This window comes from Paraburkholderia sp. BL6669N2 (assembly GCF_003387275.1).
Lineage (GTDB): Bacteria > Pseudomonadota > Gammaproteobacteria > Burkholderiales > Burkholderiaceae > Paraburkholderia.
On the sequence record NZ_QUNA01000002.1, the window covers coordinates 1,209,437 to 1,266,705 of the forward strand.

The window sequence follows — 57,269 nt, forward strand, 5'->3', positions numbered from 1 at the left end:
CTGTATTTGTGGCGTCCGAACACCTGTTCCTGGAAGTCCAGTTCGGTGTTGTCCCAGTGCTCCAGCGTGATGCGGATGCGCCGCACGACGGTGTAGGTGCCGCCTTCCATCCACGGCGCGTCGGCGCTGGCGCCGGCCCACACGAACTGGTTCATCAACGGCGGTTTGGCAGTGGACGGATTGTTGGTGCCGTCCTTGAAGCCCATCAGATTGCGCGGCGTCTGACCGCGCGGACCCGACAGAAAACCGGCCTGGCCCCAGCGCATCGCCGCCGTGCCATACGCCATGCGCGACAATTGACGCACCGCGTGAAACGCCACTTGCGCGTCGTTCGCACAGGCCTGGATGTACAGATCGCCGCCGGTCTTTTCCTTGATCAACTGGTCGCCGTTAAAGCGCGGCAGATCGACGAGCGCGGCGGGGCGGCGCGCCGCGAGGCCGTAGCGATCCTTGCCTTCATGCGTGAAGAGACCGGGGCCGAAGCCGAACGTGATCGTCAATCCGTTGGGGCCGAGACCGAGCACGTCGCCGGAATCGGGCGCGGCTTTATTCTGGTCCGCATCGCCGGTCGGCAGCGGCGCGGCCGTGCCGCCTTGCGTGAGGCGCGCGGCGGCGTCGGTCCAGGCGCGCAGGAGTGCGATCACGTCCTCGCGCTTCTCGGTGGTTAGATCGAGCGCGGCGACATAGGTATGACTCTGCTGCGGCGTGACGATGCCGCCCTGATGCACGCCGTAGAACGGCTCGACGGCCATCTGCGGATCGGCAAGAGCATGCGGCTGGGTTTTGCCGAGCGCGTTCTGGGATGCTCCCAGACCCGCGCCGAGGCTCGCGCCCGCCGCGACCGCGGCGCCGCCGGCCTTGAGAAACCCGCGCCGTGACGGCCGCGGGGGGTGATCGTTTGCCATGATTACTTCACCTTCGTTCGGCTTTGGAACAGTCAGCTTATTTCGCGAGCACCAGCGTGTTCACGTCGTCCTGCACGTAGTAGAAACCGTCGCCTTCAGGCGTCAATGCGAGGCCGAACAGGTCGCCGTTGCCCGGAGGCGATTGCGCCTTGTCCGTGTCGATCCAGCGCGCGTAGATCTGCTTGCCGCTGGCCGGGTCGATTTCGACGATCTTGCCGTTCAGCGCGTTGGTCACGAGCAGGTGGCCGTTGGGTGCGGTCACCATCGCGAGCGGCCGGTGCAGCAGGCCGTCGGCGGTCAGTTGACGGCCGACGCCCGCGCTCGTGTCGCGCGTCATCGGTTCGTCGATTTCGGTGATGCGGTTACCGATCGCGTCGGACACGTACAGCAGTTTCTGATCGGCCGAGAGCGCGAGTCCGGTCGGGCCGACGAGGAACACGCCCTTGTCCGCCTGCGCGCCGAAGCCGCTGCCCACCACCGTTTCCTTCTTCACGACCGGCGGCTTGCCGGCCGGCACGTCGAGGTCCAGACGCAACACGGTGGCCTGCTTGAACACCGGCGGATTGCCGTCCGCACCGCCCACGCCGAAGCCGGCCATGCTGACGAACAGCGTCGCGCTGCTGCCGTTGTCGACGACCGCCATGTTGCCCCACGGATCGTTGATGTTCGGGCTGCTGATGGTCGAGGCGACCTTGCCTTGCGGATCGATCACGATCAGACAGCCGGCGCCCTTGGTGCCGGTGGTGCCGTCGTTGCTCGGCGTGCTGCCGATAATCACATAGCCGGACTTGAGCATGGTCATCGCGGTCGACAGGCCGATGCCGCCCGGGCATTCCTTCAGATCGCGCGGCACCGTCGCGAACACCGTCATCTCTTTGGTGTCCGGGTGATAGTCGATGATCGTGCTGCCGGTGCCCTGCAGATTGGTGGAGTTATTGAAGTTGCCGACCAGCACGTCGCCTTGCTTGACCGTGCCGGCCGAGACCGGCGCGACCACCACCGCGTACGGATTCTGGTCGCCGTTGCTGGGCACGGTGTTGATCAGTGTGGTGTGGTGCTTGACGGTTTCAAGGAAACCTTGCGGCTCGGCCTGCGCGCTGCCGGCCGTCACGAATGCGGCCGCACCGAGGGCGGCGGCAAACAGCGGCCATGCGAGGGCCCGCGCGGCGCGCGGCGAAAACCTGCGCCTGGGAGTGTTCACGATTGAGCCTCCGTGCCTGCGCACAAAGCGGTGGTTGCGGTCATGATCGAAAGCATGGGATTCGATATTGTCGATAACGTGTGAATTGGGCGCGAACGTCATCAGAAGTTGATGTTGGTCCGCACGCCGATGACGAACGTGTTGCGCAGCGGCTGCGTCGGATCGTTCGGATTCTGGCCGGCGCCGGCGTTGAACGTGTATTGCGCGTCGGCTTGCACTTGCCACCACGGATTGACCTGGTACTGATAGGTCGCCTCAAGCGCGGTTTCGCTGGTGCGAACGCCGTACGGGCCGTTGCTGAATGCGCGGGTGTCGGCGTCGAGCCCGTTCACGTGGTTGCCGACCTTGATATAGGTGAGCGCGAGGCCCGCGCTGTCGTTGTCGCGTCCGGCGAACGGCGCCTTCATCACCACGCCGAGGTTGGCGGCGAGGCTCACCAGGTTGCGGTCGCCGGGCGCGCCCATCACGCGGGCGAATACGCCGATGCTGCGCGGTTCATCAGGGTCGGGGCGCCAGATCATCTGGTCGGCCACCGCGTAAATGCTGTAGTCGCCGTGATGATTCTGGGCGACGCCGCTCGTCGCCGGATTCGCGAGCGACAAGCCGGTGTTGTCGTAGCGTTGGTCCGCGAAGCTGCCGTTGTTGTACCAGACGCCGAGTTTGTAGGTGCCGGGCAAACCGCCGCCGCCCGCGCCGACCATTTCGCCGTCGGCCGGCTGGTTGATCGCGTACTGCAACTCGCCGATGAACAGCGTGCCGTTGTGCAGGTTGAAGTTGGTGCCGCTCTTGTTGTTCGGGTTGTTGCCGAGCGGGTCGCCGTCGTACACACCGGCCAGCGCCGTCAACGAAGGCGTGATCTGGCCGCGCACGCGCACGCCGAGGTCGGACAGCGGGTACGCCGGGCCGCCGGACGGCATGTCGTACGAAGGCAGGGCGGGCCAGCCGAACATCGTGTTGACGAACAGCGCCGAGTACTGGCTCGTGATGAATTCCTGGTCGATACTTTGCTGACCGATCTTCACGTCGATGCGTTTGTTCAGGAACGATTGCTGGTACCACAATTCCCACAGACGGGTCGCGTCGTCCGCTTCGATGCCGCTCGCCGTGTTCAGCGTGCCGAGCTTGTTGGCGCTGAGATTGGCGCCATGAATCTGCAACGCGCTGACGTTAAACAGGCCGCCCGGCAGGCCGAACGCTTTTTGCGTGTCCAATTGCACGGTGCCGGTTGTCAGGCCGTCGTAGTCGGCGCCTTTCGCGAGACCGCCGCGCAAATTGGCGAGCACTTCGCTGGTCTCGGTGAGCGTGAAGGTCACGCCGTATTTGCCGAGCCAGGGGCGCAGGCCGCCGATGTCGCCGAGCATCTGCTGGCGATTCCAGAAACCGGTCCACTGGTTCGTCTGGGTCGCCTGAATCTTCAGGTCGGCCTCGGGCGCTTCCGGCGCAGCGTCGGGATTGGCTTCGGCCATGGCGACGCCGGCCGTCAGCGACGCCCACGCGAACGCCGTGCAGAGCGCGGCACGCCGCATCGAGGGCAAACGCGAACGGCGCGTGAGATCGGCGCGCGTCGCGAAATCGCGAAACGGACGCGCTGCTGCGCCAGGTCCGTTGAAATGGGCGAACTTCATCGAAATCCTTATTGGTGTTGTATCGACTGATCTAAACCATCGCGGCGCGTCGCCGCTTGCCCGCGATGTGCCGTATCGGTTCGCGACGCCCGGCACGGTAGATGGCGAGATCGTACGCATGCGACCTTGGGGAGTCAACACAAATGAGAACGATTCGCATCAATATTACTGACATATAACTTTGTTCTTTACGGACTGCTACCAGACGGCATTTGCACGTAATTTGCGGTGAATATCAACGTAATGAAAACGAATGGAAGCGGTCATATCCAGAGCGGCCGAGCTAACCACAACGGGTATGCAGGGGATGCGATATGACAAAACGCAGGGTGTCGGCGGCGTCGAACAGCGACTACGAAAACCGGTCAAGGCCGCCGCAGCGAGTTGACCGCAAAAGCAGCTATGATCGACTCCCGAACCGCACAGAGACGCGTGGCCAGCAAGCGTCCCGCGCGCAAACCCACACCGGAACCCTGCCGATGTCGCACACAGTGAATCTGGACAACTACTTCGCCCGCATCGGCTACGAAGGGCCGCGCGCTGCAACGCTGGAAGTGCTTCAGGCGCTTCACCGTTTGCACCCGCGCGCGATCCCGTTCGAGAACCTGAATCCGCTCACGCGGCGCGCGGTGAAACTGGACCTCGAATCGGTCGAACGCAAACTCGTCACCGAACGCCGCGGTGGCTACTGTTTCGAACAGAACGCCCTGTTCGCCGACGTGCTGATGCAGTTAGGCTTCACGGTCACGCCGTTGCTTGCGCGCGTGCTGTGGGGCCGGGAATCGGACACGCCGCCGCCGCGCACGCATATGGTGTTGCGCCTCGACATCGACAACGAAGCCTGGATTGCGGATGTGGGCTTCGGCAGCGTGACGCTGACCGCGCCGCTGCGCCTGACCGCCGGTCTCGCGCAGCCCACGGAACTCGGCACGTTCCGTCTCGCCGACGCAGCGCGCGAGGCGCTTTATCTTGAAGTCCAAGCGCGCGACGAAAGCTGGGCGCGGGTGTATCGCTTCGATTTGCATCCGGTCGAGTGGATCGATTACGAAACCTCGAACTGGTACACGTCGACTTCGCCGGAAGCGATTTTCGCGAGCACGCTGATCGTGTGCCGCGTGTTGCCCGAAGCGCGGCTCGCGCTACTCAACGACCAACTGAGCGAGCGCGCGGCCGATGGGCGGCTCATCAGCGAACGGCAACTCAAGAGCGCCGGCGAACTGGCGGCGTGTCTGCGCGATCAGTTCGGCATCAACACCGGCGAGCTCGACATCGCCGAGATATTCGACCGCGTGCGCACGGCGGCGCAAACCACGTAGCAATCACAACGCCATGGTCGCGCGCCTCATCTTTCAAACGGTGGTCTGGCTAGCGGGCATGGGCGCGCTGCTGTTCGGCGCGGCGGGCACCTTTGCGTGGCCGGCCGCGTGGTGGTATGTGATCGAACTGGGTGTGCTGAGCCTGTGGATCGGTTTGTGGCTGGCGCGTCATGATCCCGGGCTGCTCGCCGAGCGGCTGTCGCCATTCGTGCAGGCGCAGCAAAGCCGCTGGGACCGCATTTTCATGGTGAGCGTCTCAGTGGCATGGTGCGGCTGGCTGGTCCTGATGGCGTTCGACGCGATGCGCTTTCACTGGACCGCACCATTGCCCGTCGCGCTGGTCAGCCTCGGCTCGCTTTGCGTGGCGCTCTGCCTCTTCATGTGCCGCTTCGTATTCCAGGCCAATAGCTACGCCGCGCCGGTTGTGAAGATCCAAGCGAGCCGCGGACATAAGTTGATCGACACCGGGCTTTACGCGCACGTCCGTCACCCTATGTATTCCGCCGCGCTGCTGCTGTTCCTCGGCACGCCCTTGCTGCTCGGCTCGTGGTGGGGCCTGGCCTTCGTGCCCGTCATGGTGATCGGCGTCGGCTGGCGCGCGGTGCGCGAAGAGCGCGTATTGGCCGCGCAGCTCGACGGTTACGCGGACTACATGACGCGCGTGCGCTATCGCTTCGTGCCGTTCATCTGGTAGGGCGCAACGGGCCCGAGGCGCGCTAGCGCGTATTGGCTCAGCTTGCATCAACCTGTCTAGACAAAATGGCTTGCGCTCGCTCGCGCAGCGACGCACGCCAATCATATTTCCCGCATTAAGAACTCCCCGCAAAGCCGCGCCGCGCAGTGTCGACTAGGGGCTTACCCGATGATTCCGCTAATTTCTCGCAAATTCTCTTGCGACCGCTTTTTGACTCATGCAGACTTGTCTATACAAATTAAGCAGCGATTAAACATCCGGTTCGACGGTTTCCTCAATCAAAGGAGTTTCGACGTGAAAGTGAAGCGCTCAACGGCAGCAAAAGCATTGATCGGCGCCGTGCTCGGCGCCGCGGCGATTTTCGCGGCACCGGTGCAGGCCAAAGACTGGAAGACGGTGACGATCGCGCTCGAAGGCGGCTACGCGCCGTGGAATCTGACCTTGCCGGGCGGCAAGCTGGGCGGCTTCGAACCCGAACTGGTCGCCAACCTGTGCGAGCGCATCAAGCTGCAATGCAATCTGGTGGCGCAAGACTGGGACGGCATGATTCCCGGTTTGCAAGCGGGCAAGTTCGACGTTCTGATGGACGCGATCTCGATTACGCCGGAGCGTGAAAAGATCATCGCCTTCTCGAAGCCGTACGCCGCCACGCCCGCCACGTTCGCTGTCGCCGATGCGAAGGTGCTGCCCAAGGCCGCGCCGGGCGCCGGCGTCGTCAAGCTGTCGGGCGACCCGAAGGCCGACCAGCCGACCGTCGACGCGTTGCGCAAGCAGTTGAAGGGCAAGACCATCGGCATCCAGTCGGGCACGGTCTACACCAAGTTCATCAATGACGGCTTCAAGGACATCGCCACGATCCGCGTCTACAAGACCTCGCCCGAGCGCGATCTGGATCTGGCCAACGGCCGCATCGACGCCTCGTTCGACGACGTGACGTACTACGCCGCCAACATCGACAAGAAGGAAACCGCGTCCATCGTGATGGCCGGCCCGAAGATCGGCGGCCCGATCTGGGGCCCGGGCGAAGGCCTCGCGTTCCGCAAGCAGGACGCCGACCTGAAAGCGAAGTTCGACACCGCGATCAGCGCCGCGCTCGCCGACGGCACCGTCAAGAAGCTCTCCGACAAGTGGTTCAAAACCGACGTCACGCCTTGATTCGCCTTCACGTTAAGAGGTAACGGCAGGCGCGCGTGGCGACAACCTGCGCGCGCCGGCCGGTTCGATCCGCCGTAACGGATAAGAGGTAGGAAATGGCTCTGATACAGATGCTCGGCTTCGGGCCGGAAGGCTGGGGCGGCGTATTGCTGCTCGCGGCGTTGATGACGGTGGCGCTCACGCTCGCGGCGCTCGCGGTCGGCGCGGTGTTCGGCGCGCTGGTGGCGGCCGCCAAGCTGTCGCGCTTTCGCACGCTGCGCGTGATCGGCGATATCTACACCACGGTGTTTCGCGGCGTGCCTGAACTGCTCGTCATCTATCTGTTCTATTTCGGCGGCTCGACGCTCGTCACGACCGTCGGCCAGTGGCTTGGCGCGGAGGGCTTCGTTGGCGTGCCGCCGTTCGTGGTCGGCGCGCTGGCCGTGGGCATGATTTCGGGCGCCTATCAGGCCGAGGTGTACCGCTCGGCGGTGCTGGCGGTGTCGCGCGGCGAACTCGAAGCCGCGCGCTCGATCGGCATGCCGACGCTGACCATGGCGCGCCGCATCCTGATTCCGCAAGTGCTGCGTTTCGCGTTGCCCGGTATCGGCAACGTGTGGCAACTGAGCCTGAAGGACTCGGCGCTGATCTCGGTGACGGGGCTCGCCGAATTGCTGCGCACGAGCCAGGTGGCGGCGGGTTCCACGCATCAATACTTCACGTTCTTCGTCGTGGGCGGCGCGCTCTATCTGCTCATGACCAGCATCTCGAACCGCGTCTTCAACCGTGCCGAAGCGCACGTGGGCCGGTCCTTCAAGCGCAACTTCGCGCGTAACTGACAAGGGCGGCCATCATGCATTTCGACTTCGACTTTCTGTTCGACACGATCAAGCAATTGCTCGGGGCCGTGCCGACCACGCTCGGCCTGTTCTTCTGCTCGCTGATTCTCGGTGGCCTGCTTTCGCTCGTGATCGTCACGATGCGCGTGTCGCCGCACTGGCTGCCGAATCGCTTCGCGCGCGCTTATATCCTCGTGTTTCGCGGTTCGCCGCTGCTGATCCAGATGTTCCTCGTGTACTACGGCATGGGCCAGTTCGGCGTGATCCGCGAGAGCTTCCTCTGGCCGGTGCTGCGCGAGCCCTACATGTGCGCGGTGTTGTCGCTCGCGCTATGCACGGCCGGCTATACCGCTGAGATTATTCGCGGCGGTTTGATGGCGGTGCCGGTCGGCCAGATCGAAGCCGGTTATTCGATCGGCCTGTCGGGCTTCGCGCTGCTGCGCCGCGTGATCGGCCCGATCGCCTTGCGCCAGTGTTTGCCGGCGTATTCGACTGAAGCGGTGCTGCTCGTCAAATCGACGGCGCTCGCGAGTCTCGTCACCGTGTGGGAAGTCACCGGCGTCGCGCAGCAGATCATTCAGCAAACCTATCGCACGACGGAAGTCTTCATCTGCGCCGCGCTGATCTATCTGTTCCTGAATTTCGTCATCGTGCGACTGCTCGGCATGCTCGAAACGCGTCTGTCGCGCCATCTTCGCGCGGCGCGTCCGCAGGCCGCGGCGAACCGCCCGGTTTCCGCCACCACCGAAGCACGCCGCGCCGCGCCCTGAACGGCCGCCCATCCTGGATGAATCTGGAGAATCCCATGAACGCTACGGCACCCGTTGCACTGTCGGTCAAGAACATTCACAAATCGTTCGGCGATCACCACGTGCTCAAAGGCATTTCGCTCGACGCCCATCAGGGCGACGTGATCTCGATTCTCGGCGCGAGCGGTTCGGGCAAGAGCACGTTCCTGCGCTGTCTGAATCTGCTCGAAACGCCGGACGATGGTTCCGTCTCGCTCGCCGGCGAAGAGCTGAAAATGAAGCGTCGCGGCGACGGCAAACTGCAACCGAGCGACCGCCGCCAGGTGGACCGGGTGCGCTCGCAACTCGGCATGGTGTTTCAGAACTTCAACCTCTGGTCGCACATGACCGTGCTGGAAAATCTGATCGAAGGGCCGATGCGCGTGCAAAAGCGCAGCCGTGCCGAATCGGTGGAAGAGGCGGAAGCGCTGCTGGCGAAAGTCGGCCTCGCGGAAAAACGCGGCCACTATCCGGCGCATCTGTCGGGCGGTCAGCAACAACGCGTGGCGATTGCGCGCGCGTTGGCCATGCATCCGAAAGTGATGCTGTTCGACGAGCCGACCTCGGCGCTCGACCCCGAACTGGTGGGTGAAGTGCTGCGCGTGATGCGCTCGCTGGCCGAAGAGGGCCGCACCATGCTGGTGGTGACGCACGAGATGGGTTTCGCGCGCCATGTTTCGAATCGCGTGATGTTCCTGCATCAGGGGCAAGTGGAAGCCGACGGCACGCCCGACGAAGTGTTCGTCGAATGCAAGTCCGATCGCTTCCGGCAATTCGTTTCGAGCCATCAGGACCGCACCACCAACTGATCAGCATCACCAGGTAATCTACCAAGCAGAGCACTGACATGGCCGTGATCCGTTCCAATCGTCCTCTCGACTGGGCTCAGGTGGCAGCGGTTGCCGCCGGCGAGCCGCTCGAACTTTCCGCCGACGCCCGCGCGCGCATCGCGGCGGCGCGCGTGCTGGTCGAACAGATCGTCGAGCGCGGGATTCGCGCGTATGGCGTGAATACCGGCGTCGGCGCGCTGTGCGATGTCGTCGTCTCGCCGGGCGAGCAGCGCACGCTGTCGCGCAACATTCTGATGAGCCACGCGGTCGGCGTCGGCGCGCCGCTCGGCGCCGCCGAAACGCGCGCGGTCATGGCCGCGGCCGTCAACAACTTCGCGCACGGACATTCGGGGATTCGTCTCGAAGTCGCGGACCAACTGGTCGCGCTGCTCAACGCGGATTGCCTGCCGGAAGTGCCGGCGTTCGGCTCGGTCGGGTATCTGAGCCATATGGCGCATATCGCGCTGGTTTGCATCGGCGAGGGCTACGCGCGCTATCGCGGCGAGCGGATCAAAGGACGCGACGCGCTGCAGCGCCTCGGGCTCGAACCGCTCGTGCTCGAAGCCAAGGAAGGACTGAGTCTCGTCAACGGCACGCCGTGTGTCACGGGCCTCGCCGCGTTGGCGCTTTCGCGCGCCGAACGCCTGCTCGACTGGACCGATATGGTCGCCTCGATGAGCTTCGAGAATCTGCGCGGTCAGCTTGCCGCTTTCGACGAAGAGTCGCTGGCCTTGCGTATCTCGCCGGGCCTGAACCTGGTCGGCGGACGGATGCGCGCCGCACTGGCCGATAGCGGGATTCTCGCGGCGGTGGTCGGCCAACGCACGCAAGACCCGCTGAGCATGCGGACCATTCCGCACGTGCACGGCGCGGCGCGCGACGTGCTCACCGCGACCGCCGACGTGGTCAATCGCGAACTCGCGTCGATCACCGACAACCCGATCGTCGCCGGCACGCCGGAGGAGCCGCGCGTGTATTCGCAGGCGCACGCAGTGGGCGCCTCGATCGCGCTGGCCATGGACAGCCTCGCCACCGCGATCGCACAAGTCGCCGCAATGGCCGAGCGGCGCCTCGACCGTCTGGTCAATCCGCTGGTGAGCGGCCTGCCGGCGTTTCTCGCCGAGCCGGGCGGCACCTGTTCCGGCTTCATGATCGCGCAGTACACGGCGGCGTCGCTGGTCGCGCAGAACCGGCGGCTCGCGCTGCCTGCGAGTCTAGACGGCGGGATCACCTCGGCCTTGCAGGAAGATCATTTGTGCCATGCGACGCCCGCCGCGTTGAAGGCGCTGGAAATCATCGACAACGCCGGGCGCATCGTCGCGATCGAATTGCTGGCGGCCGCGCAAGCCTACGACCTGCAAAGTATCGACGCGCCACGCGCGCCGCACACCGGCGCGCTCTGGCAGCGCGTGCGTCGCGTCGTGCCGACTTACCGCGACGACCGTCCGCTCGCGGACGACATGAGCGTTGCCTTTCGCATGATCGCCGACGAGGCGCCGCCACCGTTGCCGAACCCTGGTAAGATTGGCCCCCGGCCGCTCAGGTCCGCCGGCGGCGCGGATCTGGCGACACCTGGCACGCTAGTGAATCTGGCGGCCGCGGGTCACGTGCGTGCGGCGGCGGGCGTCGCCGTCAACGACGGCCAGGCTGCCGCTCACATCGCATGACGCAGACGATGCCGGTGAGCGGGCTATCCGCCGGCAAACCGGCCATGGTGTACCAACCAGGTACAACCGGCGTACCACCCACGAGGTCGGAGTGAACACAACTACAAGCACGCGAACCGCGGAGATGCAGGGCCGCCCTGATCGCAGCCAGGAGACACCGGCGAAAGCCATGCCGGCCTATGAGCAGATCAAGCGCTATGTAATCAGGCGCATCAGCGAAGGGGACTGGAAACCCGGCGGACTGATTCCGTCGGAGACCGAACTGGTGAAGGAGTTCGGCGTCGCGCGCATGACCGTGTCGCGCGCGCTGCGCGAATTGACTACCGAACGCGTGCTCACGCGCGTGCAAGGTTCCGGCACGTTCGTCGCGCCGCAGCGCTACGAATCGACGGTGCTGGAAATCCGCAATATCGCCGACGAAATCGCCGCGCGCGGCCATCGCCATTCGGCACGCGTGCTGACGCTCGAACCGAGCGACGACCCGCAGGCGCTGGAAGCGCTCGGTCTCGCCAGCGGGCCGGCCTTTCATTCATGCATCGTGCACAGCGAGGAGGGCGAGCCGATCCAGTACGAGGACCGCTACGTCAACCCGAAGGTGTTCCCCGATTATCTCAACCAGGATTTCACGATCGAGACGCCGAATCACTACATGGTGCGGCTCGCGCCGATTCAGCGCGCCGAGTTTCGCATCTATGCGCAGAAGCCTGACGCCTATGTGCGCCGGCATCTGCTGATGGATATCGGCGAGCCGTGTCTGCAACTCTGGCGCCGCACGTGGGTGGGCGACGACGTGGCGACGTCGGTGCAGTTGTGGCATCCGGCGTCGCGTTTTCATTTGGCGGGGAACGTCTAACGCGATTCACACGCAACGCGTTTCACCCCTGGCGTTGCGACAACTCTGGCGAGAAGCGACAGCCGAGCCGGTAGCGCGACCCAGGGTGCACGAAACGCGCGAACGTGACCGCCACGCCGCTCGTCCACGTGCGGCGCATCAGCGTGAGACAGGGTTCCTCCGCGCGAATTTCAAGCAGTTCCGCTTCGGCGCGCGTGGGCAGACCGGCGTCGACCACGTGCTCGACGTCGTGCGCCGGTACGATCTCGAACAGATATTCCGACGGCCGCATCGCCGAAAAATCCTGCAGCAGAAAATCCGGCGCGATGGCCGGATTCACATAGCGATCCTCGAGTTGCACCGGCAAGCCGTTCTCGCGATGCACGCAAATCACATGAAATACCGAAGCGCCCGGCGCGAGGCCTAACGCATTCGACACCATCACGGACGCCGTCTCGCGTTGCGACAGGACCGTGTCGCAGCGGTATTCATGGCCTCGCGAGCGGATCTCGTCGCCGATATGGGCGATCATCAGCAGCGTGGATTGCGGCTTGCTTTGCGCGACAAAGGTGCCGACGCCCGAGACGCGCGTCACGAGTCCTTCTTCGGCAAGTTCGCGCAGCGCCCGATTGACCGTCATGCGCGACACGCCAAGCGTCGCGACCAGATCGAGTTCCGACGGCAGACGGTCGCCCGCGCGGCGCTCGCCCGATTCGATGATCTGCCGGATATGGCTCTTGACCTGTTCGTAGCGCGCGGCCGGCGCGTCGGCCGCGGCGCGCGCGGCTTTCAGCGCCGGCGCGGAAAGCGGCTTGTCGTGAGCGCGGCTGCGGACTGTGGAGGACATGGCGGCTCTTGCGTCAGTGTCCGCATGAGGCAGGAAGAAGCCGGCGGCGCGCGTTCATAGCGGCTGTGCGTCGTTGGGCCCACGCGTCCAGAATGCGTTGCGGTCGAAGTAGTTTTGCAGGAACTGCCGCAAGCGCGGTTGTCCCGCGTCGTGAAAGACATCGCGCGGTTTGCCTTGCACGGCGATCCGGCCTTGATCGATGAACATGACTTTGTCCGCGACCTGCGCGGCGAAGCCCATTTCGTGTGTGACCACCGCCATCGTCATGCCGTCGCGCGCGAGCTGTTTCATGACTTGCAGCACTTCGCCGACCAGTTCCGGATCGAGCGCCGAGGTGGGCTCGTCGAATAGCATGATGTGCGGCTCCATTGCCAGGGCTCGTGCGATCGCCACGCGCTGCTGCTGGCCGCCGGAAAGCTTGGCCGGATACGCGTCGCCCTTGTGCGCAAGGCCGACTGTTTCGAGCATCGCGTTGGCGCGGCGGCGTGCTTCGTCGCGCGACAGATGGCGCACACGCAGCAGCGATTCCATCACGTTGCCGAGCGCCGTCATATGCGGCCACAAGTTGAACTGCTGAAACACCATGCCGACGTTGCGCCGCACGCGATTGATTTCGCTTTGCGACGCGCGCACGCGTTTGCCGTTGCGCTCGCTGTAGCCGAGCAGTTCGCCTTCGATGCGCACGTCGCCCTGATCGTAGGTTTCGAGCGCGGCGAGACAGCGCAGCAGCGTGCTCTTGCCTGAGCCCGATGGCCCGATGATGCACACCACTTCCGAGCGCGCAATCTCGAGATCGACGCCGCGCAGCACTTCGACTTCGCCGAAGCGTTTGCGCAGGTCGCGCACTTCGATCAGCGGCGCGCCGGACGAAAGTCCGACGCTGGCGGACGACGCGGAGGAGGGCATGTCGGCGATAGCGTTCATAAGAGAGTCCTCTTTCCGTTTATGCCATGAAGCGCGCGATGCGTGTTTCGGCCCACATGCCCGCGCGCGAAGTCAGTTCGACCAGCGCGAGATAGCACACGCACAGCACCAGCAGCGTTTCGACGAAAGCAAACGTGGCCGAGCCGATGCCGGTCAGCACGAACGTGAGTTCGGGCACGGTGACGATGGACAGCACGGCCGTTTCCTTGCTCAACACGATAATCAGATTGGTCAGCGCGGGCACGATCAGCACGAGCATTTGCGGCACCTGAATGCGCAGGACCGCTTGCCAGCGTGTGAGGCCGAGACACGACGCCGCTTCGAGATGACCCGGTGGCACCGATTGAAAGCCGGAGCGAAAGGCTTCGGCGAAATACGCGCTTCCGTAGAGGCCCAAACCGAGCACGCCGGCGGTCATCGGTTCGAGCGTGAGGCCGAAAGACGGGCCGCCGTAATACAGCAAAAAGAGTTGCACGAGAAACGGCGTGCCGCGAAACAGCTCGATATAGACGCGCAACACGCCGCGCACCCAGCGTCCGCAAAAGAGTTGCAGCACGGCGATCAGAAAGCCGATCAGGATGCCGATCGCGACACCCGCCGCCCACGTGCCGAGCGTCGTGGCGAGGCCCGCGGCGATCGGCTGCAGGTTGTGGGTGATGACGGCGGGATCGAGCGTTTGCATGGCGTGATGTCGATGTCGGGCTCAGGCGTGCTGCAAGCGGTATTCGGCGGCGTGCGCGACGAGGGCGAGCGCGCCGCAGATCACGAAGTAGATCAGCCCGGCCGCAACGTACGCTTCCAGCGGACGATACGTGCTGGCCGCAATGTTCTGCGCGGTGCGCGTCAACTCGGCCACGCCCACCACCGAGATCAGCGACGAAGCCTTGATGAGCAGCACCATTTCATTGACGAGCGAGGGCAGCGTCAACCGGAACGCTTGCGGCACGAGAATGCGGCGCAGCATGTCGAACGGCGAAAGCCCGAGCATGCGCGCGGCTTCGAGATGGCCTGGCGGAACACTGAGAAAACCGCCGCGCAGGATCTCGGCGATATACGAGGCGGAGCATAACGACACAGCGCTGAGCGCCGCCACGATCGGCGACACGTTGATGCCCGCGAACGGCAACAGGTAATAGACGAGCAGCAGCTGCACCAGCATCGGCACGCCGCGAAAGAAAAATACATAGGCGCCGCCGAACATGCGCGCCGCGCGGTTCGGCGAGAGGCGCGCCGCGCACACGCCGATCGCGACGAAGAAGCCGATCAGGAGACCCGTCAGCGAAATGCCGATGGTGGCGAGCGCCGCGTGCAGCAGCAGCGGCATGCCCTGGAGAAAGACGGTCGTGCTGAACATAAGCGTCGCACTCGTTGGAACGGGGAGGGCGATGCGGGGCGTTGAGACGTCCGCATCGCGTGCATCAGGACATGTGTATCGACATCAGAGCGTCGATCAATAGTTCGGTGTGGGCATGGTGGTCGGCGCATCCATCGCGACGCCGAACCATTTCTTCTGCAACGTGGCGAGACGTCCGTCGTTATGCATTTTCACGAGCGCGGCGTTGAACGCATCGGCGAGCGGTTTGCTGTCCGCGTCTTTACGCAGACAGTAGGCGAAGTACACCTTCGCGCCGAACGGCGGCTGCACCACGGCGAAGGTTTCCGGGCGCTGCTTGGCCACGTACGCGATGTTGGTCATGGAGTTCGCGACCGCCGCGATCCGGCCGGCGGCAAGATCGGCGTAAGCCTGATTGTTGTCGACGTATTCGCGGATTTCAGGCGGCTTGGGCAGCGTGGCGACGTAGGCTTTCAACTGGTCGAGTTGCGCCGAGCCCTTGCCCGCGCCGACCGTCTTGCCGGCGATATCCGACGATTGTTTGACGGAGGCATCGTTCGCGCGTTTGAGCAGCGCGTCGGTGGCGTCCGCGACGGGCAGCGTGTACGTATAGCGCTCCATGCGCGCCTTGGTGACGGTGAGCGGGCCGCCCACCATGTCGAACTTGCCGGCTTCGAGACCCGGCAGCACGCTCGGCCACGGCAAGTCGATAAAGCGCACCTTTACGCCCATTTCCTTGCCGACTTCGGCGAACAGGTCCTTGTTGAAACCGGCCTGCTGACCGTTTTCGAGGAAGTCGAAGGGCGCGAACTGCATCTCGGTGCCGACCACCAGTTCGCCGGCTTTCTTCACTTTGGCGAGCTGGTCTTCCGCGTGGGCGGTGACGCTTGCCGCGCACAACGCCAGCATGACCAAACGACACTTCCAGCCTGCAAGGATGCTCATGAGATTCTCCGGTTGGCAAAGCGGTGTCGCGCGAAAGTGCTGCATGAAACGAGTCCGGTGCGAACTCGGCGCGAGTCATGCGAGGCAGTATATACCGCAGTTTTCGCACGAAATAAATAAACAGGCGAGTAGAGAGAAGCCCTTACGCGAAGCGCTGCGAAGCACCTTGCAGGTGTGCTTTTGGCGGTATATACAACTGCAATGCACGAGACGGGAAGGCGTCTTCCCGCCGACGATTGAACCGCCATTTTCATCAGCCGATTCAGCCGATTCGGCCGATTGAGCCGCCCACCCAGGAGCAGCACGATGCCCGTGACCCGCATTCCGATCATCGATCTCGCCAGCGTTCGCGCGGGTGACCCGCAAGCTTTGCAGCGCGTGGCGCAAGAAATCCGTGAAGCGTGCACAACGATCGGCTTCTTCTACATAGTCAATCACGGCGTGCCGCAAGCCTCGATCGACGCCGCCGCGCAAGCGGCGCGGCGCTTCTTCGCGTTTCCGGTCGAGACCAAGCGGCGCGCGGCGGTCAATCAGCGGCATCGCGGTTTCAATGCGCTCGGCGACGCGACCATGTATCAGGCCAAACGTCCCGACTACAAGGAGTTCTTCAGCATCGGCCTCGAATTGCCGGAAGACGACCCCGACGTGCTGGCCGGCCAGGCGCTGCGCGGGCCGAACAACTGGCCGGACTTCATGCCGGAGCTGCGTCCCGCGCTGTATGGCTACTACGAGGCGGTCGCGGCATGCGGCGCCGATCTGCTGCGCGCGGTGGCGGTGAGCCTCGGCGTCGACGAACACTTCTTCGCGCCGCGTTACACCAAACGGATGCAGCGCACCCAGATGGTCTACTATCCGCCGCAGCCGCCCCAATCGGACGACGATCAGTTCGGCGTCGCGCCGCATACCGACTACGGCTGCATCACGCTGTTGTGGCAGGATCAGGTGGGCGGCCTGCAGGTGCGAGAAATTGCAAACGATACTTGGGTGGACGCGCCGCCGGTCGATGGCAGCTTCGTGGTCAACGTTGGCGATCTGCTGGCGCGCTGGACCAACGACCGCTTCCGCTCCACCTTGCATCGTGTGATCAATGCATCGGGGCGCGAGCGCTATTCGATTGCGACGTTTTATGATCCGACTTACGGCGCGCTGGTCGATCCGCGTGATCTCGGCACCAGCGACGCCGATCTCAAGTATCAGCCGGTCGCCGCGGGCCACTATATTCTCGGGCGTATCAACGACTCGATGGGTTATCGGAAGAAACACGCCGTTCAAGGCGCGCAAGGAACCACCGCATGACAGACAACAGCACGGCGAATCAAGCCGCGCCGCTTTCGGTGACACTCGACGCGCTGCGCGCCGCGCTCGGTGAAGACAGCGTACGCGTGGGCGAGCAGATCGGCGAACACGCCATGACGGACTGGACGCGCCATCAACCGACGCGACCCGCCGCCCTGCTGCTGCCGCGCACCACGGAAGAGGTCTCGCGCGCGCTCGCCATCTGCCACGCGGCTCATCAGCCGGTGGTGCCGCAAGGCGGCATGACCGGCCTCGCGGGCGGCGCGATTGCGCGCGCGACGGATATTGCGTTGTCGCTCGAACGGCTCGTCGGTGTGGAGGAGGTCGATAGTGCGTCGGCCACACTGACCGTGCGCGCCGGCACCACGTTGCAAACCGCGCAGGAAGCCGCCGCTGAGGCCGGCTTCGAACTCGCGCTCGATCTCGGCGCGCGCGGGTCCTGCCAGATCGGCGGCAATCTCGCGACCAACGCGGGCGGCAACCGGGTGATCCAGTCGGGCACCGCACGCGATCAGGTGCTCGGTCTTGAGGTCGTGTTAGCCAATGGCGACGTGCTGACGTCGCTCGGCAAGATGGTCAAGAACAACACCGGCTATGACCTGAAGCACTGGTTCATCGGCTCGGAGGGCACGCTCGGTGTGATCACGCGCGCGGTATTGCGATTGCAGCCGCAACGCGCGGCGCGCCATACGGCGCTGGTCGCGCTCGACGGCTACGATGCCGCCGTGAGCCTGCTGCGCCGTTTGACGACACGCTTCGGCAACGATATCGGCGCGTTCGAAATCATGTGGCCGGACTTCTACGACTTCGGCGTGAAGCTGACCGCCACGCGCTCGCCATTCGCCGACGCGCATCCGCTCTATGCACTGATCGAACACGCCAGCTTCGATTCGGCCGACGACGGCGAGCGTTTCTCCGCCGCGCTGACCGAAGCGCTCGACGCGGGTGCGATCCGTGACGCGGTGATCGCGCAGTCGGTGGCCGACGTGCGCGCGCTATGGGCGATTCGCGAATGCACCGCGGAGTTTCCGGTGCGGCTCGATGCGATCAACTTCGACGTGAGCCTGCCGATCGGCGAGATCGGCGTCTTCGTGGACCGCTGCCGTGCGGCGCTCCATCAGCGCTGGCCGGGCAACGAGTCGTATTTCTTCGGGCATATCGGCGATTCGAATCTGCATGTGACCGTGGACGGCCATTCGATTCCCGGCGTCGATCATCATGCGGTGTACGCGTTTGTCTATGACATGCTCGGACCGCTGCACGGTTCGGTGTCGGCGGAACACGGTATTGGTTTGCTCAAGCGCGAGTTCCTGCCGATCTCGCGCTCGCCGGCGGAATTGGCGGCAATGGCGGCGATCAAACATGCGCTCGACCCGCACGGCATTCTGAATCCGGGCAAGCTGTTCTGAGCGACACGAAAGGACGGCGCGCAAGACCTGCACGCGCCTTTCATGTACCGCCAACGTGCTGCGTCAATGCGCGTCCAGATACTTCACGATCACGGGGTAGACGTCCACAGCGGCATTCTTCCCGAAGATGCAGTCGATATGCCCATAGCCGGGAATGATGGTCCGCTCGTAGGGCTGCTCGGGAAATTGCTTGACCAGCATTTCATAGGTGAGTTGCGTACTGATCGGCAGATAGGTTTCGTTTTTATCGCCGTGGATAAACCCGATCGGCCGGCGCATGCCCTCCAGTCCTTTCATGCCGTCGGTGCCCGTGAGATAGACATCCTTGCCTTCGGCATCGACCACCTTGTGTGCTCTCACCATCGTGGCCAGATGCTTGAATACGCCGACGTCGTGCACACCGAGAATTTCCTGCAGGTTCGAGTGCAGCGTCTGGTTCAACTGCTCATGTTCGTAGAGCAGGCCATACAGGAAGGTGGCGCGATGGCAGATCGGATTGCCGCAACCTTCCTTGTGATTGAGCGGGTAGAACTTGAGCGCTTCGTCGAGCAGGTTCTGCGGCCACGACTTGTGCTCCGTATAGGCGGTGACGTCGAGCAGGCCGAGATGTTCCATGAAGTCGGGAATATGCAGGCCGGCCTTGATCTTCTCCAGCGTGCCCGGCACCGGATGCGCCGACACCTGCGAAATGAATACCGAGCGCACGCCCTCGAGTCCATACAGCAGCGACATGGTCAGCGCCACGCCGCCCATGCAATGCCCGAGCGCCTGAATCTCCGGCACGCCGGTCAATTCGCGGATTTTGGCGACCGCAGACGGAATGTCCTCGCGCGCCACCTTGTCGACGTTGGTCGGCACGAACACGCTCGGCATTTCGATGCTGACGCGCAGATCCACGAGCCACACGTCGTAGCCGGCGGCGAACAGATACTCGACCATGTTGGTCGCAATCAGGTCGGTGGAGTAGATGCGGCTCGATACGCCCGAGCCGTGAATCAGCAGCACCGGACGCGCCGCTTTGCGCGCGGGGTCGTGATAGCGGGTGAGCCTGAGCTTCGTGCCGTCGGGCGTATCGAAGAAAACGATTTGCGGCGCCGGTGCGCGTAATGCGCGCTTCAGACGCGGCTCCGCTTTCGGGTCGAAATACTGCAAGGGCGCGGCCACGCCGCCGTATTCGGTGAACAGCACGCCCGCGAAAAACTTGCCGAACTTCAGGGTCCATTCGAGGCGCGTCTTCAGATCGGGCGCGTGGGTGACTTCGAGCGTGCGCTGCTGCTTGAGGAAATTTTCCGGCGTGATGATCAGCGTGGCCTTGCCGAGCAGCGGCGCATCGGCTTGCGCCGACTCGCGGACCTCCGCATAGAGCGTGTTGGTCTGCTCCCACAGATTGATCGGCGAAGTGCGCGTGATGATCTTCTTGCCGCTCAGGAAGTACGTCTTGCCTTCGGTGGCGTTGAGCGTCATGCGGTAATTCATGTTGCGCTCGTCCACATCCGATTCGTTGACCACGAACAGATTGAAGGTGCCGTTGGAGATCGTCATCGGCTGCGCGGAGAGCGCGGGGCAGGTCAGCGTGCCGGCCGTTTGCGCCAGATGCTGCGGATTGCTGATCATGTCGGCGAGGTCTTCCGATTCGACGGTCAGCGTGAACTCCATCGGGCTCGCGGCTGCTTCGCCTGCCACGACCGGCGTATAGGTGCCGACCATCGTCTCGGTGAAGTGCAGGCCGATCTTTTGCGGCGAGGAGGGCGTCAATGACGAGGACGCGGCCTCGGGCGTCGGCGGAGGCGGCAAGGTCGGCGTAGCGGCGGCACCTTCAGCCGGCGCTGCGTTCAGCGGATGCGTGGCGAGCAGCAACTCGCAATTGCGTTCGGCCAGCGCGGAAATCGTCAGGAGCGGATTGACGCCGAGCGACATCGGCATGACGGCGCCGTCCATCACGTACAGGCCGTCGTGCACCGCGTTGCCCGTGGCGCCGCTGAACACGCGGCCCATGTGATCGACCACGCCGTGCTCCGCATCTTCGCCCATGCCGCAGCCGCCGAGCGGGTGCACCGTGACGGTGCGGTTGCCGAGAATATCGGTGGAAATCGGATTGCGCATGTACTTGCCGCCGAGCGGCACGGTCGCCTGCTTGAGCACCTCTTCGACTGCCTGGAAGATCGGCTGCTTGCCAGCGTTCTCCCACACGATGCGCGGCTGGCCTTTGTCGTCCACGTCGATCTCGCCGTTTTCGTCGTCGTGCGCCATGACGAGATAGCTTTGCGTGTGATGCAGCGCGCCGTGATACGGGCCGCGCAGAAAGCTGGTGGCCACGCGGGCGTCGTAAGCAAGTTGTTCCTCGAAAGAGCGCGGCGCGACATCGACGCCTTCTATCGGCGCGGCGGCGCCGAGCAGGCCGACCAGCGCCGCGCCCACCGGACCGGCGAGCGAGCCTTCTTCGACCACATAGCCGTCTCTGACGTTAGGCGTGCCGCGATGATCGATGAGGCCGGTGATCGTCGGCCCGACCGGAGGAATCTCGCCCTTTTCATGCGCACCCCAGCCGACGCCGTTGATCACCGGCTCGGTGTTGTAGGCGAAGGCGAGCACGTCGCCATTGCCGGTGAAATGTTTGCCGAGCATGTTGGAGACGCTCAAGCCCTGCTTGCGCGAGCGCAGCAGCAAGGCGGTCGAGCCGATCGTGCCGGCCGACACGATGACGATATCGGCACTCACGAACAGATCGGGCGCGCCAAAGCTTTCGCGGCCGAGGCTCACCAGCTGATAACCCACGATCCATTTCCCCGTGGCCGCGTCGCGCAGCACCGAATGGACGGCGGTGCCCGTGAAAATCTGCGCGCCGTGCGCGACGGCGTCGGGCAGATAGTTCATGTGCGTCGAATTCTTCGCGTCGTAATTGCAGCCGGAATTGCAGTCGCCGCAGCCGACGCAAGCCTTCTGCTCGACGCCCGCGGCATTCGTGCGGTCCTCGAAGGTGACGGTGATCTCGGGACGCGAGAACTGGTCTTCCATGCCGAGCGCCTGCGCCGACTTTTCGAGTGCCTGCAGTTTCGGCAAGGCCGGATAGCTCAGCGGCACCGGGGACGGTTGCAGCATCGCTCGCGCTTCCGCGTACCCTTTGTCGCGTCCAGTCTTGTCGGCTCGCAACGCGGCCGGCCAGCGCGGGTCGTCCCACAGGCGCGGGTCGGCTTCGAGCGCGACGTTCGCGTTGATCAGCGAGGTGCCGCCGAGACCGCAGCCCACTACCGCGTTTACATCGTCGTTCACATGCACTTCGAGCAGCGCCAGCGGTGAGCCGATATGCGCCAGCGCCGTGTTGTATTGCACTTCTTCGGTGCCCTGAAACGGCGTGCGGGGAAATTCACCGGCCATGAATTCGCGTCCGCGTTCAAGCACGCACACGCGGCGCCCGGCGCGCGCCATACGGCTCGCGGCGATCCCGCCGCCATAGCCGGAACCCACCACAACCACGTCGTAATGCGATTGGATTGCAGTCACGACGCTCGATAAGCGGTTCATCACGACCACCTCGTCTGGAATGGAATGCGGGGAAAGACAACCAGGACTTCGGAAGCAAGACGGCGTGCGGCGACAGCTTTTTTATCGTAGGCGGTGCGCGCTCACAAAAAAAGGCGCATCGTAGGTGGCGCGCGGGCCGGCTGTGCCGCGTCCGGGACGTCGTGAGAGGGTGCCGCAGCCCCGCGGGCGCACGGCCGCGTGCTATTACGCGGCCGCTTCATTCATTTCGCTGTCGCTCGATTCGGCGGCGAGCAGGTTCAGCGCGAGCAGGATCGCCGGGCGATTGTCGACGTCGATCTCGATGCCGAGCGCGTCCGTGAGCCAGCGGCCGATCTTCGTGTTCGAAAAATCCTCCGCGCCAGCCGTCTTCTTCATGGTGACGCCGAGCTTGACGGCGCGATAGTGATACGAGGGCACACGATGCTGCGCTGCGACTGCCGACAAACCGCCTTTGCCTTCCGAGCACCAGCCGAGGCTGCCGGCCAGCACGATCCGCTCCGGTTCGTCGAGGCTTTCGATAAAGGCGCGCGCCGAGAACCGCACGCGCTGTTCGTCGAGGCCGTATTGCAGCAGCACGCTTTCCACCGGATCTTCCAGCGCCTGCGCGTGCAGATCGATTTCCTGCGCCATGCCGTCGTTTTCCATCGATACGTTGCGCTGATGGCCGGCGCTGCGCAGGCAGTCGATCAGGTAGCGGCGGAAATACGCGCACAATGCGTAGCCGTTGGACGGCGCGCTGTCGGCGCAGGCGTGGGTTTCGGTGTGGCCGGGCGCGAGACGCAGCACCTTCGCGTAAATGAACTGGGCGACCAGTTCTTCCTTGTCCTCGCCGAGCGCCTGCAGTTCGAGCGGGTGATAGGTCCGCAAAGCCCGCTTGACCAGTTCGACCATCGACACCATTTCGTCGCCGGACAACCGGGTGCGCCGGCGCCACAAATCCGGCAGGATTGCATCGTCGAGATTGCGGACGAATTCGTGGCTCGGAACTGCTCCCATGAAAACCTCCATAAGGGGAAAGGCAAGGAGCGCGGTGAGCCTGAACTGCAGGCGGGGTGTGGATGTTGAAGCTTTGAGGCCGCGCTGGAATGTGAAGCCAGTATGGTTTCCAGCGGCGGCTTCGCCTATATGGATTAAGTGGTAGCTGATGGGTAAACTGCCGGGTAAACCATCCGGCAAAGTGCATCTTATTCGTCTGAAGTAAAACGGGGCTTGCACCGGAATATTGCATCGCACTGCGGCCACGCAGTTGCATCGCAGACGTAGAGCCACGCCGTATCCGAAGTGTCCGATGCGGTTTGCGCCGCTTGCGTCGCCGCGCTTCGATCCATATAACCGAATTTGCCGAGTCCGAGGAGACCGCGTGATGCGGGCCGACCCGATCCAGCGTGCCATCGACGAAGACCTGGTGCGCGTGCTATACGCGCAAGATCCGATCGCTTTCTTTTCGCACTGGTTTTCGATCGCGGTGCTGGTGTCGATTTACTGGCCGAACATACCGTCGCCGCCGCTCTTTATCGCGTGCTTCGGTTTCTATGCCGCGGCCAATTGCGCGAGCCTCGCGCTGTGGCTCGTCAACCGCCGTTACCCGCAGCTCGTCTCGCCGCGCGGCTGGATCGTGCTTCACGCGGTGCGCGGCATGCTGCTCTACAGCGGGCCGGGCATCGCGGTGTGGTTCGCGTTCCAGAGCCCGCAGTCCGACCTGCCGCTGCTGCACACGGTCATGCTCGTCACGCTGGCCGCCGGCGTGTTCATGTCGAACGGCTTCGACCTGCTGAATTTCTCGACCTCGATTCCGTTTCTGCTGTTTCCGTCGATCGTCATGCATTTCGGCACGCATACGTTCGACCGCACGCTGCTCGCCATCGTCCTCGCGTTTTTCTTCTGCGCGATCAACGTCTACGCGCTGAGTTATCGCAAGCTGTTCCAGCAGGTCGTGCAGGCGCGTGTCGATCAGCAGTATCTGGCGGAATCGCTGGCCGCGCAAAAACGGGTCGCCGAAGAAGCGAGTCTTGCCAAGACGCGCTTTTTTGCGGCCGCCAGCCACGACTTGCGCCAGCCGCTGCATGCGATCGGCCTGCTCGCGGCCTCGCTGAACGACGCGGCGGCGACGCCCGTGCAGCACGCGAAAACCGCCGAGCACATCGTCTACAACGTCGAGGCATTGAACCAGTTGTTCAACCAGGTGCTCGACTTGGCGCGGCTCGAAAGCGGCGTGACCCAGGTGATCCGGCTGCATTTCCGGCTGTCCGAACTGTTCGAGCGGGTCGGCAGCCAGTACCGTCCGCAGGCGGCCGCCAAAGGGCTGGCGTTGCGCATCGCACCGACCTCGATGGTGGTGCACGACGATCCGGTGCTGCTCGAACGCGTGCTGAGCAATCTGCTGTCGAACGCGGTGCGCTACACCGAAGACGGCGCGATCTGGCTGGGCTTGCGCCGCGCGGGGCGGCAGACGGGCGGCTTTATCGAAGTGCGCGACTCGGGCATCGGTATTCCCGCGGAGGAGCACGCGCGCATCTTCGAGGAGTTCTATCAGGTCGCCAATCCGCAACGCGACGCGCGCCAAGGGCACGGCCTCGGCTTGCCGACGGTGAAGCGGCTGGTCGAAATGCTCGGCGGCGAGTTGCAACTGCGCTCGGCGCCGGGCCGCGGGTCGGTGTTCCGCTTTCCGGTGCAGGCGGGCGACCCCGGCGGCATCGTGGCGAGCCTGAACGAAGCCGTGGCCGGCGGTCCGTCGGCCCAAGGGCGGCACGTGCTGTGCATCGACGACGATCCGTCGATTCTCGAAGGCCTCGTCAGTCTGCTGGGCCGCTGGGGTTGCAGCGTGCTCGGCGCGCGCGACGAAGCCAATGCGCTCGCGGCGCTCGAAGGCGGCTTCGTGCCGGATGCCGTGCTGTGCGACTACCAGTTGGCGAATCACCGGACCGGTGCGCAGGCGCTCACGGCCGTGCGCAACGTGCTCGCGCGCGCGGGGCACGACAATGTGGTGACGCTGCTGATCACGGGCGACATGGCGTCGGCCGAACTGGCGGCGCTCGCCTTGCAGGGGATTCCGGTACTTCATAAACCGGTCACGCCGGCGCGCTTGCGGCGCACGCTGGAAATGCTGTGGCAGCAGGCCGAACTGGACAAGGGGCGGGCAGCCGCGGCGCTGGCATTACGCGTGGGGCAAACGGGACCAGAAGCGGGAAATGAAGCGAGCGGCCAGGTGATGCATGGCGCGACGGCGGCTGCTGGGAGCGCGGCGCAAGCGGACGCGAGAATGGGATCGAAGAGCGAGCCGCAAAGCACTCTAACCCAAAGCATCCAGTCGCAAAGCGAACCGCAGAAGTAGAGGCGAATCGGGAAGGAGAGGCCGGGGCAAGAGGACGGGCGAACCGCAAAAGTAAAGGCGCGCCTGCTGCACAGGGCGGCGCGCCCGCCGCCCGCCGCCAATCTCGTGCTACAGGGTTTTCCCAGCTTCCAGCCAGCCATTGATGACGGCGATCGCCGTCGACCGGTTATGCACACCGAGTGCCCGGAAGATCACCGACAAATGCACCTTCACCGTGCCTTCCGCAACGCCCAGATCGCGCGCGATCATCTTGTTGGTCCAGCCACGATGCACGAGCCGCATGATGTCCTGCTGACGCGGCGACAGATTCTCCAGCAGATGCTGCTGGTGCGGCTGCAACGCCTGGATTTGCGTCAGTGGTTCGGTGAGCGTGGCGCCGCCCTGGCTGGGTGCGTGCGCGCCGACGGGAGCCGCATGCTGCGGCGCCGGTTCGGCGAGCGCTTCGGCACGCGCGGGCGCGGCCTGTGCGTCGCGCGAGCCCAGCAGGCTGAGCGCTTCCATCGGCACATAGGCGCCGCCTGAGAGCACCAGTTCGATCGCCTTGAGCATGACGCTGGCGGGCTGGCGCTTCGGCACGAAACCGAGCGCGCCGGCGGCCAGCACGGCGCGCATTTCGTCGGGCGATTCTTCGGCGGAGAGAACGACGAGCGGGAGCGCCGGATTCGCCTTCAACAGCACTTCGAGCGATGAAGCGCCGCTCATGCCGGGCATATGCAGATCGACAATGGCGAGATCGTGATCGGCGTCGGGACGCGCGAGCAGGGCAAGCGTCTCCCAGTTGTCGGCTTCGTCGAACTGGGCGTCGGGATCGAGGCCGCGCAGCATGCCTTTGACACCTTGCCGGATCAGTTCATGGTCGTCGGCTACAAGAAACTTCATGATGTCTCCGCGAGTCGGGCCTGCCCGATGTGGGCTACCGCCGTTATAGGGTCTCGTTTTACTTCTAGCCTCGTGAATCGCATCATTGCCGCCCACCCCGCGATCATATGCCTGATCGGTGGCGCGGCGCACCTTCCGGCGGCCGCTTATATAACCGTATATTCGTTAAATCGCCGATTGGTCCGATGCGCCACATGATCTGTAAGGCAGGTCTCCCGCGCATAGGTTCCGGCTTGCATGGTAGACGAGCGGAACGGCCCTTTTTTGAAGGCATCCATCAAGGATTCCGAAGGTTATGCGCGCCGGATCGAAGCGTGCGGAAGCAGTCTCTATTTGACTGCAAATAACGTCGCATTCATCAGAATCTTGAATGCGAATCCGAGCGACATCGCCGAGCCCACGCCGAAGCACCACAGCGCGATAAACCAGAGCCAGCCGGGCAGTTTGCGCGCCGTTGCCGCGGCTGCTGTCGATGCGCCGTGAGTCGCGCCGGAGTCCGCCTGCTTAGTGATAGTGATGTTGGTCGCCATGACGCACCTTGCCGCGAAATACCCAATAACCCATCGTCGTGTAGGCAATGATGATCGGTAGAATTACCGCCGCCCCGGCCAGCGTGAACATCTGGCTCGAGCGCGGCGCGGCCGCTTCCCACAGCGTCATGCTCGACGGAATCGCATACGGCCACAAGCTCACCAGCAGCCCCGCGTAGCCGAGCAGCACTAGCAGCAGTGCGAGCGCGAACGGCGTGTTGTGATGCCGCTCGCGCACCGCGCGATGCATGAGGAATGCCGCGACCGCCACGAGGAACGGCACCGGCAGCAGACGGTAGAACAGGCCGTCGTGGAACCAGCGTTGCGCGATATTCGGATCCTGCAGCGGCGTCCACAGGCTGACCATCGCGACGAAGCCGAGCAACACGACGGTCAGCGGCCAGACCACGCGATGCAGCCGGCGTTGCAGATCGCCTTCGGTCTTCGCCACCAGCCAGCAGCAGCCGAGCAGCGCATAGGTGACCACGAGTCCGAGGCCCGTGAGCAGGCTGAACGGCGTGAGCCAGCCGAAGGCGTCGCCGGCATATGCGCCGTCGATCACGGGGATGCCTTGCAGGAACGCGCCCAGCGCAATGCCCTGAAAGAACGTCGCACCCGCCGAGCCGCCGATGAACGCCAGATCCCACAAATGCTTCGTACGATTCGCCTTGGCGCGAATCTCGAACGACACGCCGCGAAAGATCAGACACACGAGCATGAAGATCAGCGGCAGATACAGCGCGGACAGCACGGTCGAATAGACCGCGGGAAACACGGCGAACAGACCCGCGCCGCCGAGCACGAGCCAGGTTTCGTTGCCGTCCCACACCGGCGCGACGGTGTTCATCATCAGGTCGCGTTCCTTTTCATCGGGGAAGAACGGGAAGACGATGCCGATGCCCAGATCGAAGCCGTCCAGCACCACATACATGAAAAGGCCCAGCGCGATGATCGCGGCCCACACTACGGTTACGTCCATGTTTTTTCTCTATCGCAAGTAGCTGATGCAGCAGGGTGGGTCAGGCGGCGTCGATCATGTGATCGGCGGCGGAGAGTGGGCGGCGCGCGGTCTCGTTTGGCGAGCGCTCCGGCGCGTCGTGTGGCGTGTGACCGGGCAGCGCCGGACCCGCGCGCATCAGCTTGAGCATGTAGTAGACGCCGGTGCCGAACACGAGGAAATACACGATCACGAAAGTCATCAGCGAAATGCCGACCTGCTGCGTGGTGAGCGGCGAGACGGCCTGCGAGGTGCGCATCACGCCGTACACGACCCACGGCTGGCGGCCCGCTTCGGTGGTGACCCAGCCGGCCAGCAGCGTGATGAAACCCGTCGGTCCCATTGCCACGGCAACGCGCTGGAACCACTTCGATTCGAACAGACGTCCGCGGCGGCGCAGCACCCACGCGGCTACCGACATCACGATCATCAGCACGCCGAGGCCGGCCATGATGCGAAAGCTCCAGAACACCACCGTCGAGTTGGGCCGGTCTTGCGGTGGAAATTCCTTGAGACCGCGAATTTCGCCGTCCCAGCTATGCGTGAGGATCAGGCTGCCGAGATGCGGAATCGACACGGCGTAGCGCGTGGTTTCCGCCTGCATGTCGGGAATGCCGAACAGGTTCAGCGCGGTGCCGCCTTTTTCGGTGTCCCACAGACCTTCGATCGCCGCGATCTTGGCGGGCTGATATTTGCGCGTGTTCAACCCATGCTGATCGCCGACGAACGCCTGGATCGGCGTGAGAATCAGCAGCAGCCAGAGCGCCATCGAGAACATTTTCTTGACGGCCGGATCGCGCCGTCCGCGCAGCAGATGCCACGCGCCGACCGCCGACACCACCAGCGCCGCGACGATGAACGCCGCGAGCGCCATATGCGCGAGCCGGTACGGGAACGACGGATTGAAAACGATCTTGAACCAGTCGAGCGGCACGACGCGGCCGTTGACGACTTCGAAGCCTTGCGGCGTTTGCATCCAGCTATTGGAGGCGAGAATCCAGAAGGTCGAAATCAGCGTGCCGACCGCCACCATCAGCGTTGCGCCGAAGTGCGCGCGCGGACTCACGCGCTGCCAGCCGAACAGCATGATGCCGAGGAATCCCGCTTCGAGGAAGAACGCGGTCATCACTTCGTACATCAACAGAGGGCCGGTGACGGGGCCGGCGAAACTGGAGAAGCCCGACCAGTTGGTGCCGAACTGATAGCTCATCACGACGCCGGAAACCACGCCCATGCCGAAGGCCACGGCGAAGATCTTCGACCAGAACAGGCAAAGGTCTTTGTAGTACGCCTTGCGGGTTTTCAGCCAGCGCCATTCGAGGACGGCGATGAAGCTGGCGAGGCCGATGCTGAGCGCCGGAAAAACGATGTGGAAAGAGACGGTGAACGCAAACTGGATGCGGGCAAGATCGAATGCCGATAGAGCGGAGTTCATGAGCGTGACGTACTTGAAGTGCGTGGGGTCCGTGAGGGCGGACTACGCGCGTCGACCGTTGTCGGTGCGCACTGCGCTGGGCAGATGGCGCAAGAGTAGGGGATGGTCGAGTTTCGTGCTGCGACGCGACGTGCGTCAAAAAACCGCCTTGTTTTATGGTGATTTTCTTTTTTGGAACGGCAAACCGTTGATGAATATCAAGTTTTTGTGATCGCATCGCTGAGCCCGATGCGGGCGGTTGGTCACTTTGGCTGCGCAACTGCGGCAATCGACCGCGCTGCAGCATTGTCGCGCGGCGCGTTCTACGCTCTGACGCGGCTGCGTGTTTCCCGCGGCAGCCACGACTTTGCTCGGCGATCCGATCGGCAAGGCGATATTCGGCAATTGGGATTCGCTCGTCATCAACCGACAATCGCTCCGTCCGAACCGACTTTCCATGCGCGCGGCGGCTAGCCATCAAGCCCGATTGCCCATACCATGAAGGCAGCCAGACGGCAGCTTTTTTTCAAAACAGCGCATGCTAGTTGCGCGTGCACACCGTATAGCCAGTCCGTATTTTTTCCCGTTATCCGCTTCGAATAGTCATAGCCGACGTACCTACCAGCCGAATGGCCCGGCGCGTCGCGAATCCGTCATCCAGATGTGGTGCAGGGCATGTCGTGCCTCAATGGGCGTCGTGTCGCGCGCCGCGAGAATGCTTCGAGAAGCCACGCATCATCCACCTGCCGGCAACGGCAGACTTCAACTAAAGGAGTCAGCAGATGAGCACGATCAAGACGAAAGACGGTACGAGCATTTTCTACAAGGACTGGGGCAAGGGCCGCCCGGTCGTCTTTTCGCACGGCTGGCCGTTGAGCGCGGACGCCTGGGACGCGCAGATGCTGTTTCTCGGCAGCAAGGGCTTTCGCGTGATCGCGCATGACCGGCGCGGGCACGGCCGCTCGGAGCAGACGTGGGAAGGCAACGACATGGACACCTACGCCGACGACCTCGCGGCGCTGATCGAACACCTCGATCTGCAGGAGGCCACGCTCGTCGGCCATTCGACAGGCGGCGGCGAAGTCGCGCATTACATCGGCCGGCATGGCACGCAACGCATCGCGAAGGCCGTGCTGATCGGCGCGGTGCCGCCGTTGATGCTGAAGACCGGGAGCAATCCGAACGGCACGCCGATCGACGTGTTCGACGGCATCCGCAAAGGCGTGGAAGACGACCGCTCGCAGTTCTTCAAGGATCTCGCGCTGCCGTTCTACGGCTACAACCGTCCGGGCGCGAAGGTGTCGCAAGGCGTGATCGATTCATTCTGGGTCCAGGGCATGGCCGGCTCGATCAAGGGGCTGTACGACTGCATCAAGCAGTTCTCCGAAGTCGACTACACCGAAGACCTGAAGAAGATCGACGTGCCGACCCTGGTGCTGCACGGCGACGACGACCAGATCGTGCCGATCGATGCGGCCGGCCGTCTGACTGCGAAGATCGTGAAGAACGCCACGCTGAAGGTCTATCCGGGTGGCCAGCACGGCATGTGCACCGTCGAGGCCGCCAAGGTGAACGGCGACCTGCTGGAGTTCATCGGGTCGTGATGCGGTGCTGCGGTGATTTGTATTGATGCCGCGGGTGCGGCGGGTCGCGGGCAGGCACGCGCGCCCGGTCGCACTCAAGCCTGAACCGCGGGCCTTCGCGCCTGCGGTTCGAGCGGCTTCAGGCGGTCGGCCAGCCGATCCGCGCGGCTCGTTGCAACGACGAGCGCACGACCAGCCGGTGGAACGGCGCGATCGCGAGAATATAGAAACGGCCGAGTCGATTGTGGCAATGCACGACGGTCGACAGGATCAGATAGCGCGAACTGCCTTCGCGCGTGCTGCGGGTCTGGTGCAGCACTGAAACCCGGAAGTCGAGATGACGGTCGTTTTCGCCGAGAATGATCTCGTGCGCGCTTCGCGTGTAGATCCTGAAGATGTCGAGGCGCTCCCTTGCGGCAGCCGGATCCTTGATGCTGCGTAACTGCCTCGCAGTCTTCAAGCCGGCACGCGCGACGATCGCATCGCGCACGCTCATCAGCTTAGCGACCCATCCCGCCTGATGCGTGAACACGAAGCGCGCGAGCAATTCCGGATCGCCGATGGCGTTCTCGGGCAAGCGGACGGCGTATGCGTCGGCCAGGTCCGGCGCGTCGTAGAAACGCGCGACGCCTGATTCAGCCGGCACGGCAACGGGTTGCACTGGACAGTGGGCGGTGAGCATGGTGACGTGCGGCGCTAAATGATGAATCGAAGAGGGGCGGCGCGCCGGGTCATGGCGGCAGGTCGGCTGAAACGGGAGCGCATCAAGTCTACGCGATTGTGGGCGTCTGCGCGGAGCGGCCGGCGCGGTTGTTCACGTCGTGCATCTGCGTAAAAAAGTCGTCTTAGTTATGCGATGTCACATAAATAATCGGAGTGCATTTGTTTGTTTGATAGGGGGAAGTTAGGTGCTAGCGGGTCCGAATAAGGGTAAGTGCCTAATTGAAATCCGACCTGGCATCGCCGATAGTACGTTATCGTACAACTAACGCTCAACCGGCAGACACTGCCGTGATGACAGAAGCGAGTGCTGTACCCAAGTTCGATCGCGCGCGGCGCAGGAAAGGAAGCTTATGAAGAAGATTGCTCTCAGTGGAGCCGGCGGCCAGCTAGGCTCGGTGGTACGCGCCGCGTTGGTCGCGCGCGGCACGCCGTTGCGTTCGGCGGCGGGCTCGAAGGCCCTTGTGCCGCTCGTGGATGGCGAGGACGTGATGCACGGCGACCTGCGCGATCCGGCTGTCGTGGATCGTCTGCTGCAAGGCGTCGACGTCCTGATCCATTTCGCGGGGACGAGCGTGGAGCGTCCGCTGCCCGAGATCATCGAAAACAATCTGCGCGGACTCGTCGAAGTGTACGAAGGCGCGCGCCGGCAAGGTGTGAAGCGCATCGTGTTCGCGAGTTCCAATCACGCGATCGGCATGTACCCGGTCACTGAGCATCTGAGCCTCGACTGCGAACTGCGCCCGGACGGTTTCTACGGACTGAGCAAAGTGTGGGGCGAAGCGCTCGCCAGAATGTATTGGGACAAGCACGGCATCGAGAGTGTTTGCGTGCGCATCGGCAGTTGTCTCGAGCGGCCGACCGAGCCTCGGCACCTGAGCACCTGGTTCGGTCATCGCGATCTGCTGCATTTCCTCGATCGTTGCGTCGAAGCGGAGAACGTCGGCTTCCTGACCATCTGGGGCGTGTCGGCCAACACACGCAGCTGGTGGGACAACAGCGGCGCCGAACGTCTGGGCTATCAGCCGACGCAGGATGCCGAGGTCTACGCCGAAGAAATTCTTGCGCGTCCGAATCCGCTCGACGCGCTGGGTCAGCGCTTCCAGGGCGGCAGCTTCGTGGGTATCGATTATTCGCGCGATGACACCGCACCGGACGGCTCGGCCGCTTCCGCCACGCGGCCTGTTTAAGCCGTTCAGGATTACGAGGAGACGCAGCAATGAAAATCAAGGGCATCCGCTGGTGGATGGTCGGTCTGGTCGCGGCCGGGCTCATTATCAATTACCTCGCGCGCAATACGCTGTCAGTCGCGGCGCCGACGTTGATGAAAGACCTCCACATCACTACCGAGCAGTATGCGCACGTGGTCGTGGCGTGGCAGCTTTGCTATGCATTCATGCAGCCGGTCGCGGGCTTCCTGCTTGACACGGTCGGCACCAAGATCGGCTTCGCGGCGTTCGCGCTCGCCTGGTCGCTGGCATGCGCCGCGGCGGCGTGGTCGACGGGCTGGCGCAGCCTTGCGTTCTTCCGCGGGCTGCTCGGCATTGCCGAGGCGGCCGGCATTCCGGCCGGCGTCAAGGCGACGAGCGAGTGGTTCCCGGCCAAGGAGCGCTCGGTCGCGATCGGCTGGTTCAACATCGGCTCGTCGATCGGCGCGTTGCTGGCGCCGCCGCTGGTGGTGTGGGCGTTGCTGCACGGCGAATGGCAGTTGGCCTTTGTGATCGTCGGCGTGGCCGGGATCGTGTGGAGCGTGGTGTGGATGGTGCTCTACAAACATCCGCGCAATCAGAAGCTGCTGGGCGATGCTGAACGCGATTACATTCTGAGCGGCCAGGAGACGAAGCACAGCGACGCAGGCGCGACCAGGCGCAACTGGCTCGCCATGCTCGGCAGCCGCGACTTCTGGGCGATCGGCATTCCGCGCATTCTGTCCGAGCCGGCCTGGCAGACCTTCAACGCGTGGATTCCGCTGTACATGATGACCGAGCGTCACATGAATCTGAAAGAAGTCGCGCTATATGCATGGATGCCTTTTCTCGCAGCAGACATCGGCTGCGTGCTGGGCGGCTACCTCAGCCCGCTGTTTCATAAGTACGCGAAGGTGTCGCTGTTCACGTCGCGGAAAATGGTGTTCGTGGTCGGCGCGCTGTTCATGATTGGACCGGCCTGTGTCGGCCTCGTGGCCAGTCCGTATGTGGCGGTGGCGCTGCTGTGCGTCGGCGGGTTCGCGCATCAGACCTTGTCGGGTGCGTTGTACGCGATTACGTCGGACATGTTCGGCAAGAACGAAGTCGCGACCGCGACCGGCATGGGCGGCATGGCGGGCTACCTGGGCGCGGCTGCGTTCACGGCGCTGTTTGGCGTGCTGGTTACGCAGGTCGGCTACAGCCCGCTGTTCGTGGTGCTGGCGGTGTTCGACATCATCGCGGCTGCGGTTGTGTGTCTGCTGGCGAAGAGCGCCGACAAGATGCCCGAGCCGCGCTGGACGCCGGTGAGTGCTGTGGCCAAGTGAGGCGCGTTAAGTGACGATGAATTCCGGACGCTGATCGAGCGAATCGGGAAATGAAAATGGCGGCGCTTTCGGGCGTCGCCATTTTTTTGCTCTTGTTCACTGCGTTGTTTCAGTCATCACGGCTGGGCGAAGCTCGCGCTTCGCCCAGCCGTTCAACCGCTTACCGCTTATCGACCACCGTCGCGTTATAGGTCGTCGCGCCGATCACCACATTGTTCAACGTAATACCGTTCACGTTGTACGCGTAGATCGGCCCAGGCGTGGTCGCGCTCGCGGGTCCGGCCGACACCGCCGCGCCCAGATTGCAGTTCGAGATCGTCACGCCGGTAATCGGCGGGATAGTCGGCGTCGGGGCCGCGCCGTTGTAGTCGAACGCGACGGGCCCTTGCGCGACGATCGCCTGGAAGCACGAGCCAGTCACGCCGTTAAGCGTCACGTTGCTCGCCTTCACGTTCGAAATGTTCACGTTCTGCACGACCGCCGGCCGGATGCGAATGGCGTCGTTGGCCGGCTGATAGTCGCAGTCGAACGTGATCAGGCCGCCCTGTGCCGCCGACGGATTGGCCGCGCTCGCCGTCACGACGCCGAGCGGCACCGTGGCGTTGATCGGGCTGCCGCTGAGCAATGCGCTGCCGTAACCCGCGCCTTTGAGACTGACGCCGTTCGGCAGCGTGACGGTATCGACATAGAAGTTCTTCACGAAGCCGCCGCGATTCATATTCGTCTTGATGCGAATCGCGATGTTCAGCGGATTGGTCGCCCAGTTCTGATTGAGCATCTGCAGATTGCGGGCGTAGATGTTCTGCACGCCGCCGCCCATTTCGCTGCCGAGCGTGATGCCGCCGTGGCCGCTGTTCATGATGCAGTTCTGGATCAAGTGATTCTGCGCGGGGCCGTATTGGGTATCCAGATCCTTGCCCGACTTGATTGCGATGCAGTCGTCGCCGGTGTTGAACGTGACGCTGTCGCACAGCACGTTGTCGCACGCGTCCGGATCGAAGCCGTCGTTATTCGGGCCGATGCTGTTGGTCGTCACGCCGCGAATCACGACGTTCTTGCAATCGGTCGGATGATGCTGCCAGAACGGCGTGTTGTTGGTGCAGTAGTTCTCCATCAACACATTCGTGCAGCCGATGAACTCGACCATGCACGGACGCAGATAGTGGCCGACGCCGAAGACTCGCTGCGCGACAGGCACGCCGGCTTCGGAGAGCGCGGGCAGGTAGTTCTGATCCTCCTGCCACGGCGTCGTGGGACTGGTCAGCTGCGCATACAGCGCATCGGAAATGCCCGGCGCGGCGGTTTTCAGGTCGACGTTCTTCGGATTGAGATACACCTGCGACGGCGTCGACGAATTCACGCAACCGTACGCGCCATTCGATCCCTTGAAGGTCCACCAGCACGTGGCGGTGTTGCCGCTGCCGGCGAACGGCGTCATGGCTTGCCCGTTGAGCACCGAGGTCGCGTCTTCGCCGGTCAGCGCGATGTTGGTCTGGTTGCGCGCGTACACCGGCGAACCGTAGTTCAGGCAATCGTTTGCCTGCCAGCGGCTATAGAACAGATTGCCGTTGGCGCCGCACGCGACCGGGCCGTCCTTCGCGTAGTCGGCCGGGTTCGGGCTGAAATAGATCGTGCAATTCGCGCTGAGGTGGAAGTTCACGTTGCTCAGCAGCACGATCGGTCCGGCGCAGTACCAGGTGCCGGCCGGCACGACCACGCGGCCGCCGCCCGCAGCGTTGCAGGCCTGGATTGCAGCGAGAAACGCGGGGCGCGAGTCGAACGAAGCGGCGGCGTTGGTCTGGTTCGAGCCAGGGCTCGCGGCCGACGCCGAGCCTGTGTACGGATTGGTCGCGGCGACGACGGCGCACGGTGCGGCGCCGTACTGCGTGACGAGGAAGTCGCGTGTGGGAAACATCGACTGGTTGATGCCTTGCAAGGACGCGATGATCTGTGTCGCGGCGCCCGAGGTGCCCCAGATCGGATCCTGCACGGCCGGCGGCGTGGTTGTCCCGCCGTTGACGGAGCCGCCGCAAGCGGACAGGCCGCCAAGCAGCGTCGCCCCCGCTGATGTTCCCGCCAGCACGATAAACGCGCGGCGGGCGGGCGAATTCGGTTCGGCCTGGTCGGGTGTTTTCGATGCTGCCCGCTTGCCGCTGGTTTTATCTATGTTTGCCACGGATGTCTCCTTGCCCTTTGCGGGCGTTGTCAGTAATCGTTGCTACTTTTGGGATGCAGAGGCAGTTCGTCGAAGCCGTTTGTTTACGTAAGGCATCCTTAATATTTGTAAAAAAGCTCTGCCGATAAAAACGGCGCAACTTTTGTCAACTCACGGCAGAGAGGAGGGAATGCACGAATGCGCCGCTGCTTGCCTATCTTTCACGGCAAGCGGGGCGGCGCATCAAACAGCGGCGTGCGGCTTAAGCGGTTTTCTGGCCAATCTCGTGATCGGCGAGGAATTCGAGCGCGCGCACCATTGCCGAGTGGTCCCACGCCTTGCCGCCGTGCGCGACGCAAGCGTTGAACAGCGCCTGGCAGGTGGCGGTATTCGGCAGGGACACGCCGAGCGATTGCGCGGTCGAGAGCGCGAGGTTCAGATCCTTCTGATGCAGTTCGATGCGGAAGCCCGGATCGAAAGTGCGTTTAGTCATGCGTTCGCCGTGCACTTCGAGAATGCGCGACGACGCGAAGCCGCCCATCAGCGCTTCACGCACGCGCGCCGGATCGACGCCGGCCTTGGAGGCGAGCAGCAGCGCCTCGCCCACAGCCTCGATCGTCGCGGCGACGATCACCTGGTTGGCCACCTTGCACACCTGGCCGGCGCCGACGCCGCCGATCAGCGTGACGTTCTTGCCCATCATGTCGAAGAGCGGTTTGACGGCATCGAAGGTCGCGGTTTCGCCGCCCACCATGATGGTCAGCGAGCCGGCCTTGGCGCCGACTTCGCCGCCGGAAACCGGCGCATCCAGATAGTCCGCGCCGCTCTCGCGCACGCGGGCCGCGAACTCACGCGTGGCCATCGGCGAAATCGAGCTCATGTCTACCACGGTTTGCCCCGCGCGCAACACGCTCGCGAGACCCTGCTCGCCGAACAGTACGCGCTCGACGTCGGGTGTATCCGGCACCATGATGAAAATCACGTCGGCCTGCGCGGCCACCGCGGCGGGGCTATCGCATGCGACGGCGCCCGCCTGGACGAGATCGTCGGGCACGCCGCTGCGCGTGAACGCCGCCAGCGCGACGCCGTTCTTGAGAAGGTTGGCGGCCATGGGCTTGCCCATGATGCCGAGTCCGATAAAGCCTGCTTTTTGCATGGAATGCTCCGAAGATGTCATGGCGGCCGCGTTACTGCTGGCCCGCCTGTTTCTGCATGAAGTGTTTCTGAACCGTCTGCGCGGCGCCTTTCAGCAGCCCCATATCCGCGCACACCGCGACGACGCGGCAGCCCATGGAAATATAGCGCTCGGCGTCGGCCTGCACCGGGGCGAGGATGCCGCTCGGCTTGCCCGCGGCCTGCGCGCGTTCGAACACGTGCGCGATCGCCGCCTGCACGTCCGGGTGATTCGCGTTGCCGAGTTGGCCGTAAGCGGCCGCGAGGTCGGATGGGCCGACGAACACGGCGTCCACGCCGTCCACGGCGAGAATCTCGTCGATCGAGTCGACAGCCTTGCGGCTTTCTATCTGCACGATCACGCAGACGTTGTCGTTGGCGACGCTAAAGTAATCGGCCACGGTCGCATAATGGTTGCCGCGATGACTCACCGACACGCCGCGAATGCCCTGCGGCGGATAGCGCGTGGCGGCAACGGCGCGGGCCGCGTCGTCGGCGCTTTCCACGAACGGCACCAGAAAATTCGAGAAGCCGCTGTCGAGGAGTCGCTTGATGAACACGCTGTCGTTGGCGGGCGGCCGCACAACTGGCGCGCTGGCGCTGTCTTTGAGCGCCATCAGTTGAGGAATCAGCGTGAGCACGTCGTTCGGCGCGTGCTCGGCGTCCAGCAGCATCCAGTCGAAACCGACAATGCCGAGCAGTTCGGTGACGATCGGGCTGGCGAGCGACGCCCAGCAGCCGATCAGGGTTTCGCCGCCGCAGACTGCCCGGCGGAAACTATTGGGTAAGGGCTGGTAAGGTGTGACGGCGGGCATGGGCGGGTTTCCTCAAGCGACAATGGATCGGGCAAGCTCCGAAGACGGCTCAACACGGGTTATAGGTCGTCGTATGTCTTGGTTGCAGGGTAGCACCGGCCTCGCCGATTGTAACGGTCACGTTAACCCGAATTCCTCGCCAGGCAAGCGTTTCAGGTTGCGCGCACGCCTCACAATGTTGTAGGATGACCTATATCTTAGGCCTTCACTCAAGGAAAGCAAATGACAATTACCGGCGAAATGCTGATCGGCCGCAAAGCGGTGCGCGGCGAGGAAAAACCATTGCATGCGTTCAATCCTGCCACGGGATCCGATATCGCGGAGCCGGTTTTCGGCAGCGGCTCGGCGGCGCTCGTCGGACAGGCGTGTGAGTTGGCGCAGCAAGCATTCGATCCGTACCGCCAACTGCCGCTCACGGTGCGCGCGGAGTTCCTCGAGCGTGTCGCCGACGGCATCACGGCGCTGGGCGATGCGCTGATCGAACGGGCGCACCAGGAATCGGGTCTGCCGAAGGCGCGTCTCGAAGGCGAACGCGGCCGAACCACTGGCCAGCTCAAGCTGTTTGCGCAAGTCGTGCGCGCCGGCCAGTGGCTCGCCGCCACGCTCGATTCGCCGCTGCCGGAACGCAAGCCGTTGCCGCGCTCGGACCTGCGCATGCAGAAGATTCCGCTCGGCCCGGTCGCGGTGTTCGGCGCCAGCAATTTCCCGCTCGCGTTTTCGGTGGCGGGCGGCGACACGGCGGCCGCGCTCGCGGCCGGCTGCCCGGTGGTGGTGAAGGCGCACCGCGCTCACCTCGGCACCTCGGAGATGGTCGGCCGCGTGATCCAGCGGGTCGCGCAGGAAATGGACTTGCCTGAGGGCGTGTTCTCGATGATCGTCGGCGCGGGCAATTCCGTCGGCGAGGCGCTGGTCGCGCATCCGGCGATCAAGGCGGTCGGCTTCACCGGTTCGCGCGCGGGCGGCACCTCGCTGATGCGCGTCGCGGCGGCGCGTGCCGAGCCGATTCCGGTCTATGCGGAAATGAGCAGCATCAACCCCGTGTTTCTGCTGTCGAATGCGCTGTCGGCGCGCGGCGAGAGCATCGCGCGCGGCTTCGTCGATTCGCTCGTGCTTGGCGCCGGTCAGTTCTGTACCAATCCGGGCCTCGCGATTGCCGTCGACAGCGACGCGCTCAAGACGTTCGTCGCAACGGCGTCCGACGCGCTGAGCGGCAAGCCCGCGCAGACCATGCTGACGTCGGGCATCTGCGCGGCCTATGAGGAAGGCGAGGGCAAGCTGGCCGCGATCAAGGGCGTTGAAGCCGTGGCTCGCGGTGTCGATACGACCGGCCCGACCCAGGCACGCGCGGCGCTGTTCGTGACCGATGCGCAGACGTTCCTCGCCACGCCGGCGCTGGAAGACGAAGTGTTCGGCCCGGCGTCCACTATCGTGCGTTGCAAGGACGAACAGGAAATGCTGGCGGTCGCCGAGTACTTCGACGGCCAGTTGACGGCGACGGTGCAGATGGACAGCGCCGATCTGGCGTCGGCGAAAAAGCTGGTGCCGATTCTCGAACGCAAGGCCGGGCGGATTCTGGTGAACGGTTTCCCGACGGGCGTCGAGGTGTCGCACGCGATGGTGCACGGCGGCCCGTTCCCGGCTACGTCCGATAGCCGCGCGACGTCGGTGGGCACGACGTCGATCGAGCGTTTCCTGCGTCCGGTGTGCTATCAGGATTTCCCGGCCGATCTGTTGCCGGAAGCGCTGGCTGACAACAACCCGCTGGATCTGTGGCGCCGTCGCGATGGCGAGATCACGCGCAGCTAATTGGCGGGTGATTAAGTGAAGTAAAAAATATGGCCGGGATATCCCGGCCATATTTTTATTGCGTCCGCTTTGGCGAACCCGATTCAACGGCAAGGTTAATCAGCTATTCGCCTCAGCAGCTTCATTCGCCCGCCGCAAGCGCTCGCGGCTATTGGACAGATGCATTCGCATCGCCGCGCGCGCGCCTTCTGCATCATGTCGCGAGATCGCTTCGAGAATGCTTTCGTGCTCGAGGTTGACGAGTGACAGATACGCATCCGGCTCCGCGCGCGCAATGCCCGCCGAATCGAGCCGGTTGCGCGGAATCAGCGCGCTGCCCATTTGCGTGAGGATGTCGACGAAATAGCGGTTGCCGGTGGCGCGCGCCACCGAGATATGAAACTGCAGATCGGCGTCCACGCTGTCCAGCCCGTTGTGGCGCGTAGCTTCGATCGCGTCGAGCGCGGTGCGCATGCGGGCGAGGTCGTCCGGCTTGGCGCGCTGGGCCGCGAGACCCGCGCACTCCGTTTCCAGACTGATGCGCAGTTCGAGGATGGACAACACGTCGCGCAAGGTGGTGGCGGGGACCATATCGATGCCCAGCTTTTCGCGCTGCGGCTCGAGCACGAAGCTGCCGATGCCGTGCCGCGTCTCGATGATCTTGCCCGCCTGCAAACGCGAAATCGCCTCGCGAATCACGGTGCGGCTCACGCTCAGCGTGACCATGAGTTGCGATTCGGTCGGCAGTTTGTCGCCGGGCTTCAAGGCGTTGGACGCAATTTGCTCGGTGACGTAGCTGACGACGAACTCGGCAAGATTACGCGCGCGTCGTGGCGGTGCCGCGGATGCCAGTGGTGTAGCCATCGAAAACGCCCCTTGAATCAGATAGTTGCAGACACTTCATGCGTTTCATTATACCGTCGTCTGACGACTGATTATAACCACGCCATGTCATTTTTCGGACCGGCGTCCGATACCGCGCCGGAATCCTTTCCCGTCTGCGTTTTACCCTGCCGCAACGCTCATTTCGCCGTCCGCAGGGAAGTACGATAACCGCTACGCGATCAGCTCGGCCGCAGTTCGACCCGCTTGATGTCTTTCACGATGACGAGATAGCTGAACACCGTGAGCAGGGCGTTGATGCCCACGAACACCAGCGCGCCGTTGAACGAGCCGGTCTTCGCCACGAGATAGCCGATCACGATCGGCGTCACGATACCGGCGACGTTGCCGAACATATTGAAGATCGCGCCCGAGAGACCGAGCGCTTCCCGCGGCGATGTATCGGCGACGACCGCCCAGCCGAGCGCGCCGATGCCTTTACCGAAGAACGCAAGCGACATGAGCGCGACGACGACCCAGTCGGTCGACACATAATTGCAGCCGATGATGCTCACCGACAGCAGCATGCCCCCGACAATCGGCACCTTGCGCGCGACGGTCAGCGAATGACCGCGGCGGATCAGCCCGTCGGAGAGAATGCCGCCGAGCACACCGCCGGAGAATCCGCAGATCGCCGGCAGCGAGGCGACCAGACCCGCTTGCAGAATCGTCATGCCGCGCGCCTGCACGAGGTAGATCGGAAACCAGGTTAGGAAGAAGTAGGTCAGCACGTTGATGCAGTACTGCGCGAGATAGACGCCCAGCAGCATACGGTTGCTGAGCAGTTGGCGAACCAGAGACCAGCCGCCGGTGTGCTCGATCCTGCCGGCCGGGCGGGTTGTCTTCTGGCCGTTGATCACGCCGCCGCCTTGCTCGATGTACTCCAGTTCTGAACGCGAAACCCGCGGATGATCGGCGGGATTCTTCATCACCTTCAGCCACGTGAGCGCGAGCAGAAGTCCCATCACGCCCATGACGACATAGACCATGTGCCAGCCGAACGCGTGCGTGAGCCACGCCATCAGCGGTGTGAACACCACGGCGGCGAAGTATTGCGCCGAATTGAAAATGGCCGACGCCGTGCCGCGTTCGTTGGTCGGGAACCAGCTCGCCACCACTTTCGCATTGGCGGGAAACGCCGGCGATTCGGCCGCGCCCATCGCGAAGCGCAGCGCGAACAGCGCGGTGACGGCGGCTGCCGCGCTGCCCAGCAGACCGATCGAACTTTGCAGCAAAGTGAAGAGCGACCAGAAGAAAATACTCGCCGCGTAAACGCGCCGCGCGCCGAAGCGATCCAGCAACCAGCCGGCCGGCAGTTGCGACAGCACGTAGGCCCAACTGAACGCCGAGAAAATGTAGCCCATGCGGATCGCGTCGAAGCCGAACTCGGCGCGCATGGCCGAGCCGGTCACCGACAGCGTGGCGCGGTCCGCATAGTTGAAGGTTGTGATCAGAAAGATCAGCAACAGGATTGCGTAGCGGACTCGGGTGCGCTTTGCGACGTGGGCGGCACTCGCGGTGCGGCTCATTTCCATGGTCATCTCCTGAATTTCTTATGCACGGGAGCGGCTTCTCCCTGGCAGCGAGACCGCACTATGCAGCCGCAGGCCTGTCGATACGTGCTCATGTGGCGGTACAAAAAGGCCCGGCGACGTTGCCGTCCCGGGCGCTCTTTGCGGTGCCGTTTATGCGGTCATCGTTCGCGCGGCGGCCGGGTGTCGACTGCCGCGGTTACGTCAATCCGGTTACGCCAATCCGATTACTGCGGGCCGAGCGACTTGATGAGCGCGTCCAGCTTGCTCATTTCTTCTTCCGTCAGATCGGTCAGCGGTGCGCGGACCGGGCCGGCGCTGTGGCCGACCAGCTTCGCGCCGGCCTTGACGATGCTGACCGCGTAGCCTGCGCGGCGGTTGCGGATCGCCAGATACGGCAGGAAGAACTCGTCGATCAGCTTGCCGACGGTCGCGTGGTCGTCTGCGGCGATCGCGCGGTAGAAGTCCATCGCGGTCTTCGGAATGAAGTTGAACACCGCCGACGAGTACACCGGCACGCCCAGCGCCTTGTACGCCGCGGCATAGACTTCAGCGGTCGGCAGGCCGCCGAGATACGAGAAGCGCTCGCCGAGACGGCGGCGGATCGACACCATGTTCTCGATCTCGCCCACGCCGTCCTTGAAGCCGATCAGGTTCGGGCAGCGCTCGGCCAGACCTTCGAGCATATCGGCGTTAAGCTTGGAATTCGCGCGGTTGTAGATGATCACGCCCATGTTCGGCACGGACTTGCAAACTTCTTCGGCGTGCGCGGCGATGCCTTCCTGGCAGGCTTCCGTCAGATAATGCGGCATCAACAGAATGCCGTTCGCGCCATGACGCTCGGCTTCCTGTGCGTAGGCGATCGCGACGCGCGTCGGGCCGCCCGCGCCGGCCAGAATCGGCACCTTGCCTTTGCAGACTTCGGTGGCCGTTTTCACGACGTTCGAATAGTCGGTGTGCGTCAGCGAGAAGAACTCACCCGTGCCGCCGGCGACGAACAGCGCCGAAGCGCCGTAAGGCGCGAGCCATTCGAGGCGCTCAGCATAGGTATCGGCGCGGAAATCGCCTTGTTCGTCGAAGTCGGTGACCGGGAAGGACAGGAGGCCTTCGGAAACGATCTGCTTCAGTTCCTGCGGTGTCGTCATGATAAGTGTCCAGAGCGTCGGAAAGGTTCGTGGTAGCTCAATTAAGTAGGAATTGAGATTTCTTATACGTCATCGTACAACAACAAATCGGCTAACTCAACGGTGTTTTCACGGCATAATACCTGCCCTAGGGTAAATACGGAACGTCCGCGCAATCTTTCATGTTATAGGATGACGTATGAATAGTTTGGCGCAGCAGGCGTACGCCGCCATAAGGATCGAGGCAATGGAACAATCTCCGCTCTACATTCGCGTTCACCCCAACGACAACGTCGCGATCGTCGTCAACGACGGCGGCCTGGGTGAGGGCGCCGTCTTCCCCGATGGTCTGGCGCTGCGCGAGCGTGTGCCGCAGGGCCACAAGGTCGCGCTGGCCGACCTGGCCGAGGGCGACGAGGTCATCCGCTATAACGTGGTGATCGGCTATGCGCTGAAGGCGCTGCCGAAAGGCAGCTGGATCAACGAACACGTGATTCGCATGCCGAGCCCGCCCGGACTGGAAGACCTGCCGATAGCCACGATCAAGGCGCCGGAGATGCCGCCGCTCGAGGGCTACACGTTCGAGGGCTATCGCAACGCGGACGGCTCGGTCGGTTCGCGCAACATTCTCGCCATCACGACTACGGTGCAATGCGTGGCCGACGTGGTTCAACACGCGGTGGCGCGCATCAAGGCCGAGCTGCTGCCGAACTATCCGAATGTCGACGACGTGGTGAGCCTCGGCCACACCTACGGCTGCGGCGTCGCGATCGACGCGCCCGACGCGATGGTGCCGATTCGCACCGTGCGCAACATCAGCCTGAATCCGAATTTCGGCGGCGAGGTGATGATGGTCAGCCTTGGTTGCGAGAAGCTGCAGCCCGAGCGCCTGATGCCGCCCGGCACGATTCCGATCGCCGCGGCCGCGAACGTGGCCGAGGTCGCGGACATCGGCGATATCGAGGCGGATCTGAATGGCGACGTCGTCGTGCTGCAGGATGAATCGCACGTCGGCTTCCAGTCGATGATCGAGTCGATCATGCGAATGGCCGACGGTCATCTGAAGCGTTTGAACAATCGCCGCCGCGAGACGTGTCCCGCGTCTGATCTCGTGATCGGCGTGCAGTGCGGCGGCAGCGATGCGTTCTCCGGTCTCACCGCGAATCCCGCGGTGGGTTACGCGACCGATTTGCTCGTGCGAGCCGGCGCCACGGTCATGTTCTCCGAAGTCACCGAAGTGCGCGACGGCGTCGATCAACTGACGGCGCGCGCGGCCAACCCGGAGGTCGCCGCGGCGATCATCCGCGAAATGCAGTGGTACGACGATTATCTGAAGCGCGGCGGCGCGGACCGCAGCGCCAACACCACGCCGGGCAACAAGAAAGGCGGCTTGTCGAACATCGTCGAAAAGGCGATGGGGTCGATCATCAAGTCGGGCAACTCGGCGATTTCCGGCGTGTTGTCGCCGGGCGAGAAGGTCAAACAGAAAGGCCTGATTTACGCGGCTACGCCGGCTAGCGACTTTATCTGCGGTACGCTGCAGGTCGCGGCGGGCATCAACCTGCACGTGTTCACCACCGGCCGCGGCACGCCGTACAGCCTCGCCGAAGTGCCCGTTATCAAGGTCGCGACGCGCTCGGATCTGGCGCGCCGCTGGCATGACCTGATGGACATCAACGCCGGTACGATCGCGACCGGCGCGGCGACGATCGAAGAGGTGGGCTGGGAACTGTTCCGCCTGATGCTCGACGTCGCCAGCGGTCGCAAGGAGACCTGCGCTGAAAAGCTCAAGCTCCACAATGCGTTGACGCTGTTCAATCCGGCGCCGGTGACCTGATTGATCCGGCTGCCTTGCTCGATCCGATCACACTTACACCAATAGAAACATGACTGACTCGAACCTTGACCGCGGCGCGGCACAGAAACCCTTCCGTCGTCTGCTGCTCACTGGCGCGGCGGGCAACCTCGGCAAGCAATTGCGCGGCGCGCTCGCCGCGTGGGCCGATATCGTGCGCGTCACGGATATCGCGCCGCTCGGCGACGTGGCGGCCCATGAAGAAGCCTCGATCGTCGATATCGCCGACGAAGCCGCGGTTCACGCGCTGCTCGAAGGCGTGGACGCGGTGGTTCACCTCGGCGGCATTTCCGTCGAAGCGCCGTTCGAAGATCTGCTCGAAGCGAATATCCGTGGCCTGTACAACCTCTATTCGGCGGCGCAGAAGCAGGGCGTGAAGCGCATCGTGTATGCAAGCTCGAATCACGCGGTGGGTTTTCATCCGGTGACGGAAGTGGTGGATATCGACGCGCCGCTGCGTCCCGATAGCCTGTACGGCGTGACGAAGTGCTTCGGCGAATCGCTGTCGCGTTACTATTTCGATCGCTTCGGTCTGGAAACGGTGTGTCTGCGGATCGGTTCATCGTTCGAGCAGCCGAAGAATCCGCGCATGCTCGTGACCTATCTGAGCTTTCGCGACCTCATCGAACTGGTGCGCTGCTCGCTGTTCACCAACCGCGTGGGTCACGCGATCGTCTACGGTGTGTCGGATAACCGGACCAAGTGGGTGGACAACACCAAGGCCGCGTTCCTCGGTTTTCGTCCGCAGGACAGTTCGGTGGAATTCGAGCATCTATTTCCGGTCACGGCGCCCACTGCCGATCTCGACGACCCGACGCAGCGTTTCCAGGGCGGCCCGTTCGTGCTCGCCGGTCCGATGGAGCCGAAGCGGTGAGCGCCGCGGCGAACCCGCGCGTGGAGCGGGTCGAGGCGGGGGGGCAGGCGCCGGCTTCGGTCGGCGAGAGTCCGGTGTGGCGTGCTAACGAGCAAGCGCTGTACTGGGTGGATATTCCGGCGCGGAAGATCGCGCGCTTGCGGATCGATTCGGGCGAGCGCTCTGAATGGCTGCTGCCGGAGAAAGTCGCGTGCATCGCGTTCGATTATCGGGGTACGGTGCTGGCCGGCTGCGAGACCGGGCTGTTCGCGGTCAAGCTGACTGAGTCCTCGGCCAGCGGCGAACCCGTGCAGGTGACAGGACGCAAGCTCGCCGCGCCGGCCTTCGCTTGCGACGACATGCGTTTCAACGACGGCCGTTGCGACCGGCAAGGACGCTTCTGGGCCGGCACGATGGTGCAGGATATGGCGGCGGCCAAGCCGGCCGGTGCGCTGTATCGATTCGATGAACGTGGCGTGCTGTCCGCGCCGGTCGTCGAAGGGCTCATCACGCAGAACGGCCTCGCGTGGTCGCCGGATGGCACGACGATGTATCTGTCGGACTCGCACCCGTTGCGCAGGCAAATATGGGCATTCGATTACGACATCGAAACTGGCGAGCCGCGCAACCGCCGCGTGTTTGCCGACCTGAATCACCATGCGGGCCGTCCCGATGGCGCCGCGGTGGACGCCGACGGCTGCTACTGGATCTGTGCGAACGACGCGGGCCTGCTGCTGCGCTTCACACCCGCAGGCAAGCTGGACCAGCAGATTGCGGTGCCGGCCATCAAGCCGTCCATGTGCGCATTCGGTGGGCGCGATCTGGATACGCTGTTCGTCACGTCGATTCGTCCCGCTGCGAACGCGAGCGAGCACGACGGCCATCTGTTCGCCGTGCGTCCTGGCGTAACCGGGCTGCCAGAGCCGGAGTTTGCCGGCGAACTGTAAGCGGAGCGTGTGAGAAAAGGGCGCCGGACATGTTGCGCATGTCCGGCGCCCTTTGTTTATGTGCTCAACATTCATAGGTCGTCGTACAACATTGTGGTGTAAAGGCTACGCTGTTGTCACATTTTTGCGATAAAAACAGCGCGTCCAAGGCATCCCGGTTTTACCCCTCCAGCGCCGTGTCCACCGGCGCATGGACTCGCCGCGTGGTCGATCGGTCATGCGTGCCGGACGCCTTCCTGGTGCGGGTAAATACCGTCTGTACAACTCAAACCTCGTTTTATAGACTTCATATGTCGTCGTACAACATATAAGCCCAAACAAATTCCTTTCTTTGAATTTCGAATTTTCGGTGTGAAGGAGGCGGCGTCGACGTGCGCGACTACTCGCACACGAGACGCAAGCCGATGCAGTTGAAGCAAAAGTAAAAGAGTCGAGTTGGCTGACAGGAGTGCTGAGCATCTGCGCCGGGGACGTTGCACAGACCAGCATGGCAACGCGTGAGTGACCGCATACCGTGGCGAGCGCCGAGCCGGGAGACGCAGCAAACCATGTCGCATCCGCGGGTAGCACCCGCAAGCGGGCCTTCCGCAATCGATTGGATGGTCAATTTTTCAAGGAATTTCACGATGAACAAGAAGTTTGCCTCTTCCCGTGTTTCGCTGATCGTCGCAGCTTCGGTGCTGGCCTTCAGCACGGTGTCGGCACAAGCGCGTGTGTTCCGCGTGTCCGATGTGCACGGCGACACGTACCCGACCAACATGGCCGTGAAATACATGGGGGAACAGATCAACAAGGCAACCGGCGGCAAGGATTCCGTGAAGGTCTTCGGCAATAGCGCGCTGGGCTCCGAAAACGACACGATCGATCAGGTGCGTATCGGCGCGCTGGACATGGCGCGCGCCAACGGTGCCGCGTTCAACGAGATCGTGCCCGAATCGATGATCCCGTCGCTGCCGTTCCTGTTCCGCGATATCGACCATTTCCGCAAAGTGATGTACGGCCCGGAAGGCCAGAAGATTCTCGACGCCTTCAAGGCGAAGGGCATGATCGCGCTGACGTTCTACGAGAGCGGCGCGCGCTCCATCTACACGAAGAAGCCGATTCACACGCCGGCTGACATGAAGGGCCTCAAGGTCCGCGTGCAGCCGTCCGATCTGATGGTCGACGAAATCCGCGCAATGGGCGGCACGCCCACGCCGATGCCGTTCGCCGAAGTCTATACGGGCCTGAAGACGGGTCTGGTGGATGCCGCTGAAAACAACCTGCCGTCGTACGAGGAAACCAAGCACTTCGAAGTGGCGCCGGTCTACTCCGAAACCCAGCATTCGATGACGCCGGAAGTGCTGGTGTTCTCGAAGAAAGTGTGGGACACGCTGACGCCGCAAGAGCAGGACATCATCAAGAAGGCCGCGGCGGACTCGGTGCCGTACTACCAGAAGCTGTGGACCGCGCGCGAAGCCGACGCGAGCAAGACGGTCACGAAGGGCGGCGCGACCATCGTCGCTTCGACGCAGATCGATCGTGCCGCGTTCGTCAAGGTGATGCAGCCTGTGTGGGCAAAGTACGAAAAGACCCCGCAAATGAAGCAGCTCGTCGACGAGATCCAGGCAGTCAAATAAGGTTCGCCTGAACGGAAGCTATCCAGCGGTGAAGTCGTGAAGGGCCTTCGAGAAGATTTCGCAGGCCTTGCCGCTGTGCGCTTTCTGAACTGAAAAATCGAGCAGATTGCTGAATATTAAAGAAAAAGACAGGTCGGTCGAATGCAAGGACGGGTCCAATGAGATTCATGAAGCGCCCAAATGATTTTCTATTCCGTGCGCTGGTTATCGTGGCGTCGCTGAGTCTCGCCGTGCTGAGCCTGCTGGTGATCTACAGCGTCGTGATGCGCTACGTCTTCAGCGATGCACCGGATTTCGTCGAGCCCATCGCGCTTTTGCTGGTGATCGTGATCGCCATGTTCGGCGCCGCGCTCAAGGTGCGCGAAGGCGGCCATATCGGTCTCGATTCGCTCGTGAAGAAATTGCCGCCGAAAGGGCAGCTCATCGCCACGTCGTTTCAACATATTTGCCTGATTGTGTTTGCGGTGATGGTTTTCTTCGGCTGTCTGCAGATGGTCGAGGCCACCGCTGAAGACCGGATTCCCATTATCGGTTTGCCTGAATCGTTGCGTTACTGCATTCCGGTTATTGCCAGCGTCTGCATTGCAATGTTCTCGATTGAGAACCTGCTCGCGCTTTTCGCACCGAAACAAAAATAGAGCAATCATGGAACTTGCCATCCTCTCCGTCAGTTTTCTTGTTTTCCTCCTCCTCGGCGTTCCTGTTTCTTTCGGGCTCGGGCTCGCGTGTGTCCTGACTTATCTATACGAAGGCTTGCCGGCGGCCACCGCCATGCAGTCGATGATCTCGGGCATCAACGGCTTCTCGTTTCTCGCGGTGCCGTTCTTCATTCTGTCCGGTGAGCTGATGCTGCACGGTGGAATCGCGGACCGCATCCTGCGTTTCGCGCAAGCCACGGTCGGGCATTTCCGCGGCGGCCTCGGCATGGCCAACGTGGTGGCATGCACGCTGTTCGGCGGCGTCTCCGGCTCGCCCTCGGCGGATACGTCGGCCATGGGCGGCGTGGTGATTCCGTTGATGAAGCGTGAAGGCTATAGCGCGGCCTACGCGGTCAACGTGACGACTCACTCGTCGCTGGCGGGCGCGCTGATGCCGACGTCGACCAACATGATCATCTATGCATTCGCGGCCCAGGGCATCACCGGCACGTTGAATGGACACCCCATGAGCGGCGTGTCGATCGGCGATCTGTTGTTTTCCGGTCTGCTGCCGGTGTTGTGGGTGATGGGTTTCGTGCTGATCGCCGCATACTGGCAAGCAGTCAAATACGGTTATCCGCGTCGTGCCGACGGTTCGACGGAGTTGCAGAAATTCCCCGGCTGGTACGCCGTGGCCCGCACGTTCCTCGGCGCGTTGCCCGGCTTGATGGTGATCGCGATCATTCTGGTTTGCGTGGCGAAGGGCATTGCTACAGCGACGGAAGCCGCCGCTATCGCCGTGTTTTATTCGCTGGTGCTGACAATCGTCGTGTATCGCTCCATGACGATGAAGAAGCTGTTCCGCGCGCTCTCCAAGGCGGCCAAGACCACCGGCGTGGTGCTGCTGCTGATCGGCGTGTCGAACATGCTGCGTTATCAGATGGCTTATCTGGAGATTCCGGATGCGATCGAACACATGCTCGACGGCGCGACCAGCCTGCCGTGGTTGATGCTGCTGTACATCAACCTGATCCAGATTTTCCTCGGCACGTTCGTCGACATGGCGGCGCACATCCTGATCACCACGCCGCTGTTCCTGCCGATGGCGATGCACGCCGGCGTCGGCCCCGTGCAGTTCGGGATCATGATCCTGCTGAATTGCGCATTGGGCCTGGTGCATCCGCCGATCGGCTCGGTGCAATTTATCGGGTGCGCGATTGGCAATGTGTCGATTGGTGAAACTACCAAGGTGGCGTGGCCTTATTACCTGGCTATCTTCAGCGCGATCAACATCGTGACTTACGTACCGATGTTCTCGACATGGTTGCCCAGCCTGATCAACGGTCACCCGGTATTTTGAAATCCCTTAGTTAACACCGGGGCATTCGAACAATATCCACACTCGGCGGCACTTGAAGCGTGCCGCAACGAAAGAATAATTTTTTAAAGAGGAGCAGAAATGAAAAAGGCATTGGCAACTTCGGCGCTTGGCTTGGTCGCCCTCGGCGCGCACGCTCAGAGCAGCGTGACGCTGTACGGGATCGTCGATACGGGTATCGGCTATCAGAGCAGCCAGACGACGCTCGGTTCGACCAGCGGCGGCCGTTCGAACGTGAAGATGGTCAACGGCATCTGGGCCGGCAGCCGTTTCGGCCTGAAGGGCGCCGAGGACCTGGGCGGCGGCACGAAGGCGATCTTCCAGTTGGAAGAGGGCTTTAACAGCGCCACCGGCGCGCAGTCGGTCTCCGGCCTCGGGTTCAATCGCCAGGCTTATGTCGGCGTGTCGAATGCCAGCTACGGTACCTTCACGGCCGGCCGCCAATATACGTCGTACTATACGATGCTCTCGCCGTACAGCCCGACCACATGGCTGACGGGCGCATACGGCGCGCACCCGGGCGATATCGACTCGCTGGATACGCTGTACCGTGTGAACAACTCGCTGGTGTACACGTCGCCGAGCCTGTATGGCCTGACGGCGAGCGGCTCGTATGCGCTGGGCGGCGTGCCGGGCAGCTTCAACGCCGGTTCGACGTGGAGCGCGGCGTTGCAGTACCTGAACGGTCCGTTCGGCATCGCGGCGGGCTTCCAGCGCATCAACAACTCGACGCCGGGTGGCGGCGCATGGGGCCCTGACTCCACGACGTCGAACAACGGCGCCCAGGCGGGTGTGTCGGCTATCAACAACGGCTATCAGCGCGCCCAGGCACAGCAGCGCGTGGCGGTAACGGGCGGCTATGCCTTTTCCCCGCAGTGGGACGTGTCGTTCTCGTACTCGAACGTGCAATACATTCCGGGTATCAATTCACCGTTCCACACCACGGCGATCTTCAACACGGGCGGCGCCGTGCTGCACTTCAAGCCTTTGACGGCACTCGACCTGGCTGCGGGCTACAGCTATACGCGTGCTACCAAAGCGAACGGCATCACGAGCTCGGCCAGCTACCAGCAGTTCAACCTCTCGCAGTACTACAGCCTCTCCAAGCGCACCGGCCTGTATGCGCTCGAGGCGTATCAACGCGCAGGCGGTCAGACCCTGGGCACGAACGGCGTGAGCATCATCAACGCGACGGCCAGTGTCGGCGACGGCCAGAACAGCGCGCCGTCCTCGTCACGCAGCCAGTTTGCTGCCGGCGTGGGCATCATCCACAAGTTCTGATGGTGTAAGTTCGTGGCGGTGTGTTGTAACACCGCCACGGCGACGCGTTTAAATTACGCTTCGCCGAGCATCACAAGCTGCGCGCGCAAGGCGCGCAGCATCTCTGGCACCCGGTCTTCGAGCATTGCGCGAGCCGGCCCGATCAGCGCGGTCAGCCAGGAAAACGTTAGCACCGGCAAATCGGCCATCTTCGCGTCCGCAGCCGTTTTCAGCATCGCCACGGTGGCAGCGCGCATGCTTCGCGACGCCGCGCGCGCCATTTCCGTTGTATTCAGTTCGGCCGCGATCGCCTACGAAAGGCCGCTTCGAGCAGCGGCCGTAGGCTGGCAAGCCGCGCGTTTCACACGCTCACGCGTCGGACCACAAACGCCCAGCCGTTGCCCAGTTTTCGCGTTTCACGTCGGTCAGAATGATATCCACCGAGTTCGGTTCGACGCCTAGCGATTCGCACGTCGCCTTGGTGATGGCTTCGACGAACTGGCGTTTCTGTTCCACCGAGCGGCCTTCGAAGAGTTCGATATGAAACGTGGGCATGGGGTTACTCCGTTAAGCATGAGAGTGGGGTTGGAATGAGCGCAGCGCAATTTCAATCGCGATAGCTGGTATCGAGGCGGTCGAGTTTGCGCAGCAAGGCGGGCCATTCGAGCAAACCCTCAATGGCGCCGCCATCGTACAGTTGTTCCGCCGTGCGTGCGGCGACCGCATCGCCCGGCACCACGAGTTGCGCGCCGCACGCCTGGGCCTGTAACTGGATCTCGCATGCCTTGAGCAGCGTTGCCATCAGCACATAGGCTTCGGCGACCGTGCGGCCGGTGGTCAGCGTGCCGTGATTGCGCAACAGCATGGCGGGCTTGTCGGCGAGATGCGCGACGAGGCGCTCGCCTTCCGCCGGCGAAAACGCGAGGCCTTCGTAATCGTGGTACGCGAGTTGGCCGTAAAAGCGCAGAGCGTGTTGCGAGGCGGGCAGCAGGCCGGCCGGTTGCGCCGAGACCGCCACGCCCGCCGTATTGTGCAGATGCATCACGCAGAAGGCATCGGCGCGTGCCGCGTGGACCGCCGCGTGCAGCGCGAAGCCGGTCGCATTCACCGCATGTTCGCTCGCGCCGACAACGTTACCTGCAATATCGATCTTCACGAGATTCGAGGCGCGCACTTCATCGAAGGCGAGGCCGAACGGGTTGATCAGAAAGTGGCCGGGCTCGCCCGGAACACTTGCCGAGATATGCGTGTAGATCAGATCGTCCCAACCGTTGAGCGCCACGAGCCGGTAGGCCGCGGCCAGGTCGACGCGGGTCTGGCGCTCCGCGTCGGACAATGGTCCCGTCTCCGCGACGTGGCCGGCAGGGGTGTGGGTGAATGACATGTCTGTCTCCTGAATCCGGAAATTGCTCGATCGCCGCAACGCGTGCGTGCGCGTGGCGCTTGGCGAGACTTCGTGACCTGACTAGCTCGCGCGCCTGGCCGGAATCCGCGTCGTCGCGCGGCGTGTGGTGTCCACAGGTTGCACGGCTTCGACGGTGGCCACGCCATGCCCGAGGCGCCGTGTGAGCCACTGCACGCTCCACGTCGCGAGGACGAAGGGCGCGGTCATGACCGGCCAGCCGAAGTATGCCGCCGCCGCTTGCAGCACGCTCGACAAGGCCACGCCGCCGAGCATCGTGACGAGGTGGCAGTCGGCTAGCGCGAGCGCGGTCAGCACGCCGTTGAATCCTAACAGGCCGGCGTCGAACGACGCTATCGTTGCGCCGGACAGCAGGTGCGCGGCGCTGGCGAGCGCCGCGCCGATCAGCGCCCGCAGCGCATGCCTGCGCGACGCCGCCGCAATCCCGAGCAACACGAGCAAACCGGGCAACGCGTCGGACGCAAAACCGGTTTGGGCGAAACCGGCGAGCAAGCCGCCGCCCCATTGGGTCACGTTCGTCGCGCTCGTCACGTGCGCCGGGCTTGCGGTGACCGGCGGCGCGTTGACGGTGATCATCGGCAGCCAAAGCCACGTGACGATCAGGCACGGGCTCGAAAAAAAGCCCAGTCCGCGCTCACGCAGCCAGCGCGACCACGGCGCTAACAGCCACGCCGTGCAGGTGGCGGCGAGAATCGCCACCGCGCCCGCTGTCGCATTGTCGGCGATGAAGTTGAAGGCGGCCAGCCCCGCCAGCGCGCCGTTGAAACCGTGCAGCCCGGCGCGCGTATCGTCCTCGCGGTAGCCGGCCAATACCGCGCTCACGTTGGCCGCGACTGCGCCCATCAGTGCCGCGCAGGCGAGGCGCGGGTCGTAGAGCAGCCATGCGGCGAGCAGGCACGCGCCAGTGAAGGCGTTCGGTTGCAGCACGATCTGGCCGAGGCTGCGCAACAACGTGCGCAAGGCGGCGGATCGAGCTTCGGTCGCGACGGAGGGCATGATGGGAAGGCAGTGTGTTTTCAATGTTGCGCAATCCCGCCGTCCGGGCGTCGGCGCGCGTCGGGCTCGGAGGACTGCGAACCGCGAGCATAGGCCAGCCGCGCCGCGCTAGGCATCGCGTGCGTTGATAGTGGCTATTTGCGACACCTGCCCGCCATGCCATGCGTCGCCGCAACAAAAGTTTTCGCGCTACGATATGAACCCGGCGCAGCCCGGCAGAACCCGGTCGCGCCGTCCAGAGAGGAGACAGGCAGATGCGTGAATTACGGTGGGCATCGGAAGAGGGCGACGGCATCGAACATCTGGCGTTCGACGCGCACGAGGACGGCTTCGCGGTGGAAAGCGTCGTGGTCGGCCAGCGTTACGGAAAGTCGTATGGCCTACATTACAAGGTGCGCTGCGACTCGCACTGGCGCACACACTACGCGTGGCTGAAGATCGTCGGCGGCGGCGAGCTAGAGTTGCATGGCGATGGCGCGGGCCATTGGCACGACGGACACGGCCTCGCGCTGAGCGCGATCGAGGGCTGCATCGACATCGATATCGCCGCTACGCCGTTCACCAACACGCTGCCGATCCGTCGCTTGCAACTGGCCGAAGGCGAGCGTCAACCCATTTCGGTGGCGTATATATCAACGCCCGATTTGCAGGTCACCCGTGTCGAACAGGCGTACTCATGCATCGAGTTGCATCGCGAGTATCGCTACGAGGGCATCTTCCGCAACTTCACGGCAGATATGAAGGTCGACGACGACGGCCTCGTGATCGATTATCCGACGCTCTTCACACGCCTGCCGCGCGGGCGTTGAGTGTAGACGGCGCAGCCCAGCCGCCATGGTCCGCGCGATGCCGCTCCACGAAGCGTTCGATACTCGCCGCGATCCGGTCGGGTTCGCGCAGCGCGACCCAATGGCCGGCATCGATCTCATTGCGCTCATACGCACCGAGCCAGCCCTCCAGCCCAAGCGAGAGCGCCGGGCCGACGTAGCGGTCACGCAGCGGCACGATGAATTGCACCGGCGCGTGAGCATGACGCGCGCGCGGGCGCAGCAGCTTGTCGATGAAATTGGCGCGGTACAGATTCAGGCCGTTGAGCGCGTTGCGCAGCTGCGCCGGATCGGGCGCGGGGCGCACGTGTTCCGTCACGCGCAGCCACAACGGCCACAGGCGTGCGGCGCCCACGCGCCACACGAGTTCGGGCAACCACGGCAAATGAAAGAAGAAGATGTACCAGGACTTGAGCGTTTGCCGGACGCCGCTGCCGACCGGGCGTTTCGTTGTCGGCTGTGCGGTTCGAGCGGCGCGGTCGCGCTCACTCTCGCTCTCGCCGCGCAAGGCGAAAGACGCGTGATCGAGACACGGCCCTGAGATCGACGTGTACGAAGCGATGCGTCCTTTGAACGCCGGGTCCGTCACGGCTTCCCAGCTTTGAATCGAGCCCCAGTCGTGGCCGACCAGGTGGAACGGCCGCGCGCCGCAGGTCGCGTCGGCGACCGCCGCAAGGTCGGCGGCGAGGCGTTCGAGCCGGTAAGCGTGGCGCGTGGCCGGCGCTTCGGAGGCGCCGGCGCCGCGCACGTCGTAGGCAATCACACGGTAGCGCGCGTCCAGATGCGCGCGCACCGGTTCCCACACGGCCGCCGAGTCGGGATAACCGTGCACCAGCACGATTGGCGGCGCGTCGCGCGGTCCGCTCACGTACACCGTGAGCCGCACGTCGCCGGCCTCGACCGACAGCGTGTCGCGTATCACGTGGCCGCCTGCACACCGCGCCGCGCGGCCTTGCGGGCGCTCGGCGTGAGCGCATTGGCGGCATCGACCGCGGCGACGAGACCCTCGATGCGGGCCAGTTGCACACGGTTGTCGTGATCCCACGGATGGAAGCCGGGCCGGAAAAAGCTCAGCCATTCACCTGCGATGCGCGGAAACACACCATGACGTGGGCCATACAGATATTTCACGACGCGCCACATGCCGCGTAGATGACCGCCGCGTTTGCGATCGGCGATGAGCAACCGCACGTGATAGTCGAACACGATCAGCCAGAACGTCAGCGTTGTGGCGAGCATGGTGCCGGTGCGCAGCAGATAGCGGCCGAGCCCGGGTTTGAGCACGGCGTTCCATACGTCGTAGGAAACGGACTTGTGCTCGGTTTCCTCGAGCGCATGCCAGGTCCACATCTGCGTATAGCCTTCCACCGAGCCGCCGATGCGCGACGCGTCTTCCAGCAGCAGGCCGGCCAGCATCGCCGTGTAGTGTTCGAGGCAGACGGTGACGGCGAGCTGGTAAGAATGCGGCAGGACTTTGCGGCCGAAGTTGAGAATCGCCCACAGCCGTTTGTCGAGCTTGTGCGCGGGCAGGCCGGCTGCCTGCAGCAGATCGTTGTATTCGACGTGCTCGCGCGTATGCATGGCTTCCTGGCCGATGAAGCCGAGCACCTGCTTCTTCAGCACAGGGTCGTCGATCTGATCGCGGTAGTTGCGCACGCTGTCCATGAAAAAACGCTCGCCGGCCGGAAACAGCAGCGAAAGCGCGTTGAAGAAGTGTGTCACATGCGAGCCCTGCACGTGCCAATCGCAGGCACGTTCCGGCGGCAAGTTGAAACGGAGGTCGCGGCGAATCGGCATCATGGCGTTTCTCCTTGTGATTCTCGATGAATTGCTGATCGTGATCGAATGACGTACGTGGCCCGGCAAAGAAGTCCGGCGCATCAGGCGCGCTTGCCGTCCATCTGCGCGGCGCGCCGCGCGCGTTTTTCGGCGAT

Annotated in this window: 52 protein-coding genes (2 of these 52 running past the window's edge); 24 read left to right on the forward strand and 28 right to left on the reverse strand. The window is 63.6% G+C overall.

All coding sequences use genetic code 11. The features are described 5' to 3' along the window. From efeB to B0G80_RS27995, 3 genes are all read right to left on the reverse strand, one after another. Window positions 1-905: the 5' portion of an iron uptake transporter deferrochelatase/peroxidase subunit gene (gene efeB, locus B0G80_RS27985; RefSeq protein WP_116121270.1), read on the reverse strand. The gene continues 403 nt to the left of window position 1, outside the view; the window shows 905 of its 1,308 coding nt (coding positions 1-905); its start codon is at window positions 903-905; the stop codon falls past the left edge of the window. 37 nt (window positions 906-942) lie between these two features. Beyond that, the gene (locus B0G80_RS27990; RefSeq protein WP_408968412.1) at window positions 943-2,106 is read right to left on the reverse strand and encodes a hypothetical protein; all 1,164 of its coding nucleotides are present in this window, start codon (window positions 2,104-2,106) and stop codon (window positions 943-945) included. A gap of 101 nt (window positions 2,107-2,207) precedes the next feature. Beyond that, window positions 2,208-3,731, reverse strand: coding sequence for a carbohydrate porin (locus B0G80_RS27995; RefSeq protein WP_116121271.1), 1,524 nt, complete (start codon window positions 3,729-3,731; stop codon window positions 2,208-2,210). 479 nt (window positions 3,732-4,210) lie between these two features. Between B0G80_RS27995 and B0G80_RS28000 the strand changes: the two genes are divergently transcribed. The 8 genes from B0G80_RS28000 (at window position 4,211) to hutC (B0G80_RS28035) (ending at window position 11,852) form a co-directional block, all read left to right on the forward strand. Beyond that, the gene (locus tag B0G80_RS28000; protein ID WP_116121272.1) at window positions 4,211-5,047 is read left to right on the forward strand and encodes an arylamine N-acetyltransferase; all 837 of its coding nucleotides are present in this window, start codon (window positions 4,211-4,213) and stop codon (window positions 5,045-5,047) included. Window positions 5,048-5,060: 13 nt separating this feature from the next. Further along, complete coding sequence (locus tag B0G80_RS28005) at window positions 5,061-5,741, forward strand: isoprenylcysteine carboxylmethyltransferase family protein (protein ID WP_116121273.1); 681 nt, start codon at window positions 5,061-5,063, stop codon at window positions 5,739-5,741. A gap of 294 nt (window positions 5,742-6,035) precedes the next feature. Beyond that, window positions 6,036-6,896 carry a transporter substrate-binding domain-containing protein gene (locus B0G80_RS28010; RefSeq protein WP_106280530.1) on the forward strand — a complete coding sequence of 287 codons (861 nt, stop codon included), beginning with the start codon at window positions 6,036-6,038 and terminating at the stop codon, window positions 6,894-6,896. A 95-nt stretch (window positions 6,897-6,991) separates the two neighbouring features. Continuing rightward, window positions 6,992-7,714 carry an ABC transporter permease gene (locus B0G80_RS28015; protein WP_116121274.1) on the forward strand — a complete coding sequence of 241 codons (723 nt, stop codon included), beginning with the start codon at window positions 6,992-6,994 and terminating at the stop codon, window positions 7,712-7,714. Window positions 7,715-7,728: 14 nt separating this feature from the next. Then, window positions 7,729-8,484, forward strand: coding sequence for an ABC transporter permease (locus tag B0G80_RS28020; protein ID WP_106280534.1), 756 nt, complete (start codon window positions 7,729-7,731; stop codon window positions 8,482-8,484). A 35-nt stretch (window positions 8,485-8,519) separates the two neighbouring features. Continuing rightward, window positions 8,520-9,311, forward strand: a complete 792-nt coding sequence (locus tag B0G80_RS28025) for an ABC transporter ATP-binding protein (protein WP_012426714.1) — start codon at window positions 8,520-8,522, stop codon at window positions 9,309-9,311. Window positions 9,312-9,349: 38 nt separating this feature from the next. Next, window positions 9,350-10,999 (forward strand): histidine ammonia-lyase, encoded by a 1,650-nt coding sequence (gene hutH, locus B0G80_RS28030; protein WP_116121275.1) that lies wholly within the window; start codon window positions 9,350-9,352, stop codon window positions 10,997-10,999. Window positions 11,000-11,123: 124 nt separating this feature from the next. Continuing rightward, a complete protein-coding gene (gene hutC, locus B0G80_RS28035; RefSeq protein ID WP_181196532.1) occupies window positions 11,124-11,852 on the forward strand; it encodes a histidine utilization repressor in 729 nt (242 codons plus the stop codon). 22 nt (window positions 11,853-11,874) lie between these two features. On the opposite strand, the gene hutC (B0G80_RS28040) is transcribed toward hutC (B0G80_RS28035), so the two are convergent. The 5 genes from hutC (B0G80_RS28040) to B0G80_RS28060 form a co-directional block, all read right to left on the reverse strand. Next, window positions 11,875-12,678, reverse strand: coding sequence for a histidine utilization repressor (gene hutC / locus B0G80_RS28040; RefSeq protein ID WP_116121276.1), 804 nt, complete (start codon window positions 12,676-12,678; stop codon window positions 11,875-11,877). 54 nt (window positions 12,679-12,732) lie between these two features. Further along, entirely contained in the window at window positions 12,733-13,602 is an 870-nt protein-coding gene (locus B0G80_RS28045) for an amino acid ABC transporter ATP-binding protein (RefSeq protein ID WP_116121277.1), read from the reverse strand. Between the two features lie 19 nt (window positions 13,603-13,621). Continuing rightward, window positions 13,622-14,284, reverse strand: coding sequence for an amino acid ABC transporter permease (locus B0G80_RS28050; protein WP_106280542.1), 663 nt, complete (start codon window positions 14,282-14,284; stop codon window positions 13,622-13,624). 21 nt (window positions 14,285-14,305) lie between these two features. Then, window positions 14,306-14,956, reverse strand: a complete 651-nt coding sequence (locus B0G80_RS28055) for an amino acid ABC transporter permease (protein WP_116121278.1) — start codon at window positions 14,954-14,956, stop codon at window positions 14,306-14,308. 96 nt (window positions 14,957-15,052) lie between these two features. Further along, window positions 15,053-15,880 (reverse strand): transporter substrate-binding domain-containing protein, encoded by an 828-nt coding sequence (locus B0G80_RS28060; RefSeq protein ID WP_116121279.1) that lies wholly within the window; start codon window positions 15,878-15,880, stop codon window positions 15,053-15,055. 306 nt (window positions 15,881-16,186) lie between these two features. On the opposite strand from B0G80_RS28060, the gene B0G80_RS28065 reads away from it, so the two are divergent. Both B0G80_RS28065 and B0G80_RS28070 read left to right on the forward strand, forming a co-directional pair. Then, on the forward strand, window positions 16,187-17,176 hold the full coding sequence (locus tag B0G80_RS28065) for an isopenicillin N synthase family oxygenase (protein ID WP_116121280.1): 990 nt from the start codon (window positions 16,187-16,189) through the stop codon (window positions 17,174-17,176). Further along, on the forward strand, window positions 17,173-18,585 hold the full coding sequence (locus B0G80_RS28070; protein ID WP_116121281.1) for an FAD-binding oxidoreductase: 1,413 nt from the start codon (window positions 17,173-17,175) through the stop codon (window positions 18,583-18,585). Before B0G80_RS28065 ends, B0G80_RS28070 begins: the two co-directional genes overlap by 4 nt. Window positions 18,586-18,648: 63 nt before the next feature. Here the strand turns inward: B0G80_RS28070 and B0G80_RS28075 are convergent, their stop codons facing one another. Together B0G80_RS28075 and B0G80_RS28080 are read right to left on the reverse strand one after the other, a co-directional pair. Further along, a complete protein-coding gene (locus B0G80_RS28075) occupies window positions 18,649-22,107 on the reverse strand; it encodes an alpha/beta fold hydrolase (protein WP_116121282.1) in 3,459 nt (1,152 codons plus the stop codon). Window positions 22,108-22,311: 204 nt separating this feature from the next. Further along, window positions 22,312-23,103, reverse strand: coding sequence for a hypothetical protein (locus tag B0G80_RS28080; RefSeq protein ID WP_116121283.1), 792 nt, complete (start codon window positions 23,101-23,103; stop codon window positions 22,312-22,314). Window positions 23,104-23,470: 367 nt separating this feature from the next. Here B0G80_RS28080 and B0G80_RS28085 point away from each other — a divergent pair, with 367 nt between their 5' ends. Further along, a complete protein-coding gene (locus tag B0G80_RS28085) occupies window positions 23,471-25,438 on the forward strand; it encodes a hybrid sensor histidine kinase/response regulator (protein WP_116121284.1) in 1,968 nt (655 codons plus the stop codon). A gap of 108 nt (window positions 25,439-25,546) precedes the next feature. Here B0G80_RS28085 and B0G80_RS28090 read toward each other — a convergent pair whose 3' ends face one another. The 4 genes from B0G80_RS28090 to B0G80_RS28105 form a co-directional block, all read right to left on the reverse strand. Next, window positions 25,547-26,317, reverse strand: a complete 771-nt coding sequence (locus tag B0G80_RS28090) for a response regulator transcription factor (RefSeq protein ID WP_116121285.1) — start codon at window positions 26,315-26,317, stop codon at window positions 25,547-25,549. A gap of 329 nt (window positions 26,318-26,646) precedes the next feature. Beyond that, the gene (locus tag B0G80_RS28095) at window positions 26,647-26,847 is read right to left on the reverse strand and encodes a hypothetical protein (protein ID WP_116121286.1); all 201 of its coding nucleotides are present in this window, start codon (window positions 26,845-26,847) and stop codon (window positions 26,647-26,649) included. After that, window positions 26,822-27,826, reverse strand: coding sequence for a cytochrome d ubiquinol oxidase subunit II (gene cydB / locus B0G80_RS28100; protein ID WP_116121287.1), 1,005 nt, complete (start codon window positions 27,824-27,826; stop codon window positions 26,822-26,824). Before cydB ends, B0G80_RS28095 begins: the two co-directional genes overlap by 26 nt. 40 nt (window positions 27,827-27,866) lie before the next feature. Then, the gene (locus B0G80_RS28105; RefSeq protein WP_116121288.1) at window positions 27,867-29,279 is read right to left on the reverse strand and encodes a cytochrome ubiquinol oxidase subunit I; all 1,413 of its coding nucleotides are present in this window, start codon (window positions 29,277-29,279) and stop codon (window positions 27,867-27,869) included. Window positions 29,280-29,450: 171 nt separating this feature from the next. Between B0G80_RS28105 and B0G80_RS28115 the strand changes: the two genes are divergently transcribed. Both B0G80_RS28115 and B0G80_RS28120 read left to right on the forward strand, forming a co-directional pair. Next, on the forward strand, window positions 29,451-29,732 hold the full coding sequence (locus B0G80_RS28115) for a hypothetical protein (protein WP_147309926.1): 282 nt from the start codon (window positions 29,451-29,453) through the stop codon (window positions 29,730-29,732). Window positions 29,733-30,040: 308 nt separating this feature from the next. After that, a complete protein-coding gene (locus tag B0G80_RS28120; protein ID WP_116121291.1) occupies window positions 30,041-30,862 on the forward strand; it encodes an alpha/beta fold hydrolase in 822 nt (273 codons plus the stop codon). A gap of 118 nt (window positions 30,863-30,980) precedes the next feature. On the opposite strand, the gene B0G80_RS28125 is transcribed toward B0G80_RS28120, so the two are convergent. Next, entirely contained in the window at window positions 30,981-31,523 is a 543-nt protein-coding gene (locus B0G80_RS28125; protein WP_116121292.1) for a DUF2867 domain-containing protein, read from the reverse strand. A 391-nt stretch (window positions 31,524-31,914) separates the two neighbouring features. Here B0G80_RS28125 and B0G80_RS28130 point away from each other — a divergent pair, with 391 nt between their 5' ends. After that, complete coding sequence (locus B0G80_RS28130) at window positions 31,915-32,751, forward strand: NAD(P)-dependent oxidoreductase (RefSeq protein ID WP_116121293.1); 837 nt, start codon at window positions 31,915-31,917, stop codon at window positions 32,749-32,751. A 29-nt stretch (window positions 32,752-32,780) separates the two neighbouring features. Further along, a complete protein-coding gene (locus tag B0G80_RS28135; protein ID WP_116121294.1) occupies window positions 32,781-34,073 on the forward strand; it encodes an MFS transporter in 1,293 nt (430 codons plus the stop codon). 160 nt (window positions 34,074-34,233) lie between these two features. Here the strand turns inward: B0G80_RS28135 and B0G80_RS28140 are convergent, their stop codons facing one another. From B0G80_RS28140 to garL, 3 genes are all read right to left on the reverse strand, one after another. Next, a complete protein-coding gene (locus B0G80_RS28140; RefSeq protein WP_408969439.1) occupies window positions 34,234-36,240 on the reverse strand; it encodes a glycoside hydrolase family 28 protein in 2,007 nt (668 codons plus the stop codon). A 250-nt stretch (window positions 36,241-36,490) separates the two neighbouring features. Continuing rightward, on the reverse strand, window positions 36,491-37,384 hold the full coding sequence (locus B0G80_RS28145; RefSeq protein ID WP_243856434.1) for a 2-hydroxy-3-oxopropionate reductase: 894 nt from the start codon (window positions 37,382-37,384) through the stop codon (window positions 36,491-36,493). A gap of 31 nt (window positions 37,385-37,415) precedes the next feature. Next, window positions 37,416-38,216 (reverse strand): 2-dehydro-3-deoxyglucarate aldolase, encoded by an 801-nt coding sequence (garL, locus tag B0G80_RS28150; RefSeq protein WP_116121297.1) that lies wholly within the window; start codon window positions 38,214-38,216, stop codon window positions 37,416-37,418. A gap of 222 nt (window positions 38,217-38,438) precedes the next feature. Between garL and B0G80_RS28155 the strand changes: the two genes are divergently transcribed. After that, complete coding sequence (locus tag B0G80_RS28155) at window positions 38,439-40,022, forward strand: aldehyde dehydrogenase (NADP(+)) (protein ID WP_116121298.1); 1,584 nt, start codon at window positions 38,439-38,441, stop codon at window positions 40,020-40,022. A gap of 99 nt (window positions 40,023-40,121) precedes the next feature. Here the strand turns inward: B0G80_RS28155 and B0G80_RS28160 are convergent, their stop codons facing one another. The 3 genes from B0G80_RS28160 to kdgD all read right to left on the reverse strand — a co-directional run bounded on the left by B0G80_RS28160 (window position 40,122) and on the right by kdgD (window position 43,560). Then, window positions 40,122-40,865, reverse strand: coding sequence for a FadR/GntR family transcriptional regulator (locus B0G80_RS28160; protein WP_106280579.1), 744 nt, complete (start codon window positions 40,863-40,865; stop codon window positions 40,122-40,124). A gap of 200 nt (window positions 40,866-41,065) precedes the next feature. Then, window positions 41,066-42,418 (reverse strand): MFS transporter, encoded by a 1,353-nt coding sequence (locus B0G80_RS28165; RefSeq protein WP_116121299.1) that lies wholly within the window; start codon window positions 42,416-42,418, stop codon window positions 41,066-41,068. A 224-nt stretch (window positions 42,419-42,642) separates the two neighbouring features. Beyond that, a complete protein-coding gene (gene kdgD / locus B0G80_RS28170; RefSeq protein WP_116121300.1) occupies window positions 42,643-43,560 on the reverse strand; it encodes a 5-dehydro-4-deoxyglucarate dehydratase in 918 nt (305 codons plus the stop codon). Window positions 43,561-43,786: 226 nt separating this feature from the next. On the opposite strand from kdgD, the gene garD reads away from it, so the two are divergent. The 7 genes from garD to B0G80_RS28205 all read left to right on the forward strand — a co-directional run bounded on the left by garD (window position 43,787) and on the right by B0G80_RS28205 (window position 52,110). After that, complete coding sequence (gene garD / locus B0G80_RS28175; protein ID WP_106280585.1) at window positions 43,787-45,376, forward strand: galactarate dehydratase; 1,590 nt, start codon at window positions 43,787-43,789, stop codon at window positions 45,374-45,376. A 49-nt stretch (window positions 45,377-45,425) separates the two neighbouring features. Further along, window positions 45,426-46,268, forward strand: a complete 843-nt coding sequence (locus B0G80_RS28180) for an NAD(P)-dependent oxidoreductase (protein ID WP_116121301.1) — start codon at window positions 45,426-45,428, stop codon at window positions 46,266-46,268. After that, entirely contained in the window at window positions 46,265-47,194 is a 930-nt protein-coding gene (locus tag B0G80_RS28185) for an SMP-30/gluconolactonase/LRE family protein (RefSeq protein ID WP_116121302.1), read from the forward strand. Before B0G80_RS28180 ends, B0G80_RS28185 begins: the two co-directional genes overlap by 4 nt. Before the next feature lie 626 nt (window positions 47,195-47,820). Beyond that, a complete protein-coding gene (locus tag B0G80_RS28190; protein ID WP_106280590.1) occupies window positions 47,821-48,813 on the forward strand; it encodes a TRAP transporter substrate-binding protein in 993 nt (330 codons plus the stop codon). A gap of 158 nt (window positions 48,814-48,971) precedes the next feature. After that, window positions 48,972-49,451: a TRAP transporter small permease gene (locus B0G80_RS28195; protein WP_106280592.1), complete on the forward strand. Its 480-nt coding sequence runs from the start codon at window positions 48,972-48,974 to the stop codon at window positions 49,449-49,451. A 7-nt stretch (window positions 49,452-49,458) separates the two neighbouring features. Further along, entirely contained in the window at window positions 49,459-50,811 is a 1,353-nt protein-coding gene (locus B0G80_RS28200; RefSeq protein ID WP_116121303.1) for a TRAP transporter large permease, read from the forward strand. A 99-nt stretch (window positions 50,812-50,910) separates the two neighbouring features. After that, on the forward strand, window positions 50,911-52,110 hold the full coding sequence (locus B0G80_RS28205) for a porin (RefSeq protein ID WP_106280594.1): 1,200 nt from the start codon (window positions 50,911-50,913) through the stop codon (window positions 52,108-52,110). 53 nt (window positions 52,111-52,163) lie between these two features. Here the strand turns inward: B0G80_RS28205 and B0G80_RS28210 are convergent, their stop codons facing one another. The 4 genes from B0G80_RS28210 to B0G80_RS28225 all read right to left on the reverse strand — a co-directional run bounded on the left by B0G80_RS28210 (window position 52,164) and on the right by B0G80_RS28225 (window position 54,508). Beyond that, a complete protein-coding gene (locus B0G80_RS28210; RefSeq protein WP_147309927.1) occupies window positions 52,164-52,346 on the reverse strand; it encodes a hypothetical protein in 183 nt (60 codons plus the stop codon). Between the two features lie 112 nt (window positions 52,347-52,458). Beyond that, the gene (locus B0G80_RS28215) at window positions 52,459-52,644 is read right to left on the reverse strand and encodes a 4-oxalocrotonate tautomerase (RefSeq protein WP_106280598.1); all 186 of its coding nucleotides are present in this window, start codon (window positions 52,642-52,644) and stop codon (window positions 52,459-52,461) included. Window positions 52,645-52,696: 52 nt separating this feature from the next. Next, complete coding sequence (locus tag B0G80_RS28220) at window positions 52,697-53,473, reverse strand: class II aldolase/adducin family protein (protein ID WP_116121305.1); 777 nt, start codon at window positions 53,471-53,473, stop codon at window positions 52,697-52,699. Window positions 53,474-53,554: 81 nt separating this feature from the next. After that, complete coding sequence (locus B0G80_RS28225; RefSeq protein WP_116121306.1) at window positions 53,555-54,508, reverse strand: urea transporter; 954 nt, start codon at window positions 54,506-54,508, stop codon at window positions 53,555-53,557. Window positions 54,509-54,762: 254 nt separating this feature from the next. Between B0G80_RS28225 and B0G80_RS28230 the strand changes: the two genes are divergently transcribed. Continuing rightward, window positions 54,763-55,317: a putative glycolipid-binding domain-containing protein gene (locus B0G80_RS28230; RefSeq protein ID WP_116121307.1), complete on the forward strand. Its 555-nt coding sequence runs from the start codon at window positions 54,763-54,765 to the stop codon at window positions 55,315-55,317. Here the strand turns inward: B0G80_RS28230 and B0G80_RS28235 are convergent. The 3 genes from B0G80_RS28235 to B0G80_RS28245 all read right to left on the reverse strand — a co-directional run. Next, window positions 55,292-56,257 (reverse strand): alpha/beta fold hydrolase, encoded by a 966-nt coding sequence (locus B0G80_RS28235; protein ID WP_116121308.1) that lies wholly within the window; start codon window positions 56,255-56,257, stop codon window positions 55,292-55,294. The two genes, B0G80_RS28230 and B0G80_RS28235, sit on opposite strands and share 26 nt — an antisense overlap. Beyond that, window positions 56,254-57,135, reverse strand: a complete 882-nt coding sequence (locus B0G80_RS28240) for a metal-dependent hydrolase (protein WP_116121309.1) — start codon at window positions 57,133-57,135, stop codon at window positions 56,254-56,256. The genes B0G80_RS28235 and B0G80_RS28240 overlap by 4 nt, the downstream gene beginning before the upstream one ends. Window positions 57,136-57,215: 80 nt before the next feature. Further along, window positions 57,216-57,269, reverse strand: the 3' end of a protein-coding gene (locus tag B0G80_RS28245; protein WP_116121310.1) for an SDR family oxidoreductase. The gene runs 855 nt beyond the window's last position; the window shows 54 of its 909 coding nt (coding positions 856-909); its start codon lies beyond the right edge, outside the window; its stop codon occupies window positions 57,216-57,218.

Bases quoted from the DNA above. Each gene is read 5' to 3' on its own strand.
- B0G80_RS28025 (WP_012426714.1), top strand. From the start codon at position 8,520: ATGAACGCTACGGCACCCGTTGCACTGTCGGTCAAGAACATTCACAAA.
- B0G80_RS28155 (WP_116121298.1), top strand. From the start codon at position 38,439: ATGACAATTACCGGCGAAATGCTGATCGGCCGCAAAGCGGTGCGCGGC.
- B0G80_RS28190 (WP_106280590.1), top strand. From the start codon at position 47,821: ATGAACAAGAAGTTTGCCTCTTCCCGTGTTTCGCTGATCGTCGCAGCT.
- B0G80_RS28230 (WP_116121307.1), top strand. From the start codon at position 54,763: ATGCGTGAATTACGGTGGGCATCGGAAGAGGGCGACGGCATCGAACAT.
- B0G80_RS28220 (WP_116121305.1), bottom strand. From the start codon at position 53,473: ATGTCATTCACCCACACCCCTGCCGGCCACGTCGCGGAGACGGGACCA.
- B0G80_RS28125 (WP_116121292.1), bottom strand. From the start codon at position 31,523: ATGCTCACCGCCCACTGTCCAGTGCAACCCGTTGCCGTGCCGGCTGAA.
- B0G80_RS28020 (WP_106280534.1), top strand. From the start codon at position 7,729: ATGCATTTCGACTTCGACTTTCTGTTCGACACGATCAAGCAATTGCTC.
- B0G80_RS28135 (WP_116121294.1), top strand. From the start codon at position 32,781: ATGAAAATCAAGGGCATCCGCTGGTGGATGGTCGGTCTGGTCGCGGCC.
- garL (WP_116121297.1), bottom strand. From the start codon at position 38,216: ATGCCCGCCGTCACACCTTACCAGCCCTTACCCAATAGTTTCCGCCGG.
- B0G80_RS28090 (WP_116121285.1), bottom strand. From the start codon at position 26,317: ATGAAGTTTCTTGTAGCCGACGACCATGAACTGATCCGGCAAGGTGTC.
- B0G80_RS28215 (WP_106280598.1), bottom strand. From the start codon at position 52,644: ATGCCCACGTTTCATATCGAACTCTTCGAAGGCCGCTCGGTGGAACAG.
- hutH (WP_116121275.1), top strand. From the start codon at position 9,350: ATGGCCGTGATCCGTTCCAATCGTCCTCTCGACTGGGCTCAGGTGGCA.
- B0G80_RS28055 (WP_116121278.1), bottom strand. From the start codon at position 14,956: ATGTTCAGCACGACCGTCTTTCTCCAGGGCATGCCGCTGCTGCTGCAC.
- B0G80_RS28095 (WP_116121286.1), bottom strand. From the start codon at position 26,847: ATGGCGACCAACATCACTATCACTAAGCAGGCGGACTCCGGCGCGACT.
- B0G80_RS28225 (WP_116121306.1), bottom strand. From the start codon at position 54,508: ATGCCCTCCGTCGCGACCGAAGCTCGATCCGCCGCCTTGCGCACGTTG.
- B0G80_RS28050 (WP_106280542.1), bottom strand. From the start codon at position 14,284: ATGCAAACGCTCGATCCCGCCGTCATCACCCACAACCTGCAGCCGATC.
- B0G80_RS27995 (WP_116121271.1), bottom strand. From the start codon at position 3,731: ATGAAGTTCGCCCATTTCAACGGACCTGGCGCAGCAGCGCGTCCGTTT.
- B0G80_RS28000 (WP_116121272.1), top strand. From the start codon at position 4,211: ATGTCGCACACAGTGAATCTGGACAACTACTTCGCCCGCATCGGCTAC.
- B0G80_RS28015 (WP_116121274.1), top strand. From the start codon at position 6,992: ATGGCTCTGATACAGATGCTCGGCTTCGGGCCGGAAGGCTGGGGCGGC.
- B0G80_RS28145 (WP_243856434.1), bottom strand. From the start codon at position 37,384: ATGCAAAAAGCAGGCTTTATCGGACTCGGCATCATGGGCAAGCCCATG.
- hutC (WP_116121276.1), bottom strand. From the start codon at position 12,678: ATGTCCTCCACAGTCCGCAGCCGCGCTCACGACAAGCCGCTTTCCGCG.
- B0G80_RS28065 (WP_116121280.1), top strand. From the start codon at position 16,187: ATGCCCGTGACCCGCATTCCGATCATCGATCTCGCCAGCGTTCGCGCG.
- B0G80_RS28105 (WP_116121288.1), bottom strand. From the start codon at position 29,279: ATGAACTCCGCTCTATCGGCATTCGATCTTGCCCGCATCCAGTTTGCG.
- B0G80_RS28080 (WP_116121283.1), bottom strand. From the start codon at position 23,103: ATGGGAGCAGTTCCGAGCCACGAATTCGTCCGCAATCTCGACGATGCA.
- B0G80_RS28195 (WP_106280592.1), top strand. From the start codon at position 48,972: ATGAGATTCATGAAGCGCCCAAATGATTTTCTATTCCGTGCGCTGGTT.
- B0G80_RS28130 (WP_116121293.1), top strand. From the start codon at position 31,915: ATGAAGAAGATTGCTCTCAGTGGAGCCGGCGGCCAGCTAGGCTCGGTG.
- B0G80_RS28210 (WP_147309927.1), bottom strand. From the start codon at position 52,346: ATGCGCGCTGCCACCGTGGCGATGCTGAAAACGGCTGCGGACGCGAAG.
- hutC (WP_181196532.1), top strand. From the start codon at position 11,124: ATGCAGGGCCGCCCTGATCGCAGCCAGGAGACACCGGCGAAAGCCATG.
- cydB (WP_116121287.1), bottom strand. From the start codon at position 27,826: ATGGACGTAACCGTAGTGTGGGCCGCGATCATCGCGCTGGGCCTTTTC.
- B0G80_RS28165 (WP_116121299.1), bottom strand. From the start codon at position 42,418: ATGGAAATGAGCCGCACCGCGAGTGCCGCCCACGTCGCAAAGCGCACC.
- B0G80_RS28205 (WP_106280594.1), top strand. From the start codon at position 50,911: ATGAAAAAGGCATTGGCAACTTCGGCGCTTGGCTTGGTCGCCCTCGGC.
- B0G80_RS28180 (WP_116121301.1), top strand. From the start codon at position 45,426: ATGACTGACTCGAACCTTGACCGCGGCGCGGCACAGAAACCCTTCCGT.
- B0G80_RS28075 (WP_116121282.1), bottom strand. From the start codon at position 22,107: ATGAACCGCTTATCGAGCGTCGTGACTGCAATCCAATCGCATTACGAC.
- B0G80_RS28005 (WP_116121273.1), top strand. From the start codon at position 5,061: ATGGTCGCGCGCCTCATCTTTCAAACGGTGGTCTGGCTAGCGGGCATG.
- B0G80_RS28200 (WP_116121303.1), top strand. From the start codon at position 49,459: ATGGAACTTGCCATCCTCTCCGTCAGTTTTCTTGTTTTCCTCCTCCTC.
- B0G80_RS28045 (WP_116121277.1), bottom strand. From the start codon at position 13,602: ATGAACGCTATCGCCGACATGCCCTCCTCCGCGTCGTCCGCCAGCGTC.
- kdgD (WP_116121300.1), bottom strand. From the start codon at position 43,560: ATGACGACACCGCAGGAACTGAAGCAGATCGTTTCCGAAGGCCTCCTG.
- B0G80_RS28240 (WP_116121309.1), bottom strand. From the start codon at position 57,135: ATGATGCCGATTCGCCGCGACCTCCGTTTCAACTTGCCGCCGGAACGT.
- B0G80_RS28120 (WP_116121291.1), top strand. From the start codon at position 30,041: ATGAGCACGATCAAGACGAAAGACGGTACGAGCATTTTCTACAAGGAC.
- B0G80_RS28060 (WP_116121279.1), bottom strand. From the start codon at position 15,880: ATGAGCATCCTTGCAGGCTGGAAGTGTCGTTTGGTCATGCTGGCGTTG.
- B0G80_RS28160 (WP_106280579.1), bottom strand. From the start codon at position 40,865: ATGGCTACACCACTGGCATCCGCGGCACCGCCACGACGCGCGCGTAAT.
- B0G80_RS28085 (WP_116121284.1), top strand. From the start codon at position 23,471: ATGCGGGCCGACCCGATCCAGCGTGCCATCGACGAAGACCTGGTGCGC.
- B0G80_RS28070 (WP_116121281.1), top strand. From the start codon at position 17,173: ATGACAGACAACAGCACGGCGAATCAAGCCGCGCCGCTTTCGGTGACA.
- garD (WP_106280585.1), top strand. From the start codon at position 43,787: ATGGAACAATCTCCGCTCTACATTCGCGTTCACCCCAACGACAACGTC.